Origin of the sequence: Rhodovulum imhoffii, from assembly GCF_003046545.1 — a bacterium.
In the GTDB taxonomy this organism is placed as follows: domain Bacteria; phylum Pseudomonadota; class Alphaproteobacteria; order Rhodobacterales; family Rhodobacteraceae; genus Rhodovulum; species Rhodovulum imhoffii.
In genome coordinates this window covers 1-46,827 of sequence record NZ_QAAA01000017.1, presented here as the reverse complement: position 1 = coordinate 46,827, position 46,827 = coordinate 1, and the positions used below count along the sequence as shown (strand labels likewise).

Here is a 46,827-nt window from a genome sequence, read left to right as displayed (position 1 = left end):
GAACCCCTCAGGATCCTCAACAGAAAAACGGTACATCTCAGAATAACGAGGCGCATCAATGTGCGAACTCAAAGCAAAATCCGCCAAAGGCGGGTAGACCGGGTTCTTCATTTCCATATCCTCCCATCGTGCATGACCTGACGGCCCTCCAGACGTCAGATGGCCAGATACTCGGCACGCAGGGCTGCATCCTTGAGAACTTCCTCTGCGGAGCCGTCAAATACGATCTGGCCGGTGTCCAGAATAACGGCGCGATCGGCCAGTTCCAGTGCGCGAATCGCATTCTGCTCCACGAGGATCGTCGTGATCCCCTGTTCCTTGATATGGATGAGCGTCTTTTCGATCTCGTCGACGATGACCGGCGCGAGCCCCTCATAGGGTTCGTCGAGCAGCAGCACCTTGATGTCGCGGGCCAGCGCGCGGGCGATGGCCAGCATTTGTTGCTCCCCGCCCGACAGGGTTACGCCCTCCTGCTTGCGGCGCTCCCCGAGGCGGGGGAAGAGGTCGTAAAGGCGCTCCAGCGACCAGCCGACCGGCTCCACGATCTGGGCCAGTTGCAGGTTTTCCTCCACTGTCAGCCCGGCAATGATGCGCCGGTCCTCGGGCACCAGCGCCAGCCCGTGTACGCTGGCCTCATACGAGGTCATCGTATGCAGGTGCTTGTGGTCGAGCCAGATTTCCCCGTGGGTAACCTGCGGGTCGTCGAGCCGTGCGATGGCACGCAGGGTCGAGGTCTTGCCTGCCCCGTTTCGCCCGAGCAGGGCAAGGATCTCGCCCTCATGGACATTGAAGCTGACGCCTTGCACGATATAGCTTTCGCCGTAATATGCGTGCAGGTCATAGACCGACAGGTAGGCCGGTGCCGTGGCCGCCTGGTTGGCGTGTTTGTTGAAATCGGGTTTGACGTTCATGTCCGCGCCTCCTCAGTGCGCTTGTCCAAGATAGGCTTCCTGTACCTTCGGATGCCCCTTGATCTTTTCGGGCACATCTTCGACCAGCGGTGTGCCTTGCGCCAGAACGGTGATCCGGTCCGCCAGGCTGAACACGACGTGCATGTCATGTTCGATGATCGCCATGGTGATGTCGCGCGTTTCCTTGATCTGCTTGAGCAAATCGATCGTGTTGTTGGTATCGGCGCGGGCCATGCCGGCGGTCGGTTCGTCCAGCAGCAACAGGCGGGGCTCCTGTACCAGGCACATGGCCATTTCCAGCCGCCGCTTGTCCCCGCGAGACAGGCTGGCGGCGTGCATGTGGCGCTTTTCGGCCATGTTCAGGTCTTCCAGCATCTGTAGGGCGCGCTCATTCAGGGCGCGCTCATTCGCGACGGTTTCGAAGGGATGCAGGCGGAATGCCCCGTCACGCTTGGCGAAACAGGGGATCAGCATGTTTTCCATCACCGTCAGGTCGCCGAAGATTTCCGGTGTCTGGAACACGCGGGATATCCCCATCTGGTTGATTTCATGTGGTTTTCTTCCCAGAACGGACTGGCCGTCGAACATGACGCTTCCGGTGTCGGGGATCAGCTTGCCGACAAGGCAGTTCAACAGCGTCGACTTTCCCGCCCCGTTTGGCCCGATGATGGCGTGGACGGTGTTTTCCGCCACCGAGAGGTTCACATCCCCCAGTGCCTGAAGTCCGCCGAACCGCTTTCCTACGCCTTTGACTTCGAGGATACCCATGGCTTCGTCCTTTTCATTCGCCGACATGAGGCGCGGGTTTGGGCTGATGCCGGCTATCGCTGTCGGGGCGGCGACGGAACAGACGCGCGATCCGCTGACCGCCCTCGATCAGGCCGCCGGGCAGGAAGATCACGACCAGCATGAACAGGATCCCCAGGGTCAGGTGCCAGCCCTTGCCCACGAAGGGATGCATCAATGCCACCAGGAAGTTTTCCAGCCCGTCGGGCAGGAAGGCGAACCAGGCGTGCAGGACATTATCGTTGATTTTCGAGAAGATGTTCTCGAAATACTTGATGAAACCCGCCCCCAGTACCGGCCCCATCAGGGTTCCTGCGCCGCCGAGGATGGTCATCAGAACGACCTCTCCGCTGGCGGTCCACTGCATGCGTTCGGCGCCGGCCAGAGGGTCCATCGCCGCCAGAAGCCCGCCGGCGAGACCCGCGTAGATGCCCGAGATCACGAAGGCCGCCAGCGTATAGGGCCGCGGGTTCAGCCCCGTGTAGTTCAGCCGCGTCTGGTTGGTCTTGATTGCCCGCAGCATCATCCCGAAGGGGGAGCGGAATATCCGCAGGCTGATATAAAAGGCGAGGATCGCGACGATGGCGCAGAAGTAGTAGCCGATGTTGAAGGTGAAAAGCCAATCCCCCACCGGCAGCTGCACCGAGTCGCGCATCACGAGCCCGAAGATGTGCGGGCTGGTGGGGGCGTTGGCGCCCATCAGCACCTGCGGGTCATTGCTGTAGACCTGAAGCCCGGTTTCCCCGTTGGTGATCGGGGTCAGCACCGAATAGGCGAGGTTGTAGCTCATCTGCGCGAAGGCCAGCGTCAGGATGGAAAAGTAGATGCCCGAGCGGCGCAGCGAGATGAAACCGATCAGCAGCGCGAACAGCCCCGAGATCACCATCGCCAGCACAAGGCCCGGCAGAATGTTGTATCCCAGCAGCTTGTACATCCAGACCACGGTGTAGGAGCCGACCCCAAGGAAGGCCGCGTGTCCGAAGGACAGATACCCCGTCAGCCCGAACAGGATGTTGAAGCCTATGGCAAAGATGCCGAAGATCGCGAAGCGCTGCATCAGGTCCGGGTAACCGGCATTGAACTGCGCCAGCCCGGAGCTTTCGGGGAACGGTTGCAGCAGCAGCGGCGTGGCCAGCGTCAGGAAGACGACGATCAACAGGAAACGGGTGTCTCGTGGGTTCAGTCCGAACATGGGTCAGTCCTCCATCACGCCCTTGCGACCCATCAGGCCGCGGGGCCGGGTCAGCAGGATGATGATCGCGATCAGGTAGATGATGACCTGATCGATTCCGGGGATGATGCTCTTGATTTCGTTCATCGAGGCAAAGCTTTGCAGGATGCCCAGAAGAAACCCCGCCAGAACCGCGCCGGGCAGGGACCCCATGCCGCCCACCACCACGACGACGAAACTGAGCACGAGAAAATCCATTCCCATGTGATAGTTGGGGGCGAGGATGGGGGTGTACATCACCCCGGCCAGCCCCGCGACGGCCGCCGCCAGCCCGAACATGACTGTAAAGCGACGGTCGATATTGATGCCCAGCAGGCCGACGGTTTCGCGGTCTGCCATGCCGGCCCGTACCACCATGCCGAAAGTGGTGAACTGCAGGAAGGAAAAGACCGCGCCGATGATCGCCAGTGAAAACAGGAAATAGACCATGCGCCAGTAGGGATAGATGATCACGTTCGGGTCGAAGCCCAGTATCGCGCCGAAATCGAAGCTGCCTGAAAATACCGAAGGGGCGGCAACCTGAATGGGGTTCGCCCCGAAAAAGTACTTGATGATCTCCTGGAGCACGATGGCAAGCCCAAAGGTGACCAGGATCTGATCGGCGTGGGGCCGCTTGTAGAAATGTTTTATAAGTCCGCGCTCCATCGCGTAGCCCAGCCCGATCATGACGGGGATCGCCAGAAAGATCGACAGCGGCACCGACCAGTCCAGCAAAGCGCCGCCGGTTTCCGGCCCGAACCAGCTTTCGATGTAAGGCACCTGCACCTTCAGCGGGTTGCCCAGAAAGTCGGTACGGCTTGGGTCGACCTGTTCGAAGGACAGGTTCAGAATCCGCTGCATGGTTACGGCGCAGAAGGCCCCGATCATGAACAGCGCGCCATGGGCGAAGTTCACCACGCCCAGCGTGCCGAAGATCAGTGTCAGCCCCAACGCGATCAGGGCGTAGGCCGAGCCTTTGTCGAGCCCGTTGAGAATTTGAAGAATGATGGCTTCCATCGTCCCTTCCCCAGGAAAGTTCCGCTCCGCCCGACGTTGCATCCGGGGCCGGTCCTGCCGCGCCGGCGTGGCGCGGCAGGCGTTGCGTTAGGTTTCAGGCGCCGCTGTTGCACTCGCCCAGGGTGGCCTCTGCCCCGCCGAACATCGGATGTTCGGGGGCGTATTCGACCTGGGCGCGCGGTGTCACCTCGACCACCTCCAGAACATCGAACTGGGTGGTGGGGTTTTCCGCGCCTTTCATGACCAGCACATCCTTGAAGCACTGGTGATCTTCGGCACGATAGGTGGTCGGACCGTTGCCCATGCCGTCGAATTCGAACCCTTCCAGCGCCTCGACCACGGCGCAGGGGTTGAACGACCCCGCCCGCGCCACCGCGTCGGCATAGAGAAGGACCTGCACATAGCAGGTGTGCGCCGAGTTGGATGGCGGGCGGCCGTATTTTTCGCCGAAGGATTTCACGAAGGCCTTGGTCCCTTCATCCTGAAGCTGCCAGTTCCAGTTCATCGAGCCGTAGACGCCCTTGATGTTGGCGCCCGCGCCCTCGGCCATCAATTCGGAATAGAGCGGTACGACGATCTCGAAGTTCTTGCCGTTTACCTGCTTGTCGCGCAGGCCGAACTGAACCGCCTGAGTCAGCGAGTTGACCATGTCGCCGCCATAGTGGTTGAGCACCAGAACATCCACGCCCGCGTTCAGCACCGGCGCGATGTAGGACGAAAAATCGCCTGCGCCGACCGGCGTCAGCACGTTGTTGGCGGTTTCCCAGCCCAGCGCCTCGGTCGAGGCCTGGATGGATTCCTGCTGAGTGTAGCCCCAGGTATAGTCGGCGGTCAGATGATAGGCGCGCCGGTCGTTGCCATAGGCCTTCTCCAGCACGGGCGCCAGGGCGGCACCGGACATGTAGGCATTGAAGAAATGGCGGAAACCGTTGCGCTTGCGGTCTTTGCCGGTGGTGTCGTTGGAATGGGTCAGGCCGGCCATGAAGATGATACCGGCTTCCTGGCACAGGCCCTGCACCGCGACGGCCACGCCCGAAGACGAGCCGCCGTTGATCATCACCACGCCATCCTTCTCGATCATCGACTTGGCAGAGGCCCGCGCGGCATCGGACTTGGTCTGGGTGTCGCCGGTGACGAATTCGACTTTCTTTCCGAGAATCCCGGTTCCGTCCAGCGCCTTGGAACTGAAGGTGTTCAGCATCCCGCCATCGCCCATGCCATTGAGATGCTCAACCGCCAGTTCCTGGGCGCGGAGTTCATCAAGCCCTTCTTCGGCATAGGGCCCGGTCTGGGGGACGTTGAAGCCCAGTTTGACAGTGCCGCCCATGGGCTCGTTGGTGAAGGCCGAGGCGCGCCCGGCCGTGAAAATCGTCGGAAGCGCAACGCCGGCACCGGCGACCGCGCCGGTTTTCAGCACGCCGCGGCGCGTCAGGTACGAGTTGGTCATTTGATCCTCCCGTTGGTGGGTGGGCCGGGGCTTGCGCCCGGTTCCCGTTGCTTTACAAAGCGCCCCCAGTATCCGCGAGGGTTCGAAAATCTTGCAACAATCCCTTTTCTGAAAAAGATTTTCTTGTAAAATTTTCGACTATGGCGATGCAGAAACTGTAAAATCCTTCTCCTGCACCCGCAGAAAGTCATTGAGAGGATGGAGTTTTCCAGATGCCCCGCAACGTTTTGACAGGCACCCGGATTCGCGAAAGACGCATGATGATGGGAGTTCGGCAGGCCGACCTGGCCCACGCGGTGGGTATTTCTCCGTCCTACCTGAACCTGATCGAACATAACCGTCGCAGAATCGGGGGTAAGCTGCTCAACGAGATTGCCCGCCGGCTCGAGGTCGACGCCGCTGCGCTGACCGAGGGGGCGGGGGCGGCCATGCTGGACCGTTTGCGCGTCGCCGCGGTGGGCCATGACAGCGCGGAGCAGGACCGGATAGAAGAATTTGCCGGCCGCTTTCCCGGCTGGGCGCAATTGCTGGCGGACACACAGCGCCACATCCGCCGGCTGGAGCGCACGGTGGAAATGCTGACCGACCGCATGACGCACGATCCGTTCCTGTCGGCGTCGGTGCATGAAGTGCTCTCCACGGTGACGGCGATCCGTTCCACCGCGGCGATCCTGATCGAGACCGAGGATATCGACCCGGAGTGGCGCCGCCGCTTTCATCGCAACATCGGGGATGAAAGCACGCGGTTGGCGGAAAGTGCCCAGGCGCTGGTGAATTATCTGGACAATTCCGGCGGGGACGACCTGTTGCGCAACTCCCCGCAGGAAGAGGTCGAGGTGTGGCTGAAGGCACAGTCCTACCACCTGGCGGTGCTGGAGGGGCCGGATCCGCCGTCGCCCGAAACGGTCATCGCGCAGGCGGGCGCGTTGGATTCCGCATCCGCACGGGACCTTGCGCTGGCCTATCTGCGCCGCTACAGGGCCGATGCGCTCAAACTGCCGTTGGAACCGTTCTGTGAGGCGCTGGAGGTGCTCGGCCCCGATCCCGGCGCGTTGGCGGACCGGTTCGCGGTGTCGGCGACGGCGGTGTTCCGGCGCCTTGCATCCTTGCCGCCGGAACGGGCGCCGGGGCCGGTGGGACTGGCCATATGCGACGGCTCCGGCACGCTGACGTTTCGCAAGCCGGTAGAGGGTTTCAACCCGCCCCGCTTCGGCGCAGCCTGTCCGCTTTGGCCGCTGTACCAGGCGCTGTCGCGGCCCACGATGCCTGTGCGCGGGGTGATCGAACTGGCCGGCCGGTTGTCCGCCCGGTTCCTGACCTACGCGCTTTGCCTGCCGCGTCGCGTCGGCGGATTCGGGGGGCCGCAGGTGTTCGAGGCGTCGATGCTGATCCTGCCCGCTCCGCCCGGAGAGCAGGGACAGCCGGTCGGTGCGTCGTGCCGGATCTGCCCGCGGGAAGATTGTGTCGCCCGGCGCGAACCCTCCATCATCGCGCATGGGTTTTGACAGCACGGACCAATCCGGTGATAAAATGGCGCAAATGCCGGGTGCGGCCAGGGGGGAAACGGATGGGCAAGCATGTCCTTCTGATCGAGGACGAGCCGAATATTATCGAGGCGATCCGCTTTATCCTCAGCCGGGACGGCTGGCGGGTGGATACCCATTCGGACGGTCAGAGCGCACTGGATGCCGTGCTGGACCGCCGCCCCGATGTGGTGATTCTCGACGTCATGCTGCCCAATCGTTCCGGTTACGACATCTTGCGCGAGATCCGCGAACAGGATGAGATTGGCAGCCTGCCGGTCCTGTTGCTGACGGCAAAGGGGCAGGCCAAGGACCGCGAAATGGCTGAGCGTCTGGGCGCCAGCCGCTTCATGACCAAGCCTTTCTCCAACACCGAGGTGCTTGCCGCCCTGCGCGAGTTGTTCCCCCAATGACCCGCCGTACGCGCCTGTTCCTGGAGCGGGAAGGCTATCGCCGACGCCGCCTGCGGGACATGGCGCGGCTGTTGCCGGTGCTGGGGATCGTGTTGTTCCTGTTGCCGCTGCTGCATGGCCGCCCGGAGGCGGGGGTGATCGCCTACCTCTTCCTGGCCTGGGCGGGGCTGATCCTGCTGGCGGGGCTTTTGTCGCGCCGGCTTCAGGAGGATCCGCCAGCGCCCCCCGGCGAGTCCGGGCCATGATCACCTATGACCTGCTTGTGGCGATCTGCCTGGCCTACGTGGTCGTGTTGTTCGCCGTTGCGTTCTGGGCCGAGCGCCGGGCGGCCGCCGGGCGAGACAACTGGCTGCGGGCGCCGCTGGTTTATACGCTGTCGTTGTCGGTCTATTGCACGGCCTGGACCTTTTACGGAGCCGTCGGATACGCGGCGCGCTCCGGGCTGGAGTTCGTGACCATTTATCTGGGGCCGACGCTGGTCCTGATCGGCTGGTGGTGGACGCTGCGCAAGCTGGTGCGTATCGGCAAGACCCAGCGGATCACCTCGATCGCGGACCTGATCTCATCGCGCTACGGGAAGTCGAACACGCTCGGCGTGATCGTGACGCTGCTGGCGGTGGTTGGCACCACGCCTTACATCGCGCTTCAACTCCAATCGGTTACGCTGTCCTTTGCGGTCTTCGTGCCGCAGGGGGCAGGGCGGTGGTCTTCGATCGACCCGAATGCCACGGCGGTTGCGGTGGCGGCGGGGCTGGCGCTGTTCACGGTGTTGTTCGGCACCAGAAATCTCGACGCGAATGAGCGTCACCACGGTGTCGTCATGGCCATCGCGGTGGAGGCCGTGGTCAAGCTTTTCGCTCTTCTGGCGGTGGGGTCTTTCGTTGTCTGGGGGTTGGGGGGCGGACCGGGTGAGATGATGGCGCGGATCAACGCCTCACCCGTCGCGCAGGATCAGATCCGGGCCGGAAGGTGGATCGGGCTGACCTTCCTGTCGGCGGCGGCGGTGCTGACGCTGCCGCGCATGTTCCAGGTCCTGGTGGTCGAGAATGCCGATGAAAAGCATCTGGCGACTGCGTCCTGGGCCTTTCCGCTGTACCTGATGCTGATGAGCTTGTTCGTCGTGCCGATTGCCGTGATCGGGCTGGAGGTCATGCCGCCGCAGGCCAACCCGGATCTGTTCGTGCTGACCGTGCCATTGGATCAGGGACGTGAGCTTTTGGCCACCCTGGCTTTCCTGGGGGGGTTTTCCTCAGCCACGTCGATGGTCATCGTGGCGGCGATCGCATTATCGACGATGGTTTCGAACCATATCGTGATGCCCCTGTTCCTGAACTGGAAAAGCGAAGGCGCGACGATGTCCGGGGATGTACGCAAGCTGGTCCTGCGGGCGCGGCGTTTCTCCATCGCCGGGGTGCTTTTCCTGGGATATCTTTATTACCGTCTTTCCGGCGGATCGGAGGCGCTGGCGGCGATCGGGCTGATTTCCTTTGCCGGTGTGGCGCAGGTGCTGCCGGCGCTGTTGGGGGGCATCTTCTGGCGGGGGGCAACCCGGCGCGGGGCGCTGGCGGGTCTGGTCACGGGGTTTGCCCTTTGGGCCTACACGCTGTTCCTGCCCAGCTTTGGCGAAGGCGCCGTGATGAGCGCCCGGTTGCTGGCCGAGGGCCCCTGGGGAATCGGCTGGTTGCGCCCTCAGGCGCTTTTCGGGGTTCAGATGGATCCGGTCGTACACGCTGTGTTCTGGAGCCTGATCCTGAACGTACTGGCCTTTTTCAGCGGGTCTCTTGCGGGGTTTCCCGGCCCGATGGAGCGATTGCAGGGGGCGCAGTTCGTGAACGTGTTCGAACGTTCCGCCGAAGGGCGCGCCTGGACCCACGGGCAGGCTGAGGCCGAAGATCTGCTGTTGATGGCCCAGCGTATTCTGGGCCCGGCCGAGGCCCAGGCCCTGTTTCACCGGGTGGCAGCCGACCAGGGCAAGGGGGGCTACCTGCCCGATATTACGCCCGAGTTCTTGCAGCATCTTGAACGGGAACTGGCGGGGTCCGTCGGGGCGGCGACGGCGCATGCCATGGTGGGGCAGATCGTGGGCCGGTCTTCGGTTTCGGTTGGGGATCTGATGGCGGTGGCTGACGAGACCGCCCAGATGATGGAGTATTCCAGCCAGCTTGAGGCCAAGTCCGAGGAACTGGCCCGTACCGCCCGCCAGTTGCGGGAGGCCAATGAGAAGCTCACTGCTCTGTCGATCCAGAAGGATGCGTTCCTGAGCCAGATCAGCCATGAACTGCGCACGCCGATGACTTCGATCCGCGCGTTCTCCGAGATTTTGATCGAGACGAAAAATCTCGCCCCCGAGGAACGCACCCGCTATTCAAGGGTGATCCACGAGGAAGCCCTGCGCCTGACCCGCCTGCTCGATGATCTTCTGGACCTGAGCGTTTTGGAAAACGGGCAGGTCACCTTGCATGAGCAGGCGGCCGATTTGTCCGATTTGCTGGACCGCGCGGCGGCGGCGGCGGGATGCAGCGGTCCGGGGGGAATCCGTATCCGGCGGGACCCGGCGCGTGAGAGGATTCGCATATTTACCGATACGGACCGGTTGACGCAGGTCTTCATAAATCTGATTGCAAACGCCCAGAAATACTGTGCCGCGGAGGTCCCCGAACTGCGTGTCGAGGTGCGCGAGGCCGGGGGACGTCTGGCGGTGGATTTCATTGACAACGGCGCCGGTATTCCGCGCAAGAGCCAGGCGTTGATCTTCGAGAAGTTTTCCCGCCTCACGGATCCGCGTTCCGCCGGCGGCGCAGGTCTTGGTCTGGCGATTTGCCGGGAGGTGATGTCCAAGCTGGGCGGGTCGATCATCTACCTGCCGGGCCAGCGCGGCGCGGCCTTCCGGGTGACCCTGCCCCAGGCCTGCCGCCGCGCGGCCTGAAAGCGCAACCATTCGTAAACTCTGCCCAGCTAAACCGCCCCAAAGATCGTTGTGGAGAGGTGGATGACAGGCAGGACGCATCAGCAAATCTTGCGCGCCAAGGCCGGGGCGGGCCGGCCGGAACGGTCCGACCTGCCGGTGGCGGCCCTGGCCCGTGCGTTGGAGCGGGGGGCGAAGGCGCTTTTCGGGTTGGAATTGGGCGTCAGCGACAAACAGATCAGCGTACAAACGCCGGAAAGTCTTGCCCGGCTTGTGCCGGAAACCGCACTGATGTTCGAAGTCGAAGGGGGGGAGGCCGGGATCGGCCTGGCCGGCATGTCTGCGGACCTGGCGCTTGCGCTGATCGAACAGCGTCTGACCGGGGGCCTTGGCACGACGACCGCGCCGCGCCGCTCCACGCGGGTTGAAACCGCCCTGTTGCGGGAGGGGCTGACACCGCTTCTGTGTGAACTGTCCCCGGTTTTGCGCTGCGGCCCGGTGGTGGAGACCCCGCGCCTGCTGCCCATGCTGATGGGGGAGGCGCGCCTGCGTTTGCTGGAGTTCGGCGTTTCGATTGCGCTTGGTCAGCGCCGGGGGGTGCTTTGGCTGGCGGTACCGATGGCGGGTCGGCCCGCCCTGAGACGCGATGATCGGCGCGGGGAGTGGCGTATGTTGATGCGCAACAATCTTAATGCCGCGCCGATGGCCTGCAAGGCCATCCTTTGGCGTGGAACCTTGCCGTTGGCGCAATTGCGCGGTCTCGATGTGGGGGATCTTGTCCCGGTACCGGCCCGCGCGCTGCAGGCGGTGCGTCTTGAAACCGTGGAACGGACCCTGCTTGCCACAGGCCGGCTGGGGCAATCGCAGGGGCAAAAGGCGATCAGGCTGGACGCGGGGGGGGGAATGGCCGCGCAGGTGCCGGAACCGGCTGCGCAGGGCGTGGTGGGAGAACTGGCTTTCGCGGAGGAGGGGCTGGGGGAGCCTGAAGGCGGGTGATGACCTCCTTGGCGAATCGTGGGGGGGCGAAAGCGGGTATGGACTTGTACGGTGTGGTGGAACGCGCCGGCGCATTGCCGGAAGGTCTGTGCAGCAGTTTGTCGCGTCACATGCCGGTCATGCCGTCCTGTTCCCTGGAACTCCTGACCGGACGTTCCCTTCGGTTGGATCGGGGTCGGGGCGTTGTTCCTGTCGGCCGCCGTCTCGCGCATATGCGGATATGCCGGGGGGAGATGGCGCGTTCGAAATCCGTTTGGGTTCAGGCGTCTGCCCTCCTGCCTGCGGTTCATGGCCATGCGGAGGGAATACGGAGCCGTGTATCAGGAAAAAAGAGAAAGAATGCCCCCTTTTCAAGCGGTTTGTTACAGAGACTTCATCCCCGGCGTGTGTAGTGGCGGGCACGTTGCAACTTGACGTAAGTCAAAGATGAGAGGGCGGGGAGAGTGCAACCTGCACCGCAGGTGAGTGGAGTATGCGATATGGCCCCTTCAGATGTGCGTCGAGATGCCCTGCTGACTCGGCTGCCCGAATTGGAGCATCGCTTGCAGGATGTCGGGCGAGAGCTGGATGCACATTGCGCACGCGATTGGGAAGTTCTCGCGACCGGACGGGAAGACGACGGAGTTTTGGAACAGATGGAATCCGCGGGAATGGCAGAAATCGAACAGATTCGCGCAGCCCTGCGCTGTGTCGATGACGGCATGTATGGGGTGTGTGTACAGTGCGGGGGCGCCATTTCCGAAAGCCGCCTGGATGTGTTGCCCGCAACACCAACCTGCCGCCACTGCGCCAAGTGATCTGGGGAAAGACAATGGCAGACCACATCAACCGTCAGGGCCTTCGCGCCTCGGGGCTTTATCAGAACGCAGCTTCGCGCGATCAGATTCGCGCGCATATCGAATCCGTCCTTCGCTCCGGCTTGGTGGCGGAGCGCGTGCAGCAGGGGCTGGCGCGCGGAGCGGTGGGCCGCGGCGGGATACGGCACACCACCCCCCGCGGCCGGTCCCCCTGGGCGCGGGACCAGCGCAGCACAGGGTGAGAGCCGGAACAGGGGGAGAGATGACAGTCGAGAATTTCAGAGCCGGAATCGACCGGCTTCTGCGCGAAGTCGAGGAGCGTCCCGCGGACCGCCATGCGCTGTGGGACCGGATCCACGAAAAGATCGCACAGTACCAGAGCCTCGGCCAGCCTCTTCCCGAAGACATCGCCCGCCTCTACGCAGAGTTGGACGATGACGATGTCTTCGACAATTTCCCGGTCTAGGCGTCAGCCCAGCGTGATCCCGATCACGACCAGCATCAGGCCAATGGCCGACAGTCCCAGCGCGGCCATGTTCAGCGCCACCAGCTTTTGGAGCCGCGCGCGCATCCGGTCCTCGGGCAGGGCTTCGCGCCGGACGCGCACTGCCTGCAGGATGCACCACACCAGCCCGGCCAGTCCTCCCAGGGAAATCGCCGCCCCAAGCCAGATCATCCATTCCATGATTGCGCCCTCTTGTTTCTTGCGCCGGGCGTAGCCCAAGCCCCCGCCCCATGCAAGGGTAGGGCTTGCGGCAGACGGAGCAGGCGGCTACCACGTCGCCAGACCTGAACAAGAGGCAGACGATGGACGAGACCAGCATCGAAAGCAGCTACCGTGTTACCGCCGACGAATTGCGTCAGTTCATTGAGCGGTTCGAGCGGCTGGAGGCCGAAAAGAAAGACATCGCCGATCAGCAGAAAGAAGTCATGGCCGAGGCCAAGGGCCGTGGCTACGACACCAAGGTGATGCGCAAGGTCATTGCCCTGCGCAAGCGCGACAAAGATGACATCGCAGAGGAAGAGGCAGTGCTTGAGATGTACAAGCAGGCGCTTGGCATGGCCTGATCATTCGGGCTGAAACCCGGCGATCAGCCGGCGCAGCCCGACCAGAGCCCCGGCATAGATCGCGGCGACCGTTACGGGGGCCGACCATGCCAATGTCGCGAAGGCCGTGGCGCCTTGCCCGATGGAACAACCCAGCGCGATGACACCGCCGACCCCCATGAGCGCGGCCCCCGCCACTTGCCGGCCCAGTTCACGGGGGTCTTCGCAGGCCTCCCAGCGGAAGCTGCCCTTGCGGAGGGAGCCGATCCACGCCCCCAAAAGCACCCCCAAAACCGATCCGACCGAGAAGGACAACCCCCCGGCCGAGGATGTCATCAGCCACATCAATGTGCGCCCCAGCGGGGCGGTGAAGGTGTGACCCTCTACCGGAATCGCGTCGAAACTCATGTCATTCAGTGCCGATGTTCCCCACAGGGCCGCGCTGATCGCCAGCCCTGCGGCTACGCCCCAGCCGATTCGCCGGCGGCTGGCCCGCAGCGGCGCGTGGGAGAGCGCCCAGGCAAAGAAGCCTGTCGCCACTGCCATGGCCCAGATCAGGGGCGGGATACCCGTTTCCTGTTGCAAGAGATGGGCAAACCCCTGAAACCCGCCTGACGGCACTTGGGGGAAGGCCCAGTCGCGCAGCGGCGACAGTGGTCCGGAAAGGGTTATGAACCCGAAGATGGAAACCACCACCACGATCACCAGAGACCGCAGGTCCCCGCCGCCGAACCGCGCCAGTGCTCCGAACCCGCAATTGCCAGCCAGTGCCATGCCATAGCCGAACACCGCCCCCCCCAGGATGCTGGCGGCGGGGTTCCAGGAAATGGCGTGATAGGGCGATTCGGCCAGGGCGATGTGCCCCAGCGCGGCCAGCAGATAGGTCGTGGAAATCGCCGTGCCCAGAACTATGCCCCACATCCGCAGGCGGCGCTGGTCATGGCCATACGCGGCGCTTTCGATCGCGCCAAGCGTACAGAATTCCCCCAGGCGGGCCGCCAGCCCAAGGATGCACCCTGTTGTCAGCCCGATCAGTGCGGCCCAGATTTCTGCCGGGATGCTGTCCATGTGTTCCCTCCCTTGCGCATGCCCGTCCTTGCCGGGGACCTTGCTACGCCTTTCTCCCCGTAGGCGGGGCGTTCGGACTGCAGAACATGTCATACATCAGTTCCAGAAGACGCCGTGCGCGTTCATCGGCCAGAGAATAATAGATCGTTTTGCCTTCGCGCCGGTATCCGACCAGCCCCTCCAGCCGGAGCCGCGCCAGTTGCTGACTGACCGCCGCCTGCCGTGAGGAGAGCAACGTTTCCAGTTCGGTCACCGATTTCTCACCGGTGGAGAGGTGGCACAGAATCATCAGACGCCCTTCATGGGACAGCGCCTTGAGAAAGCCCGATGCGGTCTCGGCGTGCTGGAGCATGTCCTCCGGCGGGATTTCGCCCTCTTCGGGGGGGCGCCCCGGATCGAAGGGCTGCACTGTGTCTGCACTCATATCGTATCGTTCAGATCGGTGGGCCGGTCTGGTCCTTCTTGTTCCCAGGCGCCCAGCAGGCGCAGGTCTGATGTATAGCAGGGACCTGCGTGCATAAAGTCTCTTCTGCGGTGACGGTTCACTGCGCGGTCTCCCGCCATTCGGGCTGGGTGTGCAGCATCTGCCCGAGCAGCGTCCAGAAGAAGGCTTCTCCGGGGTAGCCTTCCAGCCGACCGATTTCCGACCCGTCGCGCAGCAAGACGAAAGTCGGTGTGTAGACCGGACGTGAGATCAGCACCATCCCGGCGGGCAGTGGGGTGGTGATGTCAATCCTTTGCAGTGGAGCGGTGCGGCCCTCGTCCGTTTTTGGCCAGATCGGGCCGATTTCCTGTCGCCACTGATCGCAATACCCGCAGCCCTCCTGTTCGAACATCGCAAGGCGTAAATCCGCCCTTGCCGGTCCTGACAGGGCGCCCAGGGCCCCAAGGCCCGCCAGGGTCAGGAAAAAACGTTTCATTGAAACCTGTCCCGTTACATATAAAAATCTTAATATGTTTTTGCATTCACGGCAAGGGAGGGCCCCGATGCTTGAAATTTCCTACGGTGGTGCCGCGATTGCCGGTCTTCTGTCGTTCCTGTCGCCCTGTATCCTGCCGATTGTTCCTTTTTACCTTTGCTACATGGCCGGCATTTCGATGAACGAGTTGCGCGGCGAAGACCGTATCGCGCCGGGAGCGGTGCGGCGGCTGGGTGTTTCCGCAGTGTTTTTCGCCCTTGGGGTGACGTCGATCTTTGTACTTCTGGGGATGGGGGCGACGGCGCTGGGGCAGGGATTTCGGGCATGGAAGGAAGAACTGTCCTATCTCGCGGCGTTGATTCTGTTCGTTTTCGGGCTGCATTTCCTGGGCATCGTGCGCATCCCGTTCCTGTATCGGGAGGCGCGGATGGAATCGAAGGCTGAGCCGACGACGATTTTGGGGGCTTACATGATGGGGCTGGCGTTCGGCTTCGGCTGGACGCCCTGCGTCGGACCGGCGCTGGCGGCGATTCTGATGGTCGCCAGCGGCATGGGTGATGTGTGGCGGGGGGGGCTTTTGCTTCTGGTCTACGGATTGGCGATGACGCTGCCCTTCGTTCTGGCGGCGCTGTTTGCCAAACCGTTCCTGCGCTGGATGCAGCGCAACCGCAGATATCTGGGCCATGTCGAAAAGGCGATGGGGGTCATGCTGATTCTCTTCGCGGGTCTGATCGCCACGAACTCCGTGGCGGTTATCGCCCAGTTCATGATCGACAATGTGCCGTGGTTTTCAAAACTCGGCTGAATGAAGGGAGGACAAGCATGAAGAAGATATCACTGGTTTTTGCTGCACTCATGGCGCTGGCTCTGCCGGGGCTGGCGGTGCCGGTCGGTGACGACGGCCTGCACAAGCCCGACTGGCTGCACGACACCTTCAAGGACATGCGTGAGGACCTGGCCGAAGCCACGGCCCAGGGCAAGCGCCTGATGATCCTATGGGAGCAGCGCGGCTGTATCTACTGCAGCCAGATGCACGAGGAGGTGTTCACCGCCCCCGAGATCGAAGCATTGATCCATGACAACTATCATGTGATCCAGATGAATCTCTTCGGAGATGTGGAGGTCACGGATCTCGATGGAACGGTCTTGCCGGAAAAGGAAATGGCAAAGCGATGGAATGTCGTTTTCACGCCAACCCTGATCTTCCTGCCCGAGTCGGCGGAGGGTTTCGAATCGGTGTCCGATGCCGCGGTGGTCGCGATGCCCGGCGCCTTCGGAAAGATCACCACAAAGGCGCTTCTGACATGGGTTCTGAATAAGGGCTACGAGGGGGAAGAACACTTCCAGAAGTATGTCGCCCGCATGGCAGAGGAGGCGCAGGGCAAGAATTGATTTCAATATCAGCTCTCTGCGGGGTGCAAACATAAATATGCAAAAAATTATATTTGTTGTTGCATGCAAAGGGGGCTGTTCGCTACGCTGACGGAAGGGAAAGACACTGGGAGGAGTCTTGACGATGCAACAAGCCGCATGTGCTGCGGCCTGTCTGGTAGCCAGTATGGGTTTGGTCCAAGCGGCCGAGCTTGCCCCCGCGGATCTGAGCTATGACGAGGCAGGCCATCTGCAGGCCCCACTGACCGACATGCCGGGCGACCCTGCGAACGGGCGCAAAGTGATGGCGACGAAAAGCCAGGGGAACTGTATCTCCTGTCATGCGATCAGCGAAATGGCCGATGTGCCTTTCCACGGTGAGGTCGGCCCGCTTCTGGACGGGGTCGCCAGCCGTTACGACGAGGCGATGATCCGCGGGATCGTCACGCATTCCAAGGGCGTGTTCGAAGGCACGGTGATGCCCAGCTATTACAAGGTAGACGGGTTCATCCGCCCCGGCGAGGGTTTTACCGGCAAGCCCAAGGACGGCCCGGTAGACCCACTGCTGACGGCGCAACAGGTTGAGGATGTCGTCGCTTATCTGATGACACTCACGGATTAACGGCCTGCACGGGTCAGGGAGGAAAACATGACTTTCACAAGACGACAGGCGATAGCGACCGGCACGGGGTTTGCCGTAGCCCTGGCGCTGCCGCTGCCCGCGCGCGCCGCGCTGGAGGATACGATCGCCGAATTCACCGCCGGCGCGGCGGTGGGCGAGGGGGGGATTACCCTGACGGCCCCGGAAATCGCTGAGAATGGCAACACCGTGCCCGTCGAGGTGGATGCCCCCGGCGCGGTTGCGGTGATGCTGCTGGCCTCGGGCAACCCCAGTCCCGATGTCTGTACCTTCAGTTTCGGGTCTCTGGCCGGGGCGCAACGCGCCTCAACCCGCATTCGTCTCGCGGGGACGCAGGATGTGATTGCCATCGCAAAGATGGGGGATGGCAGCTTTACCCGTACCCAGAGCACCGTGAAAGTCACCATCGGCGGCTGCGGCGGCTGAGGATAAAGGGAGGACCAGAACATGGCAGAAGGTGTCAGAGCCCGCGTGAAGGCGCCCGCGACTGCGGCGGCGGGAGAATCCGTTACAATCAAGACCCTCATCAGCCATCCGATGGAATCGGGACAGCGCAAGGATGGCGACGGAAATCCGATTCCGCGGGCGATCATCAATCGTTTCACATGTGTGTTCAACGGTGAGACGGTGGTGGATGTGATGCTGGAACCGGCAATTTCCACCAACCCCTATTTCGAGTTCGAGGCCACGATTCCGGAGGCGGGCGATATGGTATTTACCTGGTATGACGACGATGGGTCCGTCTACGAGGAGACCAAATCGATCGCCATCGGCTGAGCCTTGCATGTTTCAAAGGGAGGGAAACGCATGAGACAGGCCTGGCTTGGCATCGTGGTCGGCGTCGCGTTCGCGGGGGCGGCGACGGCGGACGAGTTTGCGAAACTCGTCGTCAATGGTGAAATCGAAATGGTTACGCGCACGCAGGCGCCCGACCACATGGAGGCGATCGACGAGATCCGGTCCGGCTGGACGTTTCGCACCGGCGAAACGCAGACTCTGCAAATGGACGACTTTGACAACCCCGGCATGGTTTTCGTCGAGCAGGCGGTCGAGGCATGGGCCGTCGCCGAAGGCGGTATGGGCAAGTCCTGTGCCGATTGCCATGGCGATGTGGCCGATGGCATGAAGGGCGTGCGGGCCGTGTATCCGAAGTGGAACGAAACCGCAGGGGAAGTCCGTACGCTGGAAATGCAGATCAACGATTGCCGAACCACCCGCATGGGGGCCGACGAATGGAGCTATGCGGGCGATCCCATGACCAACATGGTGGCGCTGGTTTCCTCGGTTTCGCGCGGCATGCCGGTCAACGTGGCAAACGATGGCCCCGCTTCCGAAACCTGGGCGCTGGGTAAGGAAATCTACTATACCCGTTATGGCCAGTTGGAACTGTCCTGCGCGAACTGCCACGAAGAGAACTATGATAACTACATCCGCGCCGACCATCTCAGCCAGGGCCAGATCAACGGCTTCCCCACATACAGGTTGAAGAATGCCAAGCTGAACTCGGTCCATTCCCGGTTCAAGGGGTGCATCCGCGATACGCGGGCGCACACATTCTCGCCCGGGTCGCCGGAATTCGTGGCGCTGGAGCTTTATGTCGCCACACGCGGCAACGGGCTGTCGGTCGAAGGGCCGTCGGTGCGGAACTGACACATCCCCGCGCGGGTGGCCGCGCGGGGACGGATTTTAACGCAGATACAGGCGATACCGCTGCCCGGCAGCGACCGGGGAAGATTTGCGCAAAGGAAAAGTTGCCATGATTTCAAGACGCGATTTCTTGCAAGCCAGCGTGGCGGCCACGGCGCTGTACGGGGCTTCGGGCGCAGGCAACTGGGCGCGCATCGCCGCGCAGCAGGCTTTGACCCAGGACCAGCTTTTGCAATTCGACACGTTCGGCAATGTCACGCTGATACATATCACGGACATTCACGCACAGATGCGCCCGGTCTGGTTCCGCGAACCTGAAGTCAACCTTGGCGTGGGGGCGGCAAACGGTTTGCCGCCCCATGTGACGGGCCACGATTTTCTGAACCTTTTCAACCTGCGCCCTGGCACCCCCGAGGCTTACGCGCTGACCTATCAGGACTTTTCCGCACTTGCCCGCACCTATGGACGCATGGGCGGACTGGATCGCGTTGCCACGGTTCTGGCCGCCATTCGCGCCGACCGGCCAGACGCACTTCTGCTGGACGGGGGGGATACGTGGCACGGGTCTCTGACGGCCCACCGCACCGCCGGACAGGATGTGGTGAACGTGATGAACGCGCTCGCCCCCGATGCGATGACCAGCCACTGGGAATTCACTTTCGGCCTCGCCCGTGTGAGCGAGATCGTCGACAGCCTTGCTTTCCCGTTCCTTGGCGCCAACATCTTCGATGCGGAATGGGACGAACCCGCCTATGACCCCTTCAAGATGTTTGAGCGCGGCGGCGCTAAGATCGCGGTGATCGGGCAGGCGTTCCCCTATCTGCCGATCGCGAACCCGAAATGGATGTTTCCAGGCCTGTCCTTTGGTGTCCGGGAGGACCGCATGGCCGAGGTCGTGGCCGAGGTGCGCGCCGCAGGGGCTGACCTTGTCGTGCTGCTTTCCCATAACGGGTTCGATGTCGATCGCAAGCTGGCGGCGCAGGTGCCGGGGATCGACGTCATCCTCACCGGGCACACGCACGATGCCCTCCCCGAACCGGTGCAGGTCGGCAAAACGATGCTGATCGCCAGTGGCAGCAACGGCAAGTTCGTGACCCGGCTGGATCTGGATGTGCAGGGCGGGCAGGTGCGGGGATTCCGTCACAAGCTGATCCCGATCTTCGCTGACGTCATCTCGCCAGATCCGGAGATCGCCGCCCTGATCGAGGCCGAGCGGGCGCCCTTCAGGGACGAACTGGAAGAGGTGTTGGGCACGACCGACAGTCTTCTTTACCGCCGGGGCAATTTCAATGGGACCTGGGACGACCTGATCTGCAACGCCCTGATCGATGAGCGTGAGGCCGATATTGCGCTTTCGCCCGGCTTCCGCTGGGGGCCGAGCCTGCTGCCCGGTGATCCGATCACGCGGGAGGACCTGTTCAACGCGACTTCGATGTCCTACCCGCAGGCCTACCGCACCGAGATGACGGGCAAGATGTTGCACACGGTGCTGGAAGATGTCGCCGACAACCTGTTTCACCCCGATCCCTATTATCAGCAGGGTGGCGACATGGTGCGCGTGGGGGGCATGGGCTACCGCATCGACGTGTCCAGGCCCCAGGGCCGGCGCATCACCGACATGACGCTTTTGAAGACGGGGGAGGCGCTCGATCCGGCGAAAAGCTACGTCGTCGCGGGTTGGGCCAGCGTGAATGAAGGCACCGAGGGGCCGCCCATCTGGGAGGTCGTCGAAAACCACATCCGCCGGCAAGGTACCGTGCGGGTGGACCCGAACAAGTCCGTCCAGGTGACGGGGGCGTAAGCGCCAACAGGGAGGACACAGATGAACGACACGCCAAACACCACGCGGCGCGGGTTTCTCAAGGCCGGGCTTGCCACCGGGGGGGCGCTGGCCGCTGGGGGGGGCGGGGCCGCGGCGAACCCCGATCCGCTGATCACCGAGGTTCAGCCCTGGGCCACCGGGCTGGGCGCGGGAGTGGACGCCACCCCCTACGGTCTGCCGATCGAATACGAGGCTGACGTCATCCGTCGCAACGTGCCTTGGCTGACAGCCGATGTGATCAGTTCGATCAACTTCACGCCGATTCACGCGCTTGACGGGACCATCACGCCCCAGGGCTGTGCATTCGAACGCCATCACTCCGGCGCCATCGACATGCGCAAGGAAGATTACCGCCTGATGATCAACGGACTTGTCGATACGCCGCTGGTCTTCACCTACGCGGATCTCGAACGCTTTCCGCGTGTGAACCACACCTATTTCCTCGAATGTGCCGCGAATACGGGGATGGAATGGGCGGGCGCACAGTTGAACGGCGCGCAGTTTACCCATGGCATGATCCACAACATGGAATATACCGGCGTGCCCTTGCGCACCTTACTGGAGGAGGCGGGAATTCAGCCCTCCGCACGCTGGATCTATGTCGAGGGGGCGGATGCGTCCTCGAACGGGCGCTCGATCCCGTTGGAGAAGGCGCTGGACGATGTGCTGGTTGCCTTCAGAGCCAATGGCGAGGCCTTGCGGATGGAACATGGTTATCCGGTGCGGCTTTGCGTGCCGGGTTGGGAAGGCAACATGTGGGTGAAGTGGCTGCGCCGGGTCGAGGTCATGGACCGCCCCGTCGAAAGCCGCGAGGAAACCAGCAAATACACCGATACGCTGGCCGACGGCACCAGCCGGAAATGGACCTGGGTGATGGATGCGAAGTCGATCATCACCTCACCCAGCCCGCAATCGCCCATTGTCCACGGACACGGGCCGCTCGTCATTGCCGGGCTGGCCTGGTCGGGGCGCGGCGCAATCGAGCGCGTCGATGTTTCGCTGGATGGCGGCAGGAACTGGCAAAGCGCGCGGCTGGCCGCGCCGCCGCAGCCGATGGCGCTGACGCGCTTTTACCTTGAGATCGAATGGGACGGCTCCGAGATGCTGCTGCAATCGCGGGCGATCGACAGTACCGGCTATGTCCAGCCCACCAAGGCGCAACTGCGCGAGGTCCGTGGGCTGAATTCGATCTACCACAACAACTGTATCCAGACCTGGTGGATCAAGCCGGACGGGGAGGCCGAGAATGTCGAAGTTTCGTAACCTTTTGGTCTGCACGGCGCTGGCCAGCCTGGCCGCGGCCCCGGCACTGGCGGAGAAGCTGGGCCTGGGGCGCCCCGCCCTGCCTGAGGAAATTGCCGCCTGGGATGTGGATGTCAGCCCCGATGGTGCCGGCCTGCCGCCGGGGTCCGGATCGGTTGCGGATGGAGAGGTGCTGTTTTCGGAAAACTGTGCTGTCTGCCATGGGGAATTCGCCGAGGGTGTGGACAACTGGCCCAAGCTGGCCGGGGGCGATGGAACACTGGCCCGTGAAGACCCGCTGAAGACCGTGGGATCGTACTGGCCGTACCTGTCTACGGTTTGGGATTACGTCCATCGCACCATGCCGTTTGGGGGCGCGCAGACGCTTTCCGATGACGAGGTATATGCCATTGTCGCGTATATCCTGTATTCCAATTATCTTGTGGACGATGAATTCGTGCTTTCGCAGGAAAATTTCCTGGAGGTCGAAATGCCCAATGCAGGGGGCTTCATCGTCGATGACCGCGATGGGGTGGAGGTGCCGCGCTTTAGCCAGCCTCCGTGCATGAACGACTGCAAGGACAGCGTCGGGATCACGATGCGCGCGGCGGTTCTGGATGTCACCCCCGACGAGACCGCAGCCGGGGAAACAGCATCCGAAGCTGTGCAGGTTGCCGTGGCCGAGACCACGGTGCCTGCCGCGGCCAGTGCCCCGGACCCGGCGCTGGTCGCTCAGGGGGAAAAGGTTTTTCGCGAATGTGCCGCCTGTCACCGTATCGGCGAAGGGGCGACCCACCGCGTCGGCCCGATCCTGACCGGCGTTTACATGCGTGCGGCGGCGCAGGCGGAAGGGTTCCGTTACTCCCCTGCGATGACCGAGGCGGGTGAGGGCGGACTGCTTTGGGACCAGACGACGTTGGACGCCTATCTCGAACGGCCTGCCGATGTTGTGCCGCGCGGGCGGATGTCTTTCCGCGGGCTAAGCGAGCCCGGCGACCGGGAAGCCGTCATTGCCTATCTGCGAAGCTTTTCCGAATAGGTGGGTTTGTCTTGCCGGCGGCGATCATGATCCACGCACTTCGCCTTATGGGGGAGAGGGGTGTCACAGGCCTGGCGCTGTGTCTGGCCTTCGGCGCGCAGGCGCAGGAGGCCCCGCGCGCCGTGCCGATCGGGGATGTCGCGCGTGGCGCCGAGGTCTGGGTTTTTTGCAGCGGCTGCCATCAGATCGGGGCCGGGGCCGAAAACGGCATCGGCCCGCATCTCAACCGTATCTTCGGGCGGCGTGCGGCGTCGGTGCCGGAGTTTCCCTATTCCCGTTCCATGCAGCGGGCCGGGCGGGATCAGCTTATCTGGACCCTGGAGACGCTGGATGCCTACCTGGAGAATCCCAAGGCGCTGGTTTCCGGAACGCGGATGAGCTTTGAAGGTTTGCCCGACCCGGAGGAACGGGCCGATCTTCTGGCCTATCTGCGGGATTTTTCGGCCAGCCCCGCCAATATCCCCGAGGCCGCGCCGACCGCGCGTGCGCTTGTACCGGCGCTTGCGCCGGAGGTGCTGGCGATTGCCGGGGATACCGCCTATGGCGAGTATCTCTCCAGCGAATGCAAGACCTGCCACCAGAGCGACGGATCCGACGAGGGCATCCCGTCGATCGTTTTGTGGCCCGAAGAGGATTTCGTGCTGGCCATGCACGCCTACAAGCAAAAGCTGCGCCCGCATCCGGTGATGCAGATGATGGCCGGTCGGCTGAGCGACGAAGAAATCGCCGCGCTGGCCGCATATTTTGGTAAGCTCGGTCTTTAAGGAATTTGGAAGCGCGCATTGAAACCCAAGGGAGGAGAGAATGGCATTGAACAGACGGAGTTTCCTTGGCGCCGCGCTGGCAGCCGGGGCGGCAGTGTCTGCGCCGGCGGTGCTGGGGCAGGGCAGGCCGAAGGTCGTCGTCATTGGCGGCGGCGCGGGCGGGGCGACCGCCGCGCGCTATATCGCCAAGGACAGTGCAGGCGCCATCGATGTGACGCTGGTGGAGCCCACGCGCACCTATTTCACCTGTTTCTTCTCGAACCTCTATATCGGCGGTTTCCGGGAGCTGTCCTCCATTGCCCATTCCTATGGCACGCTGGCCTCCGATTATGGCATCAACGTGGTCCATGACTGGGCCGTGGGCGTGGATCGCGATACGAAGACCGTCACGCTGGCTTCCGGGCACAGCCTGGCCTACGACCGGCTTGTCGTCGCGCCGGGGATCGACTTCGTGGATGAGTCTGTGCCGGGCTGGGATCTCAACGCCCAGATCAAAATGCCCCACGCCTGGAAAGCGGGCAGCCAGACCCAGCTTTTGAAATACCAGGTCGAGGCAATGCCCGAAGGCGGCACTTTCTGCATGGTCGCGCCGCCGAACCCGTTCCGCTGCCCGCCGGGACCGTATGAGCGGGTTTCGATGATCGCGCATGTGCTGAAGGCACAAAACCCGACCGCGAAGATTCTGATCGTCGACCCGAAGGAGAAGTTCTCCAAGCAGGCACTGTTCGAGGAGGGCTGGCAGCGCCACTATTCCGGCATGATCGACCGCATCGGTCCCGATTTTGGCGGCGGCAACGCGGAGGTGCGCCCCGATGCGATGGAGGTCGTGATCGACGGCGCAGTAGAAAAGGTTGATGTCTGCAACGTGATCCCGGCGCAAAAGGCGGGGCATATCGCGCATCTTGCCGGGCTGGCCGACAGCAGTGGGTTCTGCCCCATCGTCCCCGCCACGATGCAAAGCCGGATGGACGAGAACATCCATGTGCTTGGCGATGCCTGCATCGCAGGGGATATGCCCAAATCCGGATTTTCGGCCAACAGCCAGGCCAAGGTTGCCGCGATGGCGGTGCGGGCCGCCCTGACCGGCAGCCGTGCCTTCCCGGCGAAATATTCGAACACCTGCTGGTCGCTGATCGAAACCGACGATGGCGTCAAGGTGGGGGCGTCCTACCAGCCGACGGAGGAAAAGATTGCGAAGGTGGACGGGTTCATCAGCCAGACCGGAGAAGATGCCGCCCTGCGCAAGGCCACCTACGAGGAATCGCTGGGCTGGTATGCGGGGATTGCCATGGATATCTTCGGCTAAACCCCGCGCGCGGGCGAAAAGGTCCCGAAATGGCCCGCGGAAAAGACAAGCGGTGCGCCCTCCCGCTGGGCGCATTGCTCCACCCGGCCGATGACGATGGCGTGATCGCCGCCGTCATGTACCGCTTCGCGCTGGCAGATGAACCGCGCCAGCCAGCCGGTTGACAGCAATGGTGGTTCCGTTCCTTCAAGGTCCAGCCCTTTCATCTGAGCCGATCTTGCGAAATGGGCCGCTGTGTCCCGGCCCTCGGCAGAAAGCACATGCACTGCGAAGCGTTTCGCTCCGGTCATGGCTGTGAACCGGGCGGAGGCGCGCGCCGGCGACCACAGCACCAGCGGTGGGTTCAGCGAAACCGAGGCGAAGCTGTTCGCGGTCATCCCCAGAGGCCCGTCCGGCCCCCGTACCGTCACCACCGTTACACCCGTTGCAAAGGTGCCAAGCGCATCGCGGAATGCGCGCGCGGTATCGGGGCCGGGGGAGAAAATAAGCATGGGAATCCTCACGGTTGCGGCGGGCACAGAATGAGCCATCCGGGCGGGCAGGGCAACCGGGCCCGGTCGTCACGAAAGCTTCAAGATTTTGCCACAGTTCCGTCGTGGCAGGGGGATAGCCACACCGCGAAGCAAGATGAGGATGAGCATGCTGCTGAGTGTGGAGAACGTGACCCGGATATTCGGGCGCAACGTGGCGGTGGACAACGCCAGTTTCCGGGTCGCAAAACCCGCTATGATCGGCGTCATCGGGCGTTCCGGTGCGGGGAAGTCCACCCTGTTGCGGATGATCAACCGCCTGACCGATGCGACCGAGGGCGCGATTCGATTCGAGGGTTGCGATGTCCTGAAACTGACCGGCGCGCAAAAGCGCGCCTGGCAATCCGACTGCGCGATGATCTTCCAGCAGTTCAATCTTGTGCCACGTCTGGATGTGGTCTCGAACGTGCTGCACGGGACGCTCAACCGGCAATCGGCGGCGGCGACGTTTTTCAACCTTTACCCGCGCGCGGATATCTATCGCGCCATCGACATCCTTGAACGGCTGGGGATCGCGGAACAGGCCGCCAAGCGGGCCGAAGCCCTTTCGGGCGGGCAGCAGCAGCGCGTGGCGATTGCCCGTGCCCTGATGCAGGATCCACGCATCATCCTGGCCGATGAGCCTATCGCCAGCCTCGATCCGATGAACGCGCAGGTGGTGATGCAGGCCCTGCGCCGTATCCACGAGGAGGACGGCCGCATGGTCATTGCCAACCTGCACACGCTGGATACGGCGCGCCGCTACTGTGACAGGGTGATCGGCATGCGTGACGGGCGGATCGTGTTCGACGGCACGCCCGGGCAACTGACCACCGGTGTCGCGCGCGACATCTACGGCGCGGACGCCTCTTTTTCGGAGGCGGCGACCTCGACCGCGATCGAAACGCTCGACACGCCCCATCAGGTGGAAGAACCCGCCTGATCCTTCCCCGGCCCCGCAGGGCCTTCCCAACCGGAGAGAAACGATGAAAAATCTTCTTGCCACGCTTGCTGCGGCGGCCTTCCTGGCCACCCCCGCCCTGGCCGACGACATCAGGGAGTTCCGCATCGGAATTCTCGGGGGTGAAAATGCCCAGGATCGCCTGAATTCCTATGAATGTCTGCGCACCAAAGCCGCCGACCTGCTGGGCGTCGAGACCAAGCTCTTCGCCCCGGCGGATTATAATGGGGTCATCCAGGGCCTGCTGGGCGGGACCATCGACATGGCCTGGCTGGGGGCCTCCGGCTATGCCAAGACCTATCTGGAAAACCCCGAAGCGGTGGAGCCGGTCTTGGTCAAGGTCAATAACGATGGCGGCTATGGATATTTCTCGGTCGGGTTTGCCCGCAAGGACAGCGGCATCGCCTCGCTTGAAGACATGCAGGGCAAGAAGTTCGGTTTCGGGGATCCGAATTCCACCAGCGGCTACCTGATCCCGTCCATCGAAATCCCGCAGGCCACCGGTGCCACCATGCAGTCGGGCGACTATTTCGGAGAGGTCGTCTTTACCGGCGGGCATGAGCAGACCATCGTGGCCGTTGCCAACGGCGATGTGGACGCCGGCGTGACCTGGGCCGACGGTCTTGGGAACTGGGAAGACGGGTACAATTCCGGCGCCTTGCGCAAGGCGGTGGATGCCGGCCTGGTGGACATGAACGACCTGGTGGAGATCTGGCGCTCCAAGCCCATCCCGGAAGGTCCGATCGTATTGCGCCGTGCGTTGCCGGAAGGTGTCAAGGTCAGGGTGACTGCGCTGATGGCATCGTTGGAATCCATGGACAAGGAGTGCTTTTACAACGTCGCCGCAGGTGAGGCGGCGGGCTTCATGCCCATCACCCACGCGGCCTATACCTCGATCGTCGAGGCCCGCAAGGCCAAATCCAACTAGGCGCTGCGCCTGTCGTGCGGTCCCGCGTCGTTCGGGGCCGCCTCTTGTTTCCAAAGGACAACATCGATGGCAGACATGATCTCTCCCGCCGTGTCGGGAGGCCTTGACATACGCGCCCGCTACATGGCGCTGGCCCAGCGCAAGCGGATGTATTCGGGCCTGACCCTGATTGTCTTCCTGGCATTGATGGCGTCGGGCTTCGTGATCGCGAACGATCGCAACGCCGGGGGGTTCTGGGAAGGTCTGCCGAACATTTTCGCCTTTCCCGCGCAGGTCGTTTCCGAGGCCGGCGAAAAGGCTGCCCTTCTGCCCGGTCATCTGGTCGCGTTCCTGCCCGCGCTGTTGGAAACGATCAACATCGCAGCCGTTTCCACGCTGCTGGGGGGAGTTCTGGGTCTTGTCCTGTCGCTTCTGTCGACGCGGGGTCTGGCGCGGTTTCCCCGGCTGATCCCGCTGTTTCGCCGGATCATGGACGTGATGCGTGCGATCCCGGAAATCGTTATTGCGCTGGTGCTGATTTTCGTTATGGGGGGCGGGCCTGTTCCGGCGATGATCGCCATTGCGTTTCATACCGCGGGGGCGCTGGGCAAGCTGTTTTCCGAGGTCAACGAGAACGCGGATCTCAAGCCCGTGGAGGGGTTGCAATCGGTGGGGGCAAGCTGGGCCCAGCGTATGATGCTGGGGATCATTCCGCAGGTTGCACCCAATTACATCAGCTATGCGCTGTTGCGCTTCGAGATCAACATCCGTGCCTCGGCCATCCTTGGTTTCGTAGGGGCGGGGGGCATCGGGTATGAACTGAAAAACGCCATGTCCTGGGGGCAGGGAAAGTTTGACGAGGCCGCCGCGATTTTCATTCTTCTGTTCGGGGCCATCGTGTTTTTCGACCAGATATCAAGCCACTACCGAAACCGCCTGACCGGGGGGGCGCATGATGTCTGATACCGCATTCTACAAGGCGCAGGCAGAGGCACTCTTTTCCCGCAAGCGGATGATGGCCGCCGGGTTGCCGCTTCTGGTGCTGTTTTACCTGGGCTATATCTTTTTCGCCTTCGATCTGCCGGGCCTGATGGAACGCGCCCGGATGGATAATGCCCGCGCGCTGGTGGCCGACAGCTACAGCTACAAAACCCATGTTACCCGCGACAACGCAACCCATGATGTGACCATTGCCATCGAGGGGGAGCGCAAGGGCACTTATGCCAAGGGCACTGCGCCGGGCTGGGTCACGTTTGATGGGGAAATCACGCGCATCGACCTTGGGCGGGGACATATCGTCACTTACACCCCGGAGACGATTTTCTACGACATGCCCGGTTTTGGCCTGATCGAGGCTACGCCGACCCGCGACGGGGGTGTCGTGACCAACCTGGAGGGCGACCTGCCGGACTGGATCAACAAGTCGAAGAACCGTCTTGCGATAACCACGGAGGCCGGGCGCCTGACCGTGACCCGCAACCGCACGGAGGTGTTTCGCTATGCCATGGGCTGGGAGCTGTTTTTCTTCACGCTCGACAGCCCCTACCATGGCCACGGGCCGGGTGAGATCCTGTTCGGCAGCCGCATCGATCCGGCACGGTCAAACCTGCAAGGCGCATGGCATGATTTCTGGTCCAACAGCATGTGGCGCCACGGCGATGTCGCATGGGCGATCTTCGAAACCATCCTGATGGCGTTTCTTGGCACGATGGGGGCGGCGCTGGTGGCCTTGCCGATGGCGTTCCTTGCGGCGCGGAACTTTACGCCGGTCATGACCGTGCGCTTTGCCATACGCCGCGTGTTCGACTTCGTGCGCGGGGTCGACGCCCTGATATGGACGATCGTGTTGGCGCGAGCCTTCGGGCCGGGGCCGCTGACCGGGGCGCTGGCGATCCTGCTGACCGATTCCGGAAGTTTCGGAAAGATGTTCTCCGAGGCGCTGGAGAACGTGGATCAAAAACAGATCGAAGGTGTCCAGTCCACCGGCGCTCCGGTGGTGGCGCGCTATCGTTTTGGTGTCATTCCGCAAATCACTCCGGTGCTGTTGAGCCAGGTGCTCTATTTCCTCGAATCCAATACCCGCAGCGCCACGATTATCGGGGCGATCACGGGGGGCGGGATCGGGCTGCTGCTGACCCAGGCGATCATCACGCAGAAAGACTGGGAAGAAGTAACCTATTACATCGTTCTCATCATTCTGATGGTCATGCTGATGGATTGGTTTTCGGGCATTTTGCGCCGCCGTCTGATAAAGGGGGAAGGGTCCTGATGTCCCGCCTTTCCGAGGCGGAGCCTGTCCTTCACCCCGATTGTGAGATCACGAACAGCCAGATGGGGCGCTTCGTGGAGATCGGCCGGGGGACGCGGCTTCTCAACAGCGAGATGGGGGATTATGCCTATACCGACCGCTACGCGGACATCGCCAATACGGCGGTCGGCAAATTCGCCAATATCGCCAGCTTTTCGCGTATCGGCCCCACCGATCACCCGATGCACCGTGCCAGTCTGCACCATTTCCTTTATCGTTCTGCCGACTACTGGGCAGGGGCACGGGATGACGCGGCGTTCTTTACCGCCCGTGCAGCCCGTCGCACCCGGATCGGCCACGACACCTGGATCGGTCATGGGGCCATCGTGCGCCCGGAGATTGCCGCGGGCGATGGGGCGGTGGTTGCGGCCGGGGCGGTGGTCACCAAGGACGTGGCCCCCTATATGATCGTCGCCGGGGTTCCCGCGGCCCCGCTGCGTGCCCGCTTTCCGGCGGAAGTGGCGCAGAGGCTTCAGGCGCTTGCGTGGTGGGACTGGCCCCATGACAGGCTGTGTACCGCACTGGAGGATTTCCGGCACCTAGACATCCATGCCTTCCTCGAAAAACACTGCGGGTAAAAAAGGGGTGAAAAGGAAGGTGCCATCCTGCGCGCCTCAAATGGCCGCTCGCCGCAGGGGTGTGGCGCGGTCAAAGGCGGTCCCGGCTCCCCATGAGGTGGCGTTTTATTCCGCGGCCATGTCCAGAAGATGAATCCGCTGTGCGAAACGGTGTGCGGCCTCACCTGCGAGATAGCTCAGCCGCCCGCCCGAAATGGTCATTTCAACGGCGCGGGTTTGGGCGTTGACAACGCACAGATCGGCCCGGCGACCGAAATCCAGACGTCCCCGGTCTGGCAGGCGCAAAATTTCTGCCGGTTTTTCCGAGATCAGTGCCCAGGCCCGTGGCAGGGTCAGGATGCCGTGATCCACGAGACGCCAGACCGCATTTGTCAGGGCCGGGTAATAGTAATCGGAGACCAGCCCGTCACAAAGCCCCTGCGCAATCAGGTCCGATGCGGCGACGTTCCCGGATTGCGACCCGCCCCGCACCACGTTCGGCGCACCCAAAAGCACCGGGTCCCCCATGGCGCGGGCCGCCGCGGCGGCCTTGCGTGTGGTCGGGAATTCCGCAATCCGCGCCCCGATCATCGAATACCGCTCACGGGTTTCGCCGTCCGGATCGTCGTGGGAGCCATAAAGCACCCCAAGTTCGTCGAAGGCTTCGGCCAGCTTGCACAGGTGGCGGGGAACCTCTGTGGCGCGGGCCTGTGCCTGGTGAACCAGGCGCATGTGTTCCCGCACCGGGCGCCCGGCCTGACGCGCCCAAAGCCGAATCAGGTCGGGGCGGGAGGCCGCGTAATCCAGCGCCTCGTCGAGATGGTTGTTGAATACCACGTAGCCGACCCCATAACGGCGTATGGCCTTCAGAAGGCGGGGGGCGCTGTCGACCATGTGCGTTTCGCACCGTATCTGGAGCCGCAAATCCGTCAGCATGCGGGGGCGGTAGGCCTCCAGCGCGGCCATCATGGCGCAGGCCTGGTCGGGGCTGCGATGGCCGCCTTCCCAGGACCAGGCCTGCGCCAGCCATGCGGTCGTCACCCCGTTGGCGGCGGCATCGCGATCTGTCGCCGCAAGGCCCGTCGACAGGTCGAACCGCGCCGAGGGACGGGGCGCGATGTGGCGTTCGAACGCGTCGCCATGCAGGTCGACGATTCCCGGCAGAATCTGGTACCCCGACATGTCCACCTCGGGCAGGGGGCCTTTGGTGATGCGCCCTTCGGCGATGGAAAGCGAGCGTCGCTGCATCTCTCCGTCTCGCAGGATCGTCGCGCCGGTAAAGCGCAAAGGCTGTAGCGTCCGGGTCATGGTGGCTCTCGCCGTTGGCGTGGAAACTGCCCGAAGGGTATTGCGTTTCTGTATCGCCAGTGTGACAGCCCTCCGGGCTTCAAACTATTCCGGGGCGATCGTAAGGCTGATCCGGTCTCCCGCGAACCAGGTGTGGCCGTATTCGACAGGCTGGCCGGTTTCATCGACGTTGATGCCGATGGTCCGCAGGATGGGCGCGCCCTCACGTATGCGCAGATGCAGGGCCTGGGTCGCGGTCGCGAGTTTCGCCGTCAGCCGGCTTGACGCGCGCGTGTAATCGGCCACGCCCCCGCGGGACAACGCAGCCGTGACCGAGGGGGTTTCTTCCAGGTCCTGCGGCAAGGTTGGGAAGCGGGCTGCCGGGAAGACGCTGCGAAACAGGGCCAGCGGGGTGCCATTGGCCAGGGAAATCCCTTCATAGGCGTGGACCTGTGCGCCGTCCCTCAGGTGCAGGGCCGTGGTTTCCGCGCGGTCGGGCAGGCGGGTTTCGATCAGCAGTATGGTCTTGTCCGGGGTCTGGCCTGCCGCCCGCAGATTCTGGTGGAACCGGACCCGCCGCCCCAGTGGATAATCGGTAGGGGGTGCCGCCACGAAAACCCCTGCGCCGCGCCGTGGGTGTACCAGCCCGCTTTCCGCCATCCCGGCCAGGGCGCGGCGCACGGTATGGCGGTTGACGCCGAAACGACGGGACAGTTCGGCCTCGGTGGGCAGCTTGTCGCCCACGCGATACCGGCCCGTGCCGATCTCGGCGCGCAGAGTGTCCAGGATGGATTTCCAGATCGCGGTGCGGGGCATGTCAGAAAAACTTCACATCAGGGTGTCTTGTGCGACTCGGGGATATCCGGGTATGACTTGTCTAGTTGTATATTAACATAGACAAATCGGCAAGCTGTCCAAATGGAAAACCTGACAACCCGAAAAGGCTGGATGAGCCTTCTTGCAAAAGCCCCCGCGCCGGCGCTGACCGCGCTGTGGGAAACCCAGAAGGCGCCACCCGGATTCGAATGGCTGCGCCCCCCGGAAACCGGCGGTGTGATGATACGCGGCCGCATGGGGGGGACCGGCGCCCCCTTCAACGTCGGGGAAATGACGGTGACACGCTGCGCCCTGCGTCTGGAAAGCGGCGAGGTGGGGCATGCCTATGTCCAGGGTCGCGACAAGGCCAAGGCCCGCATCGCCGCCCTGATCGATGCCCTGATGCAGACCGCCCGCGCCGATGCCTTGCGGGAAGCGGTGTTGGAACCGCTGGCCGAGAGTCACCGGGCCGCCCGTTCTGCCCGTGCCGAACGTGCGGCGGCCACCAGGGTCGATTTCTTCACCATGGTTCGCGGGGAGGACTGACAATGGCCTCCCAAATCCTTGACGGTGGTTTCAGCGATGTGCCGGTGCAATCGGCCCGCGCGTTTCGTGCCGCGCTGAGCGCGATGGCGCGTCCGGGCCGTGTTTACGATATTTCCGGCGCCATGCCGCCCGCACCGCTTTCGCCTGCGGCGGGGTCATTGTTGCTGACCCTGGCCGATCCGGGGACGCCGGTATTCCTGGCCGGGGCTCATGACACCCCTGAGCTTCGGGCGTGGCTGATCTTCCACACCGGCGTGCCGATTGCCCCGCGTGAGGAAGCCGCCTTTGCGGTTGGGACCTGGACGGAACTCCTGCCGCTTGAACCTTACCGCAAAGGCACCCCCGAATACCCAGACCGGTCTGCGACGCTGATCGTGGAGGTCGCGACGCTGGCTGCCTCCGGGGCGCGGCTGACCGGGCCGGGGATTGAAACCGCCCGGATGCTGTCCTTGCCGGAGCTGGAGCCGTTTCGCAGGAACGCGGCGCTTTTTCCGCGGGGGCTGGATTTTTATTTCACCGCCGGGGCGCGGCTTGCCGCGCTGCCCCGCACCACGAAGGTGGAGGCCGCCTGATGTATGTAGCCGTCAAAGGGGGCGAACGCGCCATCGACAACGCCCATGCCTGGCTGGCCGAGGAACGCCGGGGCAGCCCCGACATCGCGGAACTGACCGTCCCGCAAATCCGCGAACAGCTTGCACTGGCCGTGAACAGGGTCATGGCGGAAGGGTCGCTTTTTGATCCCGATCTTGCCGCGTTGGCGATCAAGCAGGCGCGAGGCGATCTGATCGAAGCGATCTTCCTGATCCGTGCCTACCGCACCACGCTGCCCCGGCTGGGGGTTTCGACCCCGGTGGATACGGGGGAAATGGCCTGTGACCGGCGCATTTCGGCCACGTTCAAGGATGTCCCGGGGGGGCAGGTTCTGGGCCCGACCTTTGACTATACCCACCGCCTGCTGGACTTCAAACTGGCCGCAGAGGGGGAAACGCCCACGGCCCCGCAGGCCCCGGCCCAGGGGGAGCCGACGCCGCGCGTGACGGATTATCTGAACCGCGATGGCCTGATCCAGCCCGAACCCGCCAGCGACACCACCCCCCCGGACCTGACGCGGGAGCCGATGGAGTTTCCGGCCAATCGTGCGCTTCGGTTGCAGTCCCTGACACGCGGGGATGAAGGCTTCGTGCTGGGGATGGCCTATTCCACGCAACGGGGCTATGCCCGCAACCACCCCTTCGTGGGGGAGTTGCGCATCGGCACCGTCCCGGTGGAGATGGACGTCCCCGAACTGGGATTTGCCGTCGGGATCGGGGAAATCACCCTGACCGAGTGCGAAAGCGTCAACCAGTTTACCGGGTCAAAAACGGAGCCGCCACAATTCACCCGTGGCTACGGACTGGTCTTCGGCCAGAGTGAGCGCAAGGCCATTTCCATGGCGCTTGTCGATCGTGCCCTGCGCTGGAAAGAACTGGGCGAGGACAATGTCGGGGCACCTGCGCAGGACGCGGAATTCGTACTCAGCCACGCCGATAACATCCAGGCCAGCGGGTTTCTCGAACATATCAAGCTGCCTCACTACGTCGATTTCCAGTCGGAACTGGAACTCATCCGTCGCATCCGCGCCGAGGCGCAAGCTGCACAAGCGCAGGAGGCCGCAGAATGACCGACAAGAACCAGGCCATGACCGACACCCATTACAACTTTGCCTATCTCGATGAGCAGACCAAGCGCATGATCCGCAGGGCGCTGCTGAAGGGGCTGGCCATCCCCGGATACCAGGTGCCCTTCGCCAGCCGGGAAATGCCCATGCCCTATGGCTGGGGCACCGGGGGGGTGCAGGTCTCGGCCGCCGTTCTGACACCCGAGGACAGGATGAAGGTCATCGACCAGGGCGCGGACGACACTACCAATGCGGTTTCCATCCGCAAATTCTTCGAACGGACCGCCGGGGTGGATACGACCGAGCGAACCGCCGAGGCCACCGTGATCCAGACACGTCACCGTATCCCGGAAACGGAACTGACCGAGGATCAGATCCTCGTCTACCAGGTCCCGATCCCGGAGCCGCTGCGCTTTCTGGAGCCGCGCGAAACCGAAACCCGCAAGATGCACGCGCTGGAGGAATACGGCCTGATGCACGTCAAGTTGTACGAAGACATCGCCCGCCACGGCAACATCGCCACCGCCTATGCCTACCCGGTAAAGGTAGAGGGACGTTATGTCATGGATCCGTCTCCGATCCCAAAATTCGACAACCCGAAGATGGAGATGGCCGCTATCCAGCTTTTCGGCGCCGGGCGGGAGCAGCGCATCTATGCGGTGCCGCCCTATACCCGTGTGGTCAGCCTCGATTTCGAGGATTATCCCTTCGAGCCATCGAAGGCCGATCATGCCTGTGATCTGTGCGGGGCGCAGAACAGTTATCTCGACGAGGTGATCGTGGATGATGCGGGAGGCCGGATGTTCGTTTGTTCCGATACCGATTTCTGTACCACCCGCCGGGACGGGGGCCATGTGGGCCGCCTGGGCGCCCCCGGAACGGAGGACGCGGCATGACCCCGCTTCTGAAAGTCAAGGATATCGCCAAATTCTATGGGGGGCGGATCGGTTGTACCGATGTCGGCTTTGACCTGTATCCGGGCGAGGTGATGGGCATTGTCGGCGAAAGCGGGTCGGGAAAGTCGACGTTGCTGAACTGCCTTGCCGGGCATCTGGCGCCCGACCGCGGACAGGTCCTGTTCGACACCCGCACAGACGGCCTCAAGGATATCGTGACCATGTCCGAACCCGAACGCCGCATGCTGGCCCGGACGGATTGGGCCTTTGTCCATCAGCACGCCCGCGACGGGCTGCGCATGGGCGTCAGTGCCGGGGGCAATGTCGGGGAACGGCTGATGGCCGTGGGGGCGCGCCACTACGGGGACATCCGCGCCCAGGCGATCGACTGGCTTGGCAGGGTCGAGATCCCCGAGGACCGGGTGGATGACCGTCCTGACGCGTTTTCCGGGGGCATGCAGCAGCGGCTTCAGATTGCGCGCAACCTTGTGACCGGCCCGCGCCTTGTCTTCATGGATGAGCCTACCGGAGGGCTGGATGTTTCGGTACAGGCGCGCCTGCTGGATCTGTTGCGCGGCCTGGTGCGGGAAATGGGCCTGTCTGCGATCATCGTGACCCACGATCTCGCGGTGGTGCGCCTGTTGGCGGACCGGCTTATGGTGATGAAATCAGGCCATGTGGTGGAAACCGGTCTGACCGACCAGGTGCTGGACGACCCCCAGCACGCCTACACGCAGTTGCTTGTCAGCTCCGTTTTGCAGGTCTGAGGAGAAGCGGACATGATCGAGATCGAAAACGTTGCCAAGCACTTCGTTCTGCATAATCAGGGCAGTGCGGTCATCCCGGTAATGACCGGAGCGGAACTGTGCGTGGCCCCCGGCGAATGCGTGGCTCTGACGGGCAGTTCGGGGGCGGGGAAGTCCACGCTGATGCGGATGATCTACGGGAACTACCTGACGCAGGCGGGGCGTATCATGGTCGGGGGCGTGGATGTCGCCCGGGCCGAGCCGCGCGAGATCATCGCGCTGCGCCGCCACACGCTGGGCTATGTCAGCCAGTTCCTGCGGGTGGTTCCCCGTGTCCCGACACTGGACGTGGTGGCCGAGCCGCTGCTGGCGGTCGGTCGCCCCGTGGACGAAGCCCGCGCCCGCGCCAGGGCGTTGTTGTCGGGGCTCAACATTCCGCGGCGGCTCTGGGCGCTCAGCCCCACGACCTTTTCGGGGGGCGAGCAGCAGCGCGTCAACATTGCACGCGGTTTCGCCTACGATTACCCTGCGATGTTGCTTGACGAACCAACCGCCAGTCTCGATGCGAGAAACCGCGAGGTCGTTCTGGGCCTGATCGAGGGCGCAAAGACGCGTGGCGCGGCGATTGTCGGCATCTTTCACGACGAAATCGCGCGGGACCGTGTCTGCGACCGTCAGGTGGACGTGTCGGCCTTTGCCCCGAAGGCGGCATGATGGGGCGGGTGTTTGCCATCGTGGGGCCATCGGGCGTGGGGAAGGATACTTTGATGGCCGAGGCTGCGAAAAGCCTGCCGGCCCTTCACCTTGCACGGCGAGTCATCACCCGACCCGCCGAGGCCGGGGGGGAACCTTTCGAGAGCGTGACCGAGGACGAGTTCCATACCCGCCGCGCGGCCGGGGCCTTTGCGCTGCACTGGCAGGCGCATGGGCTGTATTACGGCATCCCGGCGCAAATCGACACGGTTCTGGCCGAAGGGCGCGACGTGCTGTTCAACGGCTCCCGCGCGATACTGGCGGCGGCTCAGGCGCGCTATCCGGGGTTGTCGGTGCTGAATGTCACCGCCCGGCCTGAAACGCTGGCCGCCCGCCTTGCCGCCCGCGGCCGCGAAAGCCGCGCGGACATCGTGGCGCGGCTTGCCCGTGCCGGCCACGATTTGCCCTTGGGCCTGAACGTGCGCGAAATCTCCAATGACGGCCCTCTGGATCGGGCTGTCGCGCAGCTTGTCGCCGCGCTTCAGCCGGTGAGGGTATAGCGATGAAGATTGTGGAAACACCCGTCCCTGGCCTCTCCGAACAGGCACAGGCTGCGGATGCGCAGCGGTGCCTCAAGCAGCGTTGCAAGGCGCGGGGCCAATATTGCACGCACGCTTTCGGCCTCTGCCTCGGGCAGTTTTCCGGTAAGCGTCATGTGAAAGCGGTATTCCTCCATGACATAGGGGTAGCCCCAGCGTGTCAGAAGCCGGGCCTGGGTTGCGCTCAGCCGGTCGGGGTTGCGGCGGGCAAGCTCGGCCTGCGTCGGAGGGGCCCGGAACCCGTCCAGCGCCTCGACCACGCTGCCGGCCATCGCGCTCAGCGCCGATATGTCTCCGCGTGGTGTCAGCGCGAGAAAACCGCCCAGGCGCGACAGCGCCAGCCCTTCCACGAGCACCGGGCGCAACTGCCCGGCCAGAGCGATCACCGCCTCGTGCAAAACGCTGATATCGCTGCCCTCCACCAGACGGAAGGGGGGCTTGACCGTGGCGTGAAATCCGTATTTCCGGGGTGTGTCCGTCAGTCGGGAAACCGGGCGGGGCAGGCCGGGTACTTTTGGGTGTGCGATCTGCCGGGCGGCCTTGGCGTCCCAGCCCAGCCAGCTTGCACCGAATTGCGCCAGCGGCCCCGGCTCTGGCGTGTAATAGATCGCGTAACGCTTGTAGCCTTCCATGGGCTGCTCCCTAACCGGCGCGCACGACAAGTTTGTGACAGTCCTGCCGTAAACCGCTCCTCGTATCAAGGAGACGCTGAATGAGCGAAACCATCCTGGCAAATGCGACACTCGTATTGCCCGACGAAACCGTAACCGGCGCGATGGTTTTGCGCGACGGGCATATCGCGGGCATAAGCACGGGGAAATCGGTCCCTAAAGGGGCCATCGACTGTGATGGCGACATGGTCCTGCCCGGCCTGATCGAACTGCACACGGATAACCTTGAACGGCACATCCAACCCCGCCCAAAGGTGGACTGGCCCCATGCCAGTGCCATCATCGCCCATGACGCAGAGCTGGCGGGGGTAGGTATCACCACCGTGTTCGATGCGATGCGGGTGGGCTCCATCCCGACGGGCGCGGGGCGTTATGCGATGTATGCGCGTCAACTGGCCAGCGAGATGCTGAGCCTTCGCGAAAGGGGCGCGCTGCGGATCAGTCATTATCTGCACCTCCGGGCGGAGATCTGCTCCCAGACTTTGCGCGAGGAAATGGCCGCCTTCGGTCCCGAAGACCGGGTGGGGATCGTCAGCCTGATGGATCACACGCCAGGGCAGCGGCAGTTCCGCAATATCACCAAGTACCGCGATTACTTCATGGGCAAGAACCATGCCACGCAAGCCCAGTTCATCGAACACGTCGCCGTCTTGCGCGAGCTTCGCGACCAGTTCGGCGATGCCCATGAGCGCGCGGCCGTGGCCGAGGCCGCCCGCTATGGCGCGGTGCTGGCCAGCCATGACGATACCACCTCCGCGCATGTGCAGGCCTCGGCTGCGCTGGGGATCCGGCTGGCGGAATTTCCCACGACGCATGAAGCGGCCCGCGCTTGCCATGCAAGCGACATTGCGGTGATGATGGGGGCGCCGAACCTGATCCGGGGCGGATCCCATTCCGGCAACGTGGCGGCCAGCGATCTGGCGCAGGCGGGGGTGCTGGATATCGTGTCTTCGGATTACGTGCCCTCGTCTTTATTGATGGCGGCGGTGATGCTGGGGGATCTGTGGGACGACATGGCCCGCGGCATCGCGACGGTCACCCGCACGCCGGCGGATGCGGTGAACCTGCCGGATCGCGGGCGGCTGGAGACCGGCGCGCGCGCCGATGTGATCCGCGTGACGCGGGTCGATGGTACGCCCGTTGTGCGAGGGACCTGGGTACAGGGGCTTCGGGTGGCCTGATGCCCGTCTGCGCCGGGATGTGGTATGGTTTTACCCTGGCTGCAAGGAGAATCGCCATGGCCCAGACAGATTCGCAAGACCCGTTCGAAGTGTTGCAGAAAGCCCAGGCAGAGGGGCTGGGCATTCTTGCATGGCTGGGGGGGACGATGCTCAACAACATGGCCCGGTTCGGGACCGAGTTTACCCATTTCGCCGCCGATCGGCTGCAAAAGGATCTGGAGGCTCAGCAGGCACTGATGGCCTGCCGCGATCCGCAGGAGCTTGCCCGGTTGCAGGCCGGGTTTCTCGAAGCCGCCATGACAGATTACGCAGGGGAAACCGGCAAGGTCTTACAGATGGGGGACCTGATGCTTCGCTCCGCCCTGCGCGACATGGGCTAGGCGGCGTCTGTTTTCCGGGCCGTGTCCGGAATTTGCTCCGGGATTGAAAGAAGGGTCCCGCGGATGAGGGATGTGCCGGTCCCGGCGGGATGCCATCATGCCGAGTGCGGGCCGGAAAGGCGGTACGGCTGCGGGGTGATATGGCGGTCTGACAAAAGGTGCCGTTCAGGGTTTGACGTACATCGCGCGTGGGCGGTTGCAGAGCGTTTCCGCCGGGCCGCTCTCCCGGATCAGGATCGGCTCGGTGATTTCGAGGCCCCAGTTTTCCATCCACAACCCCGGCATGAAGTGAAAGGTCATGCCCGGTTGCAAAACCGTATCGTCCTCGGGCCGAAGGGAAATCGTGCGCTCGCCCCAATCGGGCGGATAGCTCAGCCCGATCGGATAGCCGCAGCGGGCGCCGCGCGCGATCCCGGCCTTTTCCAGGGGGATGGCCAGCGCGTTGGCGATGTCGCAGGCCCGGTTGCCTGCGCGGGCCGTCTCCAGCCCGGCTTCCAGCCCGGCGATGAGCGCTTCCTCCGCCCGGCGCAGGAAATCCGGCGGAGCGCCCAGAAATACCGTGCGGCAGAATGGGGCGTGATAGCGCCGATAGCAGCCGGAAATTTCGAAAAACGTCGCCTCGCCAGTCTCGAAAGGTTGCCCGTTCCATGTCAGATGGGGGGCGGCGGCATCGGCCCCCGAGGGCAGCAAAGGCACGATCGCCGGGTAGTCCCCCCAATCCTCCGCCAGCCCGGTCAGGGCGTCGCGGTAGATCTCGGCCACGAGACGGTTCTTGGGCAGGCCGGGTTCGATGCGCGCCACCACGCCGTCAATAATCTTTTCCGAAATCCGGGCCGCGCGACGCATGAAGGTCAGTTCCTCGCCGGATTTCACCGTGCGCTGCCAGTTGACCAATGCCGTCGCGTCCTGAAGATCTGCATGTGGCAGGGCATCGCGCAAGGTCAGGTAGGCCTTGGCGGTGAAGTAGTAGTTTTCCAGTTCCAGCCCGATGCGTTTCTCGCCATAGCCAAGTTCATCGACAATCCGGGCGAGGTGCTGCATCGGGTGGCAGGTGTCGGATTGCACGTAGTGGTCGGGGTAGTGAAGAACATGCGCCCCGGCCATCCAGACCGTGCGTACGGCACCGTTCGCATCCTGTGCGCGGCCCCACCAAAGTGGGTCGGCATCGTGAAAAACCAGGACCCCCTGGTGCACGTAGAAAGACCAGCCGTCATAGCCTGTCAGCCAGGCCATGTTGGACGGGTCTTCGACGAATAAAAGATCCAGTCCGCGCGCGTCCATCGCGGCGCGGACAAGGCCGAGGCGGCGGTCGTATTCCACCTGCGAGAAGGGCGCGCGCCCCTCGGTGGCATAGCCGAACTGAACGATCTGATCTTGCATCGCGGGCCTTTCCTGCCCACACAGGGGACAGGATGGTACCGGCCGGCGTCAAGCCTTTGTCGTATCGGTTCGGGATGCGGCCCTGTGCAGGGCTTCAAGATGCAGGCGCAGGTCGGAAAGATCGTAGCCCGCCCCGGCCGTCATCTGCAAAAGGGTGGTGGGCGTGTATGTCTGTGCCTGCGCGAGCGACCAAAGCGCCGCAGAGCGCGTCCCCGACCGGCAATAGGCCAGCACCGGGGTTTCGCTGTGGCTCAGCAGATCCCGCAAGGCTTCGACAAGGTCTGCCGTCACGTTGCCCGGACTGAAGGGCAGGTTGTGAAAGGCAAGCCCCGCGGCCCTGGCCCGGGCCGCAATCCCGGCCACTGGCGGTTGTCCGTCAGCTTCGTCGTCAGGCCGGTTGCAGATGAGCGTCCTGAACCCCAGTGCGGCGATCTCCGTCACATCCTGCGGTGCGATCTGAGGCGCCACGGCAAAGCCGGGCATGATCGGTCTGATATCCATGTCGTGTCCCCAAGGCGGCTCCCACGCCGCTTTGGGAACAATACCCACATGGGTTGTCAAGGCAAGGGCAGGCCGGAGAGTTCCGCCGGAAGGTGCGCCGCTTCGAGCGAGGGCACCCGCCAGGCGGCGCCTTCATGGGGTTCGTGATCCGTATAGGCGCTGGGGGTCATCAGGACCCGAAGCCCTGCGCCGCGGGCGGCGCGCAGGCCGTTCTCGCTGTCCTCGAACGCGAGGCAGTCCGCAGCCGGCAGACCGAGGCGGTGCAGTGCGAGGACATAGACGTCGGGAGCGGGTTTTTTCGCGGCCACCTCATCACCTGCGGCGATGACGTCGAAAATTTCCCGTGCGGGCCGGCGCCAGCAGCACTGGGCCAGTGCTTCGACATTGGGCAGGTTCGTGGTGGTCGCGACCGCCAGTTTGAGCCCCGCCTTGCGTGCGGCGGCGATCAGTTCCCCCACGCCGGGGCGTAAGGTCAACCCGCCCGAGGCAATGATCTCGCCGTAACGGGCGGTCTTTTCCCCATGCATCCGGGCGATGTCCGCATCGGTCAGCGGCGCGATGGGCAGCGCCGCCTGATAGGTGCGGATCCGCTCTTTCCCGCCGGTGATTTTCAGCAGGTCGCGGTAATCCGCCTGTGTCCAGTGCCAGTCCAGCCCCCACGCAGTGAAAGTTTCATTGAAAGCCTGGCGGTGGGCCTCCTCGGTTTCGGCGAGGGTGCCGTCCACGTCGAAGATCAGGGCGCGGATCATGCCGTCTCCGCCAGCAGGCGGGCGATGATTGCGGGAAGTTCGGCAAAGTCGTCGAACCGGGCGGATTGTGGAAGTTCGTCCAGCGGCTGACGGTGATAGCCCCCGCTGAACAGCGCGAAGGGCAGCCCCGCGCGCTGGGCGCATTCGGCATCGACCTCACTGTCGCCGATATAGATGACATCCGTCACCCCAAGACGGTCGCGCGCGGTCAGCAACGGCACCGGGTCCGGCTTGCGGGCCGATGTGCTGTCGCCTCCGACGATGCTGTCGAAGGCCCCGAGGAAGCCGAAGCTTTCCAGAATGGTACGGGTTGGAGCTTCGGGCTTGTTGGTACAAATCCCAAGGGGCAACCCCATGGCGTGAAAATGCGCCACGGTTTCGGCAACGTTGGGGTAAAGCGTGGTCAGCGTTGCCGGGTCGGCGTCGTAATGACGGCGAAAAATGCTGAGCAAGGACGCGTGCGCGTCCTGGGACAGCCCTTTGGCGGCGATCACACGCTCCATCAGGACGCCGACGCCGTTGCCAATGAATCCGCGCACCTGTTCCAGCGGCAATCCGCCTGTGCCGATTTCCTCCAGAGTTTTGTTCACGGCGGCGTGGACATCGGGCGCGCTGTCGATAAGCGTGCCGTCAAGGTCGAAGATCAGGCCACTCATGTGCGTTCCTTCCACTTGATGGAGCAGCCCATGGAGGGGATTTGCTCTGCCGGCCCCTGGCCGGTTTCGGCCACCTGCTTCATTGCTTCGTAAAGGTCGCGGCGCAGGTCCGGCGGGCCGGCTTCCTTGCGGGAAGCATCCAGCCGCCCGCGGTATTGCAGGCCAAGCCCCGCATCGAAGCCGAAGAAATCCGGTGTACAGGCGGCCCCGTAGGCGCGGGCAACGGCCTGGTCTTCGTCGTAAAGGTAAGGGAAGGGCAGGCTGAGCTCGTGCGCGAGTTCTTTCATCTTTTCGAAGCTGTCCGCCGGGTAGGCGGTCGCGTCGTTCGAACTGATCGCCACCACCCCGATGCCAAGGCCCTGAAGATCTCGGGCATCGCGCAATATACGGTCACGCACGGCGATCACGTAGGGGCAATGATTGCAGATGAACATCACCAGCGTGCCCTTTGCCCCGGCAATATCGGCGAGCGTCCGGGTCTTGCCATCGGTGCCGGGCAAGGTGAAAGCGGGTGCGGGCCAGCCGAAGTCGCACAAGGGGGGCGATACTGCCATGTCCGTCCTTCCCTGGTTCAGGCCGCTTCGCGGGCGCTTTCTGCGGCGGATCGGATGGCGCGCATGTTCTCGCCATAGACCTCGGGCTTGTCGACCGAGCCGCCCTTGAACACGGCGGATCCGGCAACCAGAACGTCGGCGCCGGCCGCGGCAACCAGCGGTGCGGTTTCGGGGGTTACACCGCCGTCGATCTGGATATGCACCGGGCGGTCGCCGATCAGTGCGCGCAGACGTCGGGTTTTCTCGATCCCGGAGCGGATGAAGTTCTGTCCGCCGAAGCCGGGGTTTACGGTCATCAGCAGCACCATGTCGATTTCGTCCAGAAGATGTTCGATCGTATCCAGGGATGTCGCGGGGTTGAGAACCACGCCCGCCTTGACCCCCTGGGCACGGATCGCCTGCAGGGTGCGGTGGATATGGGGTCCGGCCTCCACATGGGCGGAGATCATGTCCGCCCCGGCCTCGGCGAAGGCTTCGATGTAGGGATCGACGGGAGCGATCATCAGGTGCACGTCCATGAAGGTCTTCACATGCCTGCGGATCGCCTTCACCAGCGGCGGGCCAAAGGTGAGGTTCGGGACGAAGTGCCCATCCATCACGTCCACATGCACCCAGTCGCAGCCCTGCGCCTCAATGGCCTGGATTTCCGCACCGAAATTGGCAAAATCGGCGGACAGGATAGATGGCGCGATCTTGATGGAACGGTCGAACATGTCGTGCTCTCCTTGTGGTTGGTCAGGGGCGCGGGCGCCCCTGACGATCAGCGACTCATTCGGCGGCAATGATGCCATTCAGGTTGCCGCGCCAGCCGGGGAAGAAACGATCCGCATCGGCGGGGAAGCTTTCGAAGGCCCGGGCCAGTTCGCGATGCTCCCTGGCGTATTCCACGAGGCCGATGCCGGATTTCCATGCATCGTGTGCCTGACGCAGGGATTTCGCCCCGGCAGTACCGCCATCCACATGGCCGAACGCGCCGCCCCCCGAAGTCTGGATGACGTTCGAGTGGCCGAGATTGTCGAAAAAGCCCGGCAGGCGCAGGGCGTTCATGCCGCCCGAGATGATCGGCGTGGTGGATTTCATTCCCAGCCATTCCTGATGGTAAAACGGGCCATCGGCGCTGTCGCGTTCCAGCATGAAGGCGATGTTCTTGTCGGCAGCGTCGCCTTCCATCTTGCCAAAACCCATTGTCCCGGTATGGATGCCCGAGGCCCCTTGCAGGCGCGACATCTTCGACAACACGAAAGCGGTGTAGCCGCGCTGCGACTGCGGCGAGGTCACCGCGCCATGCCCTGCGCGGTGATAGTGCAGGAACTGGTGCGGGAACTGGCGCCGCGCCGTGGTGATGGCTGCCGGGCCGGTTACGTAGCCATCCACGAGGAAGGCGACATGATCGGCATTTTCACCGAAGGTTTCGAGGATGTATTCCCCACGGGCGATCATCTCGAACGGGTCGTCGGCGGTGATGTTGGCCGAGAACAGCTTGGCCTCGCCGGTTGCATCCTGGGCCCGCTTCATCGCGTCGGCAACCAGGCGGATCGTTTCCTTCAGCGGCGCGAAGACCTGGTTGCCCTGGGGTTCGTCGTTCTTGATGAAGTCGCCGCCCAGCCAGAATTCATAGCAGGCATCGGCAAAGGGTTGCGGCCGCAGGCCCAGCTTGGGCTTGATGATCGTGCCCACGACCATCCCGCCGTCATTTACGTCGCGGCCCAGAACGCGCCACATATCGGAGATATTCATCGACGGACCGTCGAACAGGCGCAGGTAGGCGGGCGGCATGTAGAAGTCGTGCATCTTGGCATGTTCGACGTCGCCCATGCCCTGGTTGTTGCCGATCGTCAGAGTCAGGAAAGAGCACAGCATCGCCCGCCCGTCGATGATGTTGCGGTCGAAAAGTTCGACCGGGTAGGCGATCTTCATGATCTCCCTGGCCGGGTCGATTTCGTAAACCAATGCATCCACGCCTTTGGTGAAGTCATCGGTCGTGCAAACCTCGACATTGGTGCCGGTGGAGCTTTCGGCGGCAAAGTGGGCCGCAGTAGCCAGGTAATCCCCGCCATCCCTGGGTTTCATGGTGTAGGCGCACAGAACGTGACGACCGCCCTCGATCAGGGTGTTCTCGTCAAGATCGAGACGTGCGTAGCGGTTTGATTGGTCCATGGTTTGAGTCCTTTCGACCCGTTCCGTTCAGTTGGTTTTCGGGTCGAGGCTGCCGCCGGCATAGCGCCTGGCCATGTCGTCGATCGGGATGACCTTGATCTTCGAGGCATTCCCTGCGGTTCCGAAGCGTTCCAGACGATCCTTGCAGAGGTCGCGCATGGCGTCCATCGCCGGCTTGAGGAATTTGCGGGGGTCGAACTCGGCCGGGTTTTCCTGTGCGATCTTGCGGAACTGGCCGGTCATCGCCATGCGGCAGTCGGTATCGATATTGACCTTGCGCACACCGTGCTTGATGCCGCGCTCGATCTCTTCGACCGGAACGCCGTAGGTCTGGGGCATGCCGCCGCCATATTCGTTGATGATGTCTTGCAGGTGTTGCGGCACCGAGGAAGATCCGTGCATCACCAGATGCGTATCGGGCAGCTTCTTGTGAATTTCCTCGATTACGCTCATGGCAAGGATCTCGCCATCGGGCTTGCGGGTGAACTTGTAGGCGCCATGGCTGGTACCGCAGGCGATGGCCAGTGCGTCGACCTTCGTTTTACGCACGAAATCGACGGCCTGATCCGGGTCGGTCAGCAACTGGTCATGGCTCAGCTTGCCGACAGCGCCGTGGCCGTCCTCGGCCTCGCCTTCGCCGGTCTCAAGGCTGCCCAGAACGCCCAGTTCCCCCTCGACCGAGGCCCCGACCCAGTGTGCCATGCGTGAGACACGTTCGGTGATCTCGACGTTATACTCATAGGACGCCGGGGTTTTCGCGTCGGCCTCCAGCGATCCGTCCATCATCACAGAGGTGAACCCGTGGCGAATCGCCGACATGCAGGTGGCTTCGTTGTTGCCGTGATCCTGATGCATGCACAGCGGAATGTCGGGGTAGATCTCGGCGAGCGCCTCGATCATCTTGGCCAGCATGATGTCGTTGGCGTAGTTGCGCGCGCCACGGCTGGCCTGGATGATGACCGGCGCGTCGCAGGCCTTCGCGGCCTCCATGATTGCCAGCCCCTGTTCCATGTTGTTGATGTTGAAGGCCGGTACGCCGTAGCCATTCTCGGCGGCGTGGTCCAGAAGTTGTCTCAGGGTGATCAGTGCCATGTCGTAGCCTCCGTCAGGCAGAAACCAGGTGGGCAGCCCCGTTTTTGGGGCTGCCTTGTTTTTTTTCAGATGAGTTTTCCCATGGCGACGGCGGTGTCTGCCATGCGGTTTGAGAAGCCCCACTCGTTGTCGTACCAGGTGAGGATGCGGACC

General features: G+C 63.3%; 55 protein-coding genes. 34 read left to right on the top strand and 21 right to left on the bottom strand.

The features are described from left to right. Positions 1-155: 155 nt before the first annotated feature. The 5 genes from C8N32_RS12055 to C8N32_RS12035 form a co-directional block, all read right to left on the bottom strand. Complete coding sequence (locus tag C8N32_RS12055; protein WP_107893241.1) at positions 156-911, bottom strand: ABC transporter ATP-binding protein; 756 nt, start codon at positions 909-911, stop codon at positions 156-158. A 12-nt stretch (positions 912-923) separates the two neighbouring features. Continuing rightward, complete coding sequence (locus C8N32_RS12050) at positions 924-1,679, bottom strand: ABC transporter ATP-binding protein (RefSeq protein WP_107893245.1); 756 nt, start codon at positions 1,677-1,679, stop codon at positions 924-926. Between the two features lie 13 nt (positions 1,680-1,692). Continuing rightward, positions 1,693-2,889, bottom strand: a complete 1,197-nt coding sequence (locus C8N32_RS12045; protein ID WP_107893240.1) for a branched-chain amino acid ABC transporter permease — start codon at positions 2,887-2,889, stop codon at positions 1,693-1,695. A 3-nt stretch (positions 2,890-2,892) separates the two neighbouring features. Continuing rightward, positions 2,893-3,924 carry a branched-chain amino acid ABC transporter permease gene (locus tag C8N32_RS12040; protein WP_107893239.1) on the bottom strand — a complete coding sequence of 344 codons (1,032 nt, stop codon included), beginning with the start codon at positions 3,922-3,924 and terminating at the stop codon, positions 2,893-2,895. 94 nt (positions 3,925-4,018) lie between these two features. Continuing rightward, complete coding sequence (locus C8N32_RS12035) at positions 4,019-5,371, bottom strand: substrate-binding protein (RefSeq protein WP_107893238.1); 1,353 nt, start codon at positions 5,369-5,371, stop codon at positions 4,019-4,021. A gap of 212 nt (positions 5,372-5,583) precedes the next feature. Between C8N32_RS12035 and C8N32_RS12030 the strand changes: the two genes are divergently transcribed. The 8 genes from C8N32_RS12030 to C8N32_RS11995 all read left to right on the top strand — a co-directional run bounded on the left by C8N32_RS12030 (position 5,584) and on the right by C8N32_RS11995 (position 12,471). Continuing rightward, entirely contained in the window at positions 5,584-6,876 is a 1,293-nt protein-coding gene (locus tag C8N32_RS12030) for a helix-turn-helix transcriptional regulator (RefSeq protein WP_107893237.1), read from the top strand. Between the two features lie 62 nt (positions 6,877-6,938). Continuing rightward, positions 6,939-7,307 carry a response regulator transcription factor gene (locus C8N32_RS12025; RefSeq protein WP_107893236.1) on the top strand — a complete coding sequence of 123 codons (369 nt, stop codon included), beginning with the start codon at positions 6,939-6,941 and terminating at the stop codon, positions 7,305-7,307. Continuing rightward, on the top strand, positions 7,304-7,552 hold the full coding sequence (locus C8N32_RS12020) for a hypothetical protein (RefSeq protein ID WP_107893235.1): 249 nt from the start codon (positions 7,304-7,306) through the stop codon (positions 7,550-7,552). Before C8N32_RS12025 ends, C8N32_RS12020 begins: the two co-directional genes overlap by 4 nt. Beyond that, a complete protein-coding gene (locus C8N32_RS12015; protein WP_107893234.1) occupies positions 7,549-10,233 on the top strand; it encodes an ATP-binding protein in 2,685 nt (894 codons plus the stop codon). Before C8N32_RS12020 ends, C8N32_RS12015 begins: the two co-directional genes overlap by 4 nt. 63 nt (positions 10,234-10,296) lie before the next feature. Next, positions 10,297-11,208, top strand: coding sequence for a FliM/FliN family flagellar motor switch protein (locus C8N32_RS12010; RefSeq protein WP_107893233.1), 912 nt, complete (start codon positions 10,297-10,299; stop codon positions 11,206-11,208). 479 nt (positions 11,209-11,687) lie between these two features. After that, the gene (locus C8N32_RS12005; RefSeq protein WP_107893232.1) at positions 11,688-12,005 is read left to right on the top strand and encodes a TraR/DksA family transcriptional regulator; all 318 of its coding nucleotides are present in this window, start codon (positions 11,688-11,690) and stop codon (positions 12,003-12,005) included. Positions 12,006-12,019: 14 nt separating this feature from the next. Further along, on the top strand, positions 12,020-12,247 hold the full coding sequence (locus C8N32_RS12000; RefSeq protein WP_107893231.1) for a hypothetical protein: 228 nt from the start codon (positions 12,020-12,022) through the stop codon (positions 12,245-12,247). Positions 12,248-12,267: 20 nt separating this feature from the next. Further along, positions 12,268-12,471, top strand: coding sequence for a hypothetical protein (locus C8N32_RS11995; protein WP_107893230.1), 204 nt, complete (start codon positions 12,268-12,270; stop codon positions 12,469-12,471). A gap of 3 nt (positions 12,472-12,474) precedes the next feature. Here C8N32_RS11995 and C8N32_RS11990 read toward each other — a convergent pair whose 3' ends face one another. Continuing rightward, positions 12,475-12,690 (bottom strand): hypothetical protein, encoded by a 216-nt coding sequence (locus C8N32_RS11990; RefSeq protein ID WP_107893229.1) that lies wholly within the window; start codon positions 12,688-12,690, stop codon positions 12,475-12,477. A 122-nt stretch (positions 12,691-12,812) separates the two neighbouring features. Here C8N32_RS11990 and C8N32_RS11985 point away from each other — a divergent pair, with 122 nt between their 5' ends. After that, complete coding sequence (locus C8N32_RS11985) at positions 12,813-13,073, top strand: DUF2312 domain-containing protein (RefSeq protein WP_107893228.1); 261 nt, start codon at positions 12,813-12,815, stop codon at positions 13,071-13,073. Here C8N32_RS11985 and C8N32_RS11980 read toward each other — a convergent pair whose 3' ends face one another. The 3 genes from C8N32_RS11980 to C8N32_RS11970 all read right to left on the bottom strand — a co-directional run bounded on the left by C8N32_RS11980 (position 13,074) and on the right by C8N32_RS11970 (position 15,040). Further along, the gene (locus C8N32_RS11980; RefSeq protein WP_107893227.1) at positions 13,074-14,120 is read right to left on the bottom strand and encodes a YeeE/YedE family protein; all 1,047 of its coding nucleotides are present in this window, start codon (positions 14,118-14,120) and stop codon (positions 13,074-13,076) included. It abuts the gene before it with no gap. Between the two features lie 43 nt (positions 14,121-14,163). Beyond that, a complete protein-coding gene (locus C8N32_RS11975) occupies positions 14,164-14,544 on the bottom strand; it encodes an ArsR/SmtB family transcription factor (protein ID WP_107893226.1) in 381 nt (126 codons plus the stop codon). Positions 14,545-14,662: 118 nt separating this feature from the next. Further along, positions 14,663-15,040, bottom strand: coding sequence for a thioredoxin domain-containing protein (locus C8N32_RS11970; protein ID WP_107893225.1), 378 nt, complete (start codon positions 15,038-15,040; stop codon positions 14,663-14,665). 67 nt (positions 15,041-15,107) lie between these two features. Between C8N32_RS11970 and C8N32_RS11965 the strand changes: the two genes are divergently transcribed. From C8N32_RS11965 to C8N32_RS11915, 11 genes are all read left to right on the top strand, one after another. Next, complete coding sequence (locus C8N32_RS11965) at positions 15,108-15,845, top strand: cytochrome c biogenesis CcdA family protein (protein WP_107893224.1); 738 nt, start codon at positions 15,108-15,110, stop codon at positions 15,843-15,845. 17 nt (positions 15,846-15,862) lie between these two features. Further along, positions 15,863-16,432 (top strand): thioredoxin family protein, encoded by a 570-nt coding sequence (locus tag C8N32_RS11960; RefSeq protein ID WP_107893223.1) that lies wholly within the window; start codon positions 15,863-15,865, stop codon positions 16,430-16,432. A gap of 166 nt (positions 16,433-16,598) precedes the next feature. Continuing rightward, positions 16,599-17,033, top strand: a complete 435-nt coding sequence (gene soxX, locus C8N32_RS11955) for a sulfur oxidation c-type cytochrome SoxX (protein ID WP_242509557.1) — start codon at positions 16,599-16,601, stop codon at positions 17,031-17,033. Positions 17,034-17,060: 27 nt separating this feature from the next. Continuing rightward, positions 17,061-17,477, top strand: coding sequence for a thiosulfate oxidation carrier protein SoxY (gene soxY, locus C8N32_RS11950; protein ID WP_107893221.1), 417 nt, complete (start codon positions 17,061-17,063; stop codon positions 17,475-17,477). Between the two features lie 21 nt (positions 17,478-17,498). Beyond that, positions 17,499-17,828 (top strand): thiosulfate oxidation carrier complex protein SoxZ, encoded by a 330-nt coding sequence (gene soxZ, locus C8N32_RS11945; RefSeq protein ID WP_107893220.1) that lies wholly within the window; start codon positions 17,499-17,501, stop codon positions 17,826-17,828. A 30-nt stretch (positions 17,829-17,858) separates the two neighbouring features. Continuing rightward, a complete protein-coding gene (gene soxA / locus C8N32_RS11940) occupies positions 17,859-18,701 on the top strand; it encodes a sulfur oxidation c-type cytochrome SoxA (RefSeq protein WP_107893219.1) in 843 nt (280 codons plus the stop codon). Between the two features lie 106 nt (positions 18,702-18,807). Beyond that, positions 18,808-20,499 (top strand): thiosulfohydrolase SoxB, encoded by a 1,692-nt coding sequence (gene soxB, locus C8N32_RS11935; protein WP_107893218.1) that lies wholly within the window; start codon positions 18,808-18,810, stop codon positions 20,497-20,499. A 21-nt stretch (positions 20,500-20,520) separates the two neighbouring features. Beyond that, positions 20,521-21,783 (top strand): sulfite dehydrogenase, encoded by a 1,263-nt coding sequence (soxC, locus tag C8N32_RS11930; protein ID WP_107893217.1) that lies wholly within the window; start codon positions 20,521-20,523, stop codon positions 21,781-21,783. Next, entirely contained in the window at positions 21,767-22,801 is a 1,035-nt protein-coding gene (locus C8N32_RS11925) for a c-type cytochrome (RefSeq protein ID WP_107893216.1), read from the top strand. Before soxC ends, C8N32_RS11925 begins: the two co-directional genes overlap by 17 nt. Before the next feature lie 26 nt (positions 22,802-22,827). Then, complete coding sequence (locus C8N32_RS11920) at positions 22,828-23,565, top strand: c-type cytochrome (protein WP_242509460.1); 738 nt, start codon at positions 22,828-22,830, stop codon at positions 23,563-23,565. 40 nt (positions 23,566-23,605) lie between these two features. After that, positions 23,606-24,871 carry an NAD(P)/FAD-dependent oxidoreductase gene (locus C8N32_RS11915; RefSeq protein WP_107893215.1) on the top strand — a complete coding sequence of 422 codons (1,266 nt, stop codon included), beginning with the start codon at positions 23,606-23,608 and terminating at the stop codon, positions 24,869-24,871. On the opposite strand, the gene C8N32_RS11910 is transcribed toward C8N32_RS11915, so the two are convergent. Next, positions 24,868-25,362, bottom strand: a complete 495-nt coding sequence (locus C8N32_RS11910; RefSeq protein ID WP_201132332.1) for a flavin reductase family protein — start codon at positions 25,360-25,362, stop codon at positions 24,868-24,870. The genes C8N32_RS11915 and C8N32_RS11910 overlap by 4 nt on opposite strands. Positions 25,363-25,510: 148 nt before the next feature. Between C8N32_RS11910 and phnC the strand changes: the two genes are divergently transcribed. The 5 genes from phnC (at position 25,511) to C8N32_RS11885 (ending at position 30,134) form a co-directional block, all read left to right on the top strand. Further along, positions 25,511-26,323, top strand: a complete 813-nt coding sequence (gene phnC / locus C8N32_RS11905; RefSeq protein WP_420853792.1) for a phosphonate ABC transporter ATP-binding protein — start codon at positions 25,511-25,513, stop codon at positions 26,321-26,323. Between the two features lie 43 nt (positions 26,324-26,366). Then, positions 26,367-27,269: a phosphonate ABC transporter substrate-binding protein gene (gene phnD / locus C8N32_RS11900; RefSeq protein ID WP_107893213.1), complete on the top strand. Its 903-nt coding sequence runs from the start codon at positions 26,367-26,369 to the stop codon at positions 27,267-27,269. A 75-nt stretch (positions 27,270-27,344) separates the two neighbouring features. Continuing rightward, positions 27,345-28,211 carry a phosphonate ABC transporter, permease protein PhnE gene (gene phnE / locus C8N32_RS11895; protein ID WP_420853795.1) on the top strand — a complete coding sequence of 289 codons (867 nt, stop codon included), beginning with the start codon at positions 27,345-27,347 and terminating at the stop codon, positions 28,209-28,211. Next, positions 28,204-29,517, top strand: a complete 1,314-nt coding sequence (gene phnE / locus C8N32_RS11890) for a phosphonate ABC transporter, permease protein PhnE (protein WP_420853793.1) — start codon at positions 28,204-28,206, stop codon at positions 29,515-29,517. The genes phnE (C8N32_RS11895) and phnE (C8N32_RS11890) overlap by 8 nt, the downstream gene beginning before the upstream one ends. After that, positions 29,517-30,134, top strand: a complete 618-nt coding sequence (locus C8N32_RS11885; protein WP_107893210.1) for an LbetaH domain-containing protein — start codon at positions 29,517-29,519, stop codon at positions 30,132-30,134. Before phnE (C8N32_RS11890) ends, C8N32_RS11885 begins: the two co-directional genes overlap by 1 nt. A 105-nt stretch (positions 30,135-30,239) precedes the next feature. Here the strand turns inward: C8N32_RS11885 and C8N32_RS11880 are convergent, their stop codons facing one another. Continuing rightward, a complete protein-coding gene (locus C8N32_RS11880) occupies positions 30,240-31,421 on the bottom strand; it encodes an alpha-D-ribose 1-methylphosphonate 5-triphosphate diphosphatase (protein WP_107893209.1) in 1,182 nt (393 codons plus the stop codon). Between the two features lie 84 nt (positions 31,422-31,505). After that, a complete protein-coding gene (gene phnF, locus C8N32_RS11875; RefSeq protein ID WP_107893208.1) occupies positions 31,506-32,216 on the bottom strand; it encodes a phosphonate metabolism transcriptional regulator PhnF in 711 nt (236 codons plus the stop codon). Between the two features lie 132 nt (positions 32,217-32,348). On the opposite strand from phnF, the gene phnG reads away from it, so the two are divergent. From phnG to phnN, 7 genes are read left to right on the top strand one after another with little or no spacing between them, the layout of a single operon-like run. Beyond that, positions 32,349-32,762 (top strand): phosphonate C-P lyase system protein PhnG, encoded by a 414-nt coding sequence (phnG, locus tag C8N32_RS11870; RefSeq protein WP_242509461.1) that lies wholly within the window; start codon positions 32,349-32,351, stop codon positions 32,760-32,762. Between the two features lie 2 nt (positions 32,763-32,764). Continuing rightward, positions 32,765-33,334 carry a phosphonate C-P lyase system protein PhnH gene (phnH, locus tag C8N32_RS11865; RefSeq protein ID WP_107893206.1) on the top strand — a complete coding sequence of 190 codons (570 nt, stop codon included), beginning with the start codon at positions 32,765-32,767 and terminating at the stop codon, positions 33,332-33,334. Further along, entirely contained in the window at positions 33,334-34,422 is a 1,089-nt protein-coding gene (locus C8N32_RS11860; RefSeq protein ID WP_107893205.1) for a carbon-phosphorus lyase complex subunit, read from the top strand. Before phnH ends, C8N32_RS11860 begins: the two co-directional genes overlap by 1 nt. Before the next feature lie 17 nt (positions 34,423-34,439). Beyond that, complete coding sequence (locus tag C8N32_RS11855; protein ID WP_107893242.1) at positions 34,440-35,315, top strand: alpha-D-ribose 1-methylphosphonate 5-phosphate C-P-lyase PhnJ; 876 nt, start codon at positions 34,440-34,442, stop codon at positions 35,313-35,315. Then, complete coding sequence (gene phnK / locus C8N32_RS11850) at positions 35,312-36,082, top strand: phosphonate C-P lyase system protein PhnK (RefSeq protein ID WP_107893204.1); 771 nt, start codon at positions 35,312-35,314, stop codon at positions 36,080-36,082. The genes C8N32_RS11855 and phnK overlap by 4 nt, the downstream gene beginning before the upstream one ends. 12 nt (positions 36,083-36,094) lie before the next feature. Next, the gene (gene phnL / locus C8N32_RS11845) at positions 36,095-36,775 is read left to right on the top strand and encodes a phosphonate C-P lyase system protein PhnL (RefSeq protein ID WP_107893203.1); all 681 of its coding nucleotides are present in this window, start codon (positions 36,095-36,097) and stop codon (positions 36,773-36,775) included. After that, positions 36,775-37,314, top strand: coding sequence for a phosphonate metabolism protein/1,5-bisphosphokinase (PRPP-forming) PhnN (phnN, locus tag C8N32_RS11840; protein ID WP_420853794.1), 540 nt, complete (start codon positions 36,775-36,777; stop codon positions 37,312-37,314). The genes phnL and phnN overlap by 1 nt, the downstream gene beginning before the upstream one ends. On the opposite strand, the gene C8N32_RS11835 is transcribed toward phnN, so the two are convergent. After that, the gene (locus C8N32_RS11835; RefSeq protein WP_107893201.1) at positions 37,296-37,985 is read right to left on the bottom strand and encodes a DUF1045 domain-containing protein; all 690 of its coding nucleotides are present in this window, start codon (positions 37,983-37,985) and stop codon (positions 37,296-37,298) included. The genes phnN and C8N32_RS11835 overlap by 19 nt on opposite strands. A gap of 80 nt (positions 37,986-38,065) precedes the next feature. Between C8N32_RS11835 and C8N32_RS11830 the strand changes: the two genes are divergently transcribed. Both C8N32_RS11830 and C8N32_RS11825 read left to right on the top strand, forming a co-directional pair. Continuing rightward, complete coding sequence (locus C8N32_RS11830; protein WP_107893200.1) at positions 38,066-39,205, top strand: alpha-D-ribose 1-methylphosphonate 5-triphosphate diphosphatase; 1,140 nt, start codon at positions 38,066-38,068, stop codon at positions 39,203-39,205. Positions 39,206-39,261: 56 nt separating this feature from the next. Further along, the gene (locus C8N32_RS11825) at positions 39,262-39,585 is read left to right on the top strand and encodes a phasin family protein (RefSeq protein WP_170106796.1); all 324 of its coding nucleotides are present in this window, start codon (positions 39,262-39,264) and stop codon (positions 39,583-39,585) included. Positions 39,586-39,750: 165 nt separating this feature from the next. Here C8N32_RS11825 and C8N32_RS11820 read toward each other — a convergent pair whose 3' ends face one another. The 8 genes from C8N32_RS11820 to fba are packed head-to-tail and all read right to left on the bottom strand — an operon-like array spanning position 39,751 to position 46,674. Then, a complete protein-coding gene (locus C8N32_RS11820; RefSeq protein ID WP_107893198.1) occupies positions 39,751-40,965 on the bottom strand; it encodes a M24 family metallopeptidase in 1,215 nt (404 codons plus the stop codon). A gap of 48 nt (positions 40,966-41,013) precedes the next feature. Next, positions 41,014-41,466 carry a protein tyrosine phosphatase family protein gene (locus C8N32_RS11815; protein ID WP_107893197.1) on the bottom strand — a complete coding sequence of 151 codons (453 nt, stop codon included), beginning with the start codon at positions 41,464-41,466 and terminating at the stop codon, positions 41,014-41,016. Between the two features lie 56 nt (positions 41,467-41,522). Then, positions 41,523-42,215: an HAD family hydrolase gene (locus C8N32_RS11810; RefSeq protein WP_107893196.1), complete on the bottom strand. Its 693-nt coding sequence runs from the start codon at positions 42,213-42,215 to the stop codon at positions 41,523-41,525. Then, positions 42,212-42,871: a phosphoglycolate phosphatase gene (gene gph / locus C8N32_RS11805; RefSeq protein WP_107893195.1), complete on the bottom strand. Its 660-nt coding sequence runs from the start codon at positions 42,869-42,871 to the stop codon at positions 42,212-42,214. Before gph ends, C8N32_RS11810 begins: the two co-directional genes overlap by 4 nt. Beyond that, positions 42,868-43,425 (bottom strand): thioredoxin family protein, encoded by a 558-nt coding sequence (locus tag C8N32_RS11800; protein ID WP_107893194.1) that lies wholly within the window; start codon positions 43,423-43,425, stop codon positions 42,868-42,870. Before C8N32_RS11800 ends, gph begins: the two co-directional genes overlap by 4 nt. Positions 43,426-43,442: 17 nt before the next feature. Beyond that, on the bottom strand, positions 43,443-44,138 hold the full coding sequence (gene rpe, locus C8N32_RS11795) for a ribulose-phosphate 3-epimerase (protein WP_107893193.1): 696 nt from the start codon (positions 44,136-44,138) through the stop codon (positions 43,443-43,445). Between the two features lie 55 nt (positions 44,139-44,193). Next, on the bottom strand, positions 44,194-45,582 hold the full coding sequence (locus tag C8N32_RS11790; RefSeq protein WP_107893192.1) for a ribulose-bisphosphate carboxylase: 1,389 nt from the start codon (positions 45,580-45,582) through the stop codon (positions 44,194-44,196). 27 nt (positions 45,583-45,609) lie between these two features. Next, the gene (gene fba / locus C8N32_RS11785; protein WP_107893191.1) at positions 45,610-46,674 is read right to left on the bottom strand and encodes a class II fructose-bisphosphate aldolase; all 1,065 of its coding nucleotides are present in this window, start codon (positions 46,672-46,674) and stop codon (positions 45,610-45,612) included. Positions 46,675-46,827: the final 153 nt, after the last annotated feature.

Coding starts and splice junctions, on each gene's coding strand:
- soxY (WP_107893221.1), top strand. CDS start 17,061: ATGACTTTCACAAGACGACAGGCGATAGCGACCGGCACGGGGTTTGCC.
- C8N32_RS12055 (WP_107893241.1), bottom strand. CDS start 911: ATGAACGTCAAACCCGATTTCAACAAACACGCCAACCAGGCGGCCACG.
- phnF (WP_107893208.1), bottom strand. CDS start 32,216: ATGCCCCGCACCGCGATCTGGAAATCCATCCTGGACACTCTGCGCGCC.
- C8N32_RS11855 (WP_107893242.1), top strand. CDS start 34,440: ATGACCGACACCCATTACAACTTTGCCTATCTCGATGAGCAGACCAAG.
- phnD (WP_107893213.1), top strand. CDS start 26,367: ATGAAAAATCTTCTTGCCACGCTTGCTGCGGCGGCCTTCCTGGCCACC.
- soxC (WP_107893217.1), top strand. CDS start 20,521: ATGAACGACACGCCAAACACCACGCGGCGCGGGTTTCTCAAGGCCGGG.
- soxZ (WP_107893220.1), top strand. CDS start 17,499: ATGGCAGAAGGTGTCAGAGCCCGCGTGAAGGCGCCCGCGACTGCGGCG.
- soxA (WP_107893219.1), top strand. CDS start 17,859: ATGAGACAGGCCTGGCTTGGCATCGTGGTCGGCGTCGCGTTCGCGGGG.
- phnG (WP_242509461.1), top strand. CDS start 32,349: ATGAGCCTTCTTGCAAAAGCCCCCGCGCCGGCGCTGACCGCGCTGTGG.
- C8N32_RS11990 (WP_107893229.1), bottom strand. CDS start 12,690: ATGGAATGGATGATCTGGCTTGGGGCGGCGATTTCCCTGGGAGGACTG.
- phnN (WP_420853794.1), top strand. CDS start 36,775: ATGGGGCGGGTGTTTGCCATCGTGGGGCCATCGGGCGTGGGGAAGGAT.
- C8N32_RS11830 (WP_107893200.1), top strand. CDS start 38,066: ATGAGCGAAACCATCCTGGCAAATGCGACACTCGTATTGCCCGACGAA.
- C8N32_RS11975 (WP_107893226.1), bottom strand. CDS start 14,544: ATGAGTGCAGACACAGTGCAGCCCTTCGATCCGGGGCGCCCCCCCGAA.
- soxB (WP_107893218.1), top strand. CDS start 18,808: ATGATTTCAAGACGCGATTTCTTGCAAGCCAGCGTGGCGGCCACGGCG.
- phnH (WP_107893206.1), top strand. CDS start 32,765: ATGGCCTCCCAAATCCTTGACGGTGGTTTCAGCGATGTGCCGGTGCAA.
- C8N32_RS12040 (WP_107893239.1), bottom strand. CDS start 3,924: ATGGAAGCCATCATTCTTCAAATTCTCAACGGGCTCGACAAAGGCTCG.
- C8N32_RS11985 (WP_107893228.1), top strand. CDS start 12,813: ATGGACGAGACCAGCATCGAAAGCAGCTACCGTGTTACCGCCGACGAA.
- C8N32_RS11915 (WP_107893215.1), top strand. CDS start 23,606: ATGGCATTGAACAGACGGAGTTTCCTTGGCGCCGCGCTGGCAGCCGGG.
- phnC (WP_420853792.1), top strand. CDS start 25,511: ATGCTGCTGAGTGTGGAGAACGTGACCCGGATATTCGGGCGCAACGTG.
- C8N32_RS12050 (WP_107893245.1), bottom strand. CDS start 1,679: ATGGGTATCCTCGAAGTCAAAGGCGTAGGAAAGCGGTTCGGCGGACTT.
- C8N32_RS11810 (WP_107893196.1), bottom strand. CDS start 42,215: ATGATCCGCGCCCTGATCTTCGACGTGGACGGCACCCTCGCCGAAACC.
- C8N32_RS11920 (WP_242509460.1), top strand. CDS start 22,828: ATGATCCACGCACTTCGCCTTATGGGGGAGAGGGGTGTCACAGGCCTG.
- phnE (WP_420853793.1), top strand. CDS start 28,204: ATGTCTGATACCGCATTCTACAAGGCGCAGGCAGAGGCACTCTTTTCC.
- C8N32_RS11960 (WP_107893223.1), top strand. CDS start 15,863: ATGAAGAAGATATCACTGGTTTTTGCTGCACTCATGGCGCTGGCTCTG.
- C8N32_RS11860 (WP_107893205.1), top strand. CDS start 33,334: ATGTATGTAGCCGTCAAAGGGGGCGAACGCGCCATCGACAACGCCCAT.
- C8N32_RS11880 (WP_107893209.1), bottom strand. CDS start 31,421: ATGACCCGGACGCTACAGCCTTTGCGCTTTACCGGCGCGACGATCCTG.
- C8N32_RS11790 (WP_107893192.1), bottom strand. CDS start 45,582: ATGGACCAATCAAACCGCTACGCACGTCTCGATCTTGACGAGAACACC.
- rpe (WP_107893193.1), bottom strand. CDS start 44,138: ATGTTCGACCGTTCCATCAAGATCGCGCCATCTATCCTGTCCGCCGAT.
- phnE (WP_420853795.1), top strand. CDS start 27,345: ATGATCTCTCCCGCCGTGTCGGGAGGCCTTGACATACGCGCCCGCTAC.
- C8N32_RS11910 (WP_201132332.1), bottom strand. CDS start 25,362: ATGCTTATTTTCTCCCCCGGCCCCGATACCGCGCGCGCATTCCGCGAT.
- C8N32_RS12045 (WP_107893240.1), bottom strand. CDS start 2,889: ATGTTCGGACTGAACCCACGAGACACCCGTTTCCTGTTGATCGTCGTC.
- C8N32_RS12015 (WP_107893234.1), top strand. CDS start 7,549: ATGATCACCTATGACCTGCTTGTGGCGATCTGCCTGGCCTACGTGGTC.
- C8N32_RS11825 (WP_170106796.1), top strand. CDS start 39,262: ATGGCCCAGACAGATTCGCAAGACCCGTTCGAAGTGTTGCAGAAAGCC.
- phnK (WP_107893204.1), top strand. CDS start 35,312: ATGACCCCGCTTCTGAAAGTCAAGGATATCGCCAAATTCTATGGGGGG.
- C8N32_RS12030 (WP_107893237.1), top strand. CDS start 5,584: ATGCCCCGCAACGTTTTGACAGGCACCCGGATTCGCGAAAGACGCATG.
- C8N32_RS11820 (WP_107893198.1), bottom strand. CDS start 40,965: ATGCAAGATCAGATCGTTCAGTTCGGCTATGCCACCGAGGGGCGCGCG.
- C8N32_RS11815 (WP_107893197.1), bottom strand. CDS start 41,466: ATGGATATCAGACCGATCATGCCCGGCTTTGCCGTGGCGCCTCAGATC.
- C8N32_RS12000 (WP_107893231.1), top strand. CDS start 12,020: ATGGCAGACCACATCAACCGTCAGGGCCTTCGCGCCTCGGGGCTTTAT.
- C8N32_RS12005 (WP_107893232.1), top strand. CDS start 11,688: ATGGCCCCTTCAGATGTGCGTCGAGATGCCCTGCTGACTCGGCTGCCC.
- soxX (WP_242509557.1), top strand. CDS start 16,599: ATGGGTTTGGTCCAAGCGGCCGAGCTTGCCCCCGCGGATCTGAGCTAT.
- gph (WP_107893195.1), bottom strand. CDS start 42,871: ATGAGTGGCCTGATCTTCGACCTTGACGGCACGCTTATCGACAGCGCG.
- C8N32_RS11925 (WP_107893216.1), top strand. CDS start 21,767: ATGTCGAAGTTTCGTAACCTTTTGGTCTGCACGGCGCTGGCCAGCCTG.
- C8N32_RS11995 (WP_107893230.1), top strand. CDS start 12,268: ATGACAGTCGAGAATTTCAGAGCCGGAATCGACCGGCTTCTGCGCGAA.
- fba (WP_107893191.1), bottom strand. CDS start 46,674: ATGGCACTGATCACCCTGAGACAACTTCTGGACCACGCCGCCGAGAAT.
- C8N32_RS12025 (WP_107893236.1), top strand. CDS start 6,939: ATGGGCAAGCATGTCCTTCTGATCGAGGACGAGCCGAATATTATCGAG.
- C8N32_RS11965 (WP_107893224.1), top strand. CDS start 15,108: ATGCTTGAAATTTCCTACGGTGGTGCCGCGATTGCCGGTCTTCTGTCG.
- C8N32_RS11970 (WP_107893225.1), bottom strand. CDS start 15,040: ATGAAACGTTTTTTCCTGACCCTGGCGGGCCTTGGGGCCCTGGGCGCC.
- C8N32_RS12010 (WP_107893233.1), top strand. CDS start 10,297: ATGACAGGCAGGACGCATCAGCAAATCTTGCGCGCCAAGGCCGGGGCG.
- C8N32_RS12035 (WP_107893238.1), bottom strand. CDS start 5,371: ATGACCAACTCGTACCTGACGCGCCGCGGCGTGCTGAAAACCGGCGCG.
- phnL (WP_107893203.1), top strand. CDS start 36,095: ATGATCGAGATCGAAAACGTTGCCAAGCACTTCGTTCTGCATAATCAG.
- C8N32_RS11980 (WP_107893227.1), bottom strand. CDS start 14,120: ATGGACAGCATCCCGGCAGAAATCTGGGCCGCACTGATCGGGCTGACA.
- C8N32_RS11885 (WP_107893210.1), top strand. CDS start 29,517: ATGTCCCGCCTTTCCGAGGCGGAGCCTGTCCTTCACCCCGATTGTGAG.
- C8N32_RS11800 (WP_107893194.1), bottom strand. CDS start 43,425: ATGGCAGTATCGCCCCCCTTGTGCGACTTCGGCTGGCCCGCACCCGCT.
- C8N32_RS12020 (WP_107893235.1), top strand. CDS start 7,304: ATGACCCGCCGTACGCGCCTGTTCCTGGAGCGGGAAGGCTATCGCCGA.
- C8N32_RS11835 (WP_107893201.1), bottom strand. CDS start 37,985: ATGGAAGGCTACAAGCGTTACGCGATCTATTACACGCCAGAGCCGGGG.